Here is a 57,671-nt window from a genome sequence, read left to right on the forward strand (position 1 = left end):
CTTGAGCGGCGCCCCCGACCGAGGGTGCCGCCGGGCAAGGAGGGCCGCATGACCGTACGGCGAGTAATGGGCATCGAGACGGAGTACGGGATCTCCGTCCCCGGCCACCCCAACGCCAATGCCATGCTCACCTCGTCCCAGATCGTCAACGCCTACGCGGCGGCGATGCACCGGGCCCGGCGGGCCCGCTGGGACTTCGAGGAGGAGAACCCGCTGCGGGACGCGCGAGGCTTCGACCTCGCCCGGGAGACCGCCGACTCCAGCCAGCTCACCGACGAGGACATCGGCCTCGCCAATGTCATCCTCACCAACGGCGCACGGCTCTACGTCGACCACGCACACCCGGAGTACAGCTCCCCCGAAGTCACCAACCCCATGGACGCCGTCCTGTGGGACAAGGCCGGCGAGCGCATCATGGCGGAGGCCGCCGAGCGCGCGGCCCAACTCCCGGGCGCGCAGCCGATCCACCTCTACAAGAACAACACCGACAACAAGGGCGCCTCCTACGGCACGCACGAGAACTACCTGATGAAGCGGGAGACCCCCTTCTCGGACATCGTGCGCCACCTGACACCCTTCTTCGTCTCGCGCCAGGTCGTCACCGGAGCGGGCCGCGTCGGCATCGGCCAGGACGGGCACGAGCACGGCTTCCAGCTCAGCCAGCGCGCCGACTACTTCGAGGTCGAGGTCGGCCTGGAGACCACGCTCAAGCGCCCGATCATCAACACCCGCGACGAACCGCACGCGGACGCCGAGAAGTACCGCCGGCTGCACGTGATCATCGGCGACGCGAACCTCTCCGAGATCTCGACCTACCTCAAACTGGGCACGACGGCGCTGGTCCTCTCCATGATCGAGGACGGCTTCATCGCCGTCGACCTGGCCGTGGACCAGCCGGTCCGCACCCTCCACCAGGTCTCCCACGACCCCACCCTCAAGCGCCTGGTCACCCTCCGCAGCGGCCGGACCCTCACCGCGGTCCAGCTCCAGATGGAGTACTTCGAGCTCTCCCGCAAGTACGTCGAGGAGCGCTACGGCTCCGACGCGGACGACCAGACCAAGGACGTGCTGGCCCGCTGGGAGGACACGCTCAACCGGCTGGAGAACGACCCGATGAGCCTGGCCGGCGAACTGGACTGGGTCGCCAAGCGCGAGCTCATGGAGGGCTACCGGCGCCGTGACGGCCTCGACTGGGACGCGGCCCGGCTGCAGTTGGTCGACCTCCAGTACGCGGACGTACGGGCCGAGAAGGGCCTCTACAACCGGCTGGTGGCCCGCGGCCGCATCAAGCGGCTGCTGGACGAGGACACGGTCGAGCGGGCGCGTACGACGCCTCCGGAGGACACGCGCGCGTACTTCCGCGGACGCTGCCTGGAGCAGTACGCCGACGATGTCGCGGCGGCTTCCTGGGACTCCGTGATCTTCGATCTCCCGGGCCGGGACTCGCTCCAGCGCGTCCCAACCCTGGAACCGCTTCGCGGAACGCGTAATCACGTCAAGGAGCTTCTTGACCGCTGTCGCACGGCGGAAGACCTGGTCAGGGTCCTGTCGGGCGGCTGAGGGGCCCCTCGGATCCCCGGTGCCGGACAGGGTGGAATGTCCGGTGGCCGGGAATCATCGAGGTGGCCGCCGTACGTTGTAGGAACTGCGGGGCCGATGTCAGTCCCTGCAAGTAGGGTCTGATCAAGAACGTCGAACCGAGCGGGGTGAGGGTTATGGCGACCAAGGACACCGGCGGCGGACAGCAGAAGGCGACGCGCTCCACGGAGGAGGTCGAAGAGCAGGCGGAGGAAGCGCAGGCGACCGACGACCTCAAGGAGCGCCACGAGAAGCTGAGCGACGATGTCGACTCGGTTCTGGACGAGATCGACGACGTACTCGAAGAGAACGCAGAGGACTTCGTTCGAAGTTTCGTTCAAAAGGGTGGCGAGTAGCCTTCGAATCGAAGGTAGCCGGGGGCTTCGGGTTGGCAAACGAAGAAGGCGTGAAGTGCTGCTCGCGGTGCGGGGAATCCAAGCCGCGAGCGGCCTTCGCGGGCAACAAGTCGATTCCTGACGGGCTGCAGGCGTATTGCAGGGAATGCTCTGCGGAGTACTACCGACAGCGCCGGGAGGCCAAGGGGCGGACAGCGCGCGAGAAGGTGCCCGTTCCGCCGGGTCACAAGCACTGCCGAGGCTGCAAAGAGGTGAGGCCTCACAGTGCCTGGCACCGCAAAACCAGCGCGCCGGACGGCTTGGCCAGCCGTTGTGAGGCTTGCAAGGCGACCGCCGGTCCCGCTGGACACCTTCGTAGGAAGTACGGCATCACCGAAGCCGAGCGTGACGCGATGGGCGCCTCTCGAATGGGGCTCTGCGTGATCTGTTTGAAAGCTCCTGCGGTTCATGTGGATCACTGCCACCAGACGGGTAGGGTCCGAGGCGTACTGTGCTTCAACTGCAATTCCGGCATCGGCCTGTTGAGGGATGACCCCGCAGCTGCGTACCGAGCTGCCGACTACCTGGAAGGAAACGCGTGGAAGCCAACACTCGTAGCACCGGGCGTCTACCGGCTGCCTTCCTGACGCCTGGGTCGTCGTCCTTCATGGACTTCCTCTCCGACCACCAGCCGGAGATCCTCCCGGGCAACCGGCAACTGCCGCCCACCCAGGGCGTCATCGAGGCTCCGCACGGCACGACGATCGTCGCTGTCACGTTCCCCGGCGGCGTGGTGCTCGCCGGTGACCGGCGAGCCACCATGGGCAATGTCATCGCACAGCGGGACATCGAGAAGGTGTTCCCCGCGGACGAGTACTCGGCCGTCGGTATCGCCGGCACCGCCGGTCTGGCCGTCGAGATGGTCAAGCTCTTCCAGCTGGAGCTGGAGCACTTCGAGAAGGTCGAAGGCGCCCAACTCTCCCTGGAGGGCAAGGCGAACCGACTGTCCACCATGATCCGTTCCAACCTCGGCATGGCCATGCAGGGCCTCGCCGTGGTCCCGCTCTTCGCCGGCTTCGACGTGGACCGCGGCAAGGGCCGCATCTTCTCCTACGACGTGACGGGCGGCCGCTCCCAGGAGCTCGGCTACGCGGCCACCGGCTCCGGTTCGGTGTTCGCGCGGGGTGCCATGAAGAAGCTCTTCCACGACCAGCTGACCGAGAGCGAGGCCACGACCCTCGTGGTCCAGGCCCTCTACGACGCGGCCGACGACGACTCGGCGACCGGCGGTCCCGATGTCGCCCGCCGGATCTACCCGATCGTCACCGTGATCACCGAGGACGGTTTCCGCCGGCTCACCGACGACGAGTCCTCCGAGATCGCCCGCGCGATCCTGGAGCGGCGACTGCAGCAGCCCGACGGTCCGCGCGCCGCGCTGCTCTGACCCGGGCCCGTTCTCAGCAAGGTGATCCAGTGACTTCGACGGAACTTTAAAGAGAGGAACGGATACCGGTGTCGACGCCGTTCTATGTCTCACCCCAGCAGGCCATGGCCGACCGGGCGGAGTACGCCCGCAAGGGCATCGCCCGTGGCCGCAGCCTGGTCGTGCTGCAGTTCGCCGACGGCATCGTCTTCGTCGGCGAGAACCCGTCCCGCGCGCTGCACAAGTTCAGCGAGATCTACGACCGGATCGGGTTCGCGGCCGCCGGAAAGTACAACGAGTACGAGAACCTGCGGATCGGCGGCGTGCGCTACGCCGACCTCCGCGGTTACACCTACGACCGTGAAGACGTGACCGCCCGCGGTCTCGCCAACGTCTACGCCCAGACACTCGGCACGATCTTCTCCAGTGCGGCCGAGAAGCCGTACGAGGTGGAGCTGGTCGTCGCGGAGGTCGGGGACACGCCGGACGGGGACCAGATCTACCGGCTGCCGCACGACGGTTCGATCGTGGACGAGCACGGCTCGGTCGCGGTCGGTGGCAACGCCGAGACGATCAGCACCTATCTGGACCAGCGCCACCGCGACGGCATGACGCTCGCCGAGGCACTCAAGCTGGCCGTGCAGTCCCTGTCCCGCGACACGAACGGCAGCGAGCGGGAGATCCCCGCCGAGCGCCTGGAGGTCGCGGTCCTGGACCGTACGCGTCCGCAGGCCCGCAAGTTCCGGCGCATCGTCGGCCCTCAGCTGTCCCGTCTGCTGGAGGGTGGGACCGCGGACGCCTCGTCGGAGGAGTCCGACGCCGACGACGAGGAGTGAGTCGACCTCACCCAGCCTCTCGCGCGCCCCGGCCGGTCATCGGCCGGGGCGCGCGGCGTCACGGGGACCACAGGGGCGTCAGGCGGTGCCTGGTGGCGCCGTGGAGCCTCGGACGACCAGTTCCACCGGGATGTCCCCCTCCTCCGGTACGCGGCCGTCCAGGACGGCCAGGAGGGCGCGCATGCCGTGTTCGCCGAAGAGCTCGGCGTCCAGGCGGACGGTGGTGAGTTCCGGGTCGATGGCGGTGGCCAGGGCGAGGTCGTCGAGGCCGGTGATCGAGAGGTCGTCCGGGATGCGCAGGCCCAGGCGGCGGGCCGCTTTGTAGGCGCCGGCGGCGAGCTTGTCGTCGTCGCAGACCAGGGCGGTCACCCGCGAGCCCGGGGCCGAGAGCGCGGCCTCGGCGGCGGCCAGGGCGCCCTCGATCGAGATGGGGGCGCGGGTCGTCCGTACCGAGGTGCCCGGCACGGAGCCCACCCGGGCGGCGAGTTCACGCGCGCGTACCTCGAAGGTCCAGGACGGGACGGCGGCGGCCAGGTGCAGGAAGTGGCGGTGGCCCAGGGTCAGCAGGTGGTCGGCGACCTGGCGGATGCCGTCGGCGATGTCCAGGTTGACGGTGGCCGCGCCGAGGCTGCCCTTGGGGTCGCTGTCGAGCATGACCAGGGGGAGCTGGTCGCCGCGGATCGCGGTGAGGGCGTCGGCGGCCATGGAGGAGGCGATCACGCCGTCCAGGGCGGCCTGGGCGGAGGCGAAGGGGTCGCGGGCGGGGCCGATGCCCTCGGGGGAGGGGTAGAGGACCACGCCGAAGCCGTGCTCGGCGGCGACCCGGGCGGCGCCCGTGTAGACGCCGGCGAAGAACTCCGTCGTCAGCACCGGGACGACGAGCAGGACGGTGCGGGTGCGGCCGAGGCGGAGGTTGCGGGCGGCGAGGTTGGGGCGGTAGCCCAGGTCGCGGGCGGCCTCGCGGACGCGTTCGGCGGTCGTGGCCGAGACCCGGCCGCGCCACTTGTCGCCGAGCACCAGGGAGACCGCGGCCTGGGAGACGCCGGCGGCCTGCGCGACGTCGCGGCTCGTGGGGCGGGTGCTGGCTGGTGCCACGGTCGGCCTGCTCCTTGGTGAGGACTCCGTAGGGACTCCGTATGGACTCGCGAACAGCGCACATGGTACGTATGACAGAAGACGTTATACGTAAAACCTCATGCGCGACGGTGAGGGGGAGGGCGGGGAGACGGCCGTGGGATATCTGGAGATCCTCAGGGCGAGGCACGCCACCCGCCTGCTGGTGGGCACCCTGGTGGGACGGCTGCCGAACGCCACCGCCGCCATCGCGATCGTGCTGTTCATCCGCGCCGAGGGCGGCACCTACAGCCTCGCGGGGGCGCTGGCGGCCGTCTACGGCATCGCCAACGCGGTCGGACAGCCCCTCCTGGGACGCCTGGTGGACGTCCACGGGCAGCCGCGTGTGCAGCTGCCCGCCGCGGTCCTGTCGGCGCTCGCGATGGCCGTCTTCGCCTTCTGGGGCACCGATCCACTGCCGCTCGCCTACGCCGCCGTCGCGGCCGCCGGTCTCTTCGCGCCGCCCCTGGAGGGCGGTCTGCGGGCGCTGTGGCCGGCCGTGCTGCGCCGCGAGGAGCAGGTGCACACGGCGTACGCGATGGACGCGGTCGCCCAGGAAGTCATGTTCACCGTGGGGCCGTTGCTCGTGACGGTGTTCGTGTCGCTGTGGTCCGCCCCCGTGGCGCTGCTCGTGCTGAACGTCATCGGGGTGCTGGGCGCCCTCTCCGTAGTCGTGTCGCCGCCCTCGCGCGCGTGGCGTTCGGCGCCGCGCGAGGCGCACTGGCTGGGCGCCCTGCGCTCGCCGGGGCTGCTGGCGCTGCTCGGCGCGTTCCTGTTCGTCGGGATGGCGCTCGGGTCGATCACGGTCGCGTCCGTGCCGTATGCAGACGGGCACGGCGGTGATGTGGTCTACGGCTGGCTGATGGCGGCGATCGGGCTGGGCGCGCTGCTGGGCGGCACCGTCTACGGGGCGCGGCAGTGGAGCGGGGTGCCGGAGCGCCGACTGCGGGTCCTGGTCGGGCTGCTGGCGGTGTGTTACCTGCCGTTGATGCTCATGCCGGGCGCGGTCGGCATGGTGCTGCTGACCGTGCTCGCCGGGGTGTTCCTCGCGCCCGCCCTCGCCTGCGCCTTCATCATCGTCGACCGGCACGCCCCGAAGGGCACGGTCACCGAGGCTTTCTCGTGGCTTGTGACGACGTTCACCGTGGGGGCGTCGGTCGGAACTGGCGTCGCGGGGCCGGTCGTACAGGCCGGTGGGGCCCTGTGGGGGTTCGCCGTGCCCGGGGCCGCGGGGGCGGTGTCGTCGCTGGTCCTGCTGGCCACCGGACGGGTCCTCGCAGCTCCCGGCGGGGGAGCCGTGGTTGCGGCTTCATCGGAAAATGATCCAAACCGAGCCGTCGAACCCCGTTTCAGCACAGGGGATCGGGCGTAATGTTCAGTCATGGACCGCCGCATTTTCGGGCTGGAGAACGAGTACGGCGTCACGTGTACGTTCAGGGGACAGCGGCGTCTGTCTCCCGACGAAGTGGCTCGGTACCTCTTCCGCCGTGTCGTGTCATGGGGCCGCAGCAGCAATGTCTTTCTGCGAAACGGCGCCCGGCTCTATCTCGACGTGGGCTCACATCCGGAATACGCGACCCCCGAATGTGACAACGTGACCGAACTGGTCACCCACGACAAAGCCGGCGAGCGCATTCTCGAAGGACTCCTGGTGGACGCCGAACGACGCCTGCACGAGGAGGGAATCGCGGGCGACGTCTACCTCTTCAAGAACAACACCGACTCGGCGGGCAACTCGTACGGCTGCCACGAGAACTACCTGGTGGCACGGCACGGCGAGTTCTCCCGGCTCGCGGACATCCTCATCCCGTTCCTGGTCACGCGTCAGCTTCTGTGCGGCGCGGGCAAGGTGCTGCAGACTCCGCGCGGCGCCGTGTACTGCGTCAGCCAGCGCGCCGAACACATCTGGGAGGGCGTCTCCTCGGCGACGACGCGTTCCCGGCCCATCATCAACACCCGGGACGAACCGCACGCGGACGCCGAGCGCTACCGCCGTCTCCACGTCATCGTGGGCGACTCGAACATGTCCGAGACGACCATGCTGCTCAAGGTCGGCGCCACCGACCTGGTGCTGCGCATGATCGAGGCGGGCACGGTGATGCGCGACCTGACCCTGGAGAACCCGATCCGGGCGATCCGCGAGGTCAGCCACGACCTCACGGGCCGGCGCAAGGTGCGTCTGGCCAGCGGACGCGAGGCCTCCGCGATCGAGGTGCAGCGCGAGTACTACGAGAAGGCCGTGGACTTCGTCGACCGCCGCGGCATCCGTACCGGCACCGTCGCGCAGGTCCTCGAACTGTGGGGCCGGGTGCTGGACTCGATCGAGGCCGAGGACCTCGACCGGATCGGCACCGAGATCGACTGGGTCATGAAGTACCAGCTCATCGAGCGGTACCGGGCGAAGCACAACATGACCATGTCCCACCCGCGGGTGGCGCAGATCGACCTCGCCTACCACGACATCCACCGTCGCCGAGGGCTCTACTACCTCCTGGAGAGGAAGGGCCAAGCCGCCCGGATCTGCAACGACTTGAAGATCTTCGAGGGCAAGTCCGTTCCGCCGCAGACCACTCGGGCCAGGCTGCGCGGCGACTTCATCCGCAGGGCTCAGGAACAGCGGCGGGACTTCACCGTCGACTGGGTCCATCTCAAGCTCAACGACCAGGCCCAGCGCACGGTGTTGTGCAAGGACCCGTTCCGTTCCGTGGACGACAGGGTGGAGAAACTGATCGCCGGAATGTAGGCGAACGTATCCGGATATCGACGTCCGGATGCATATTCGGTACGCCACACGGGCCCCGCACGTTTCACGTGCGGGGCCCGTGTCGCACCGTAGAGTTGCGCGCACGCCATCAACAAGATCGACCGATTACGAGGCCTTCACCGTGCGCCGACGCTCCGTTCTTATCGCTGTTCCCGCAGGACTTGTGACGTTCGCGGGGTGCGGTGACAGCGATTCCTCCTCCAGCAAGGCCAGCGCGTCGCCGTCGCCCTCGCCGTCCTCCTCGGCCTCGACCGTGCCGCCGCCGAAGCTCGTCGACGGTCCGGTGCCGGCGATCACCGCGGGCACCAAGTTCGACGAGAAGCCGACCGTCGCCAAGGGCACCGGCACTCCGTCGAAGAACCTCGCGGTGAAGACGGTGATCGCGGGCGGCGGCAAGGCCGTGGCGGAGGGCGACTTCGTCAAGGTGAACTACCTGGGCCAGATCTGGTCGACGGCCAAGGTCTTCGACAACTCCTACGACCGCAAGACCTCGTTGGTCATCCAGCTCGCCCAGGGCGGCATCATCGACGGCTGGCGCTACGGCCTGGCGGGCAGGAAGGTCGGCAGCCGCGTCGAGATGGCCATCCCGCCGACCTGGGGATACGGCACGGCGGGCAGCCCTCAGGCGGGCATCAAGGGCACCGACACGCTGGTCTTCGTGATCGACATCCAGGACTCCTTCAACGCCAAGAGCTCCGCCAAGGGTTCGACCGTCGCGCAGTCCGGCGCCGATCTGCCCAAGGTCGGCACGAACACCGACGGCAAGGCCCCCTCGGTCACCATCCCGAAGGCGGATCCGCCGAAGAAGCTGGTGTCGAACTACGTCCTGGAGAGCGACGGAGCCGTCGTCAAGGAGGCACAGTCGATCCTCTGCCAGTTCAAGGGCGTCGTCTGGTCCACCGGCAAGGAGTTCGAATCGACGTACACCCAGGGGCGGTTGAGCCAGTTCGCGATCAAGGACATGGAGTCGGTCGTCAAGGGCCTGGCCCAGGGCATCACGGGCAAGAAGGTCGGCAGCCGCATCATGATCGTCGCGCCCGCGGACCTGGCCTACGGGGACACCCCGCCGAGCGGCGGTGCCATCAAGAAGGGCGACACCCTGGTGTTCTCCGTGGACATCCTGGCGGCCATGTGACCCCTGTCGGGGTCGCCCTGGCCGGAGCGTGACACCGGCGGGGATGCGAGACTGTCCGAGTTGTCTTGTCGTACACAAGCAGGAGCCAGAGACGTGAGCATCGAGAAGCCCGAGATCGACTTCCCGGAGGGCGAAGCCCCGGCCGACCTGGAGATCAAGGATCTTTGGGAGGGTGACGGCGAGATCGCGGTGGCGGGTCAGAACGTCACCGTCCACTACGTGGGCGTCGCCTTCAGCACCGGCGAGGAGTTCGACGCCAGCTGGAACCGCGGCACCCCCTTCAAGTTCCCGCTCGGTGGCGGCCGGGTCATCAAGGGCTGGGACAAGGGCGTGCAGGGCATGAAGGTCGGCGGCCGTCGCCGGCTGACCATCCCGGCGCACCTCGCCTACGGCAACCAGAGCCCGACCCCGGCGATCAAGCCGGGCGAGACCCTGATTTTCGTGGTCGACCTCATCGCCGTCTGATCACCGGTTCCGACCGGACCCGATCACCTGGGGCCCATGCCTGTGAGGGCATGGGCCCTCGGCTTTTGCCAGGCCTCCGCGGAGCGGTACGGTCATCGTTCGTAAGCACATACAGGGAGGCGAAGGGCGTCGATGGCCATTGCCAAGGCCGAGCGGCTGATGAACCTCGCGCTGTGTCTGCTCGGGACGCGGCGGCCGCTCAGCAAGCGTGAGCTGCGCGAATCCATCGAGGCCTATCTCGAAGCGGGCAGCGACGACTCCTTCAACCGGATGTTCGAGCGCGACAAGGACGATCTGCGCGAACTCGGCCTCGTCATCGAGACGGTGGAGAACCTGGACGGCGAGGTCGGTTATCTCGCCCGCCGTGACAGCAACCGCCTCCCGCCCATCACCCTCGACGCCGAGGAGGCCGCCGCGCTCGGTCTCGCCGCCAAGGTGTGGCAGCAGGCCCGGCTCGCCGGTGCCGCGAGCGGCGCCCTGCAGAAGCTGCGCGCGGCCGGCATGCCCGAGGACCTCGACCCGTACGAGCCGCACGGCGCCCTGGAACCGCGCATCCCGGTGCACGAGGCGTCGTTCGAGCCGCTGATGCTGGCCTGCCGCGACCGCCGTCCCGTCGTCTTCGACTACCGCAAGGCCACCGCCGCCCGCCCCGAACCCCGCAACGTCGAGCCGTGGGCGCTGGAGTGCTGGCGCGGCCACTGGTACCTCGCCGGCTGGGACCGGGACCGGGGCGCCGAGCGCGTGTTCCGGCTGTCCCGGATCACGGGCAAGGTGCGCTCCCGCAACGGGCGGTTCACCGCGGACATCCCCGACGTCGTCACCGTGCGCGAGACCGTCGCGAGCTGGGCGGGGGAGACCGCCGACCGCTCCGCGCTGATCCGGCTGCGCACGGGCTCCGGATACCCCTTGCGGGCGAAAGCCGCGGCGGTTCGGGAACTCGGGGACGGCTGGGACGAGTTGGAGATTCCGTACGGCCACGGGCTGGACGCCTGGCTGGTGGAGTTCGGGCCCGACGTGGTCGTCCTGGAGCCCGCCGAGCTGCGGGCCGACGTGGTGGACCGGCTGCGTGCCGTGGCCAAGGGCTGAGGGGGAGCGGAAGAGAACTGTGGCAGGCAAACCGGTCAGGCCCGTCAACGCCATCGACCAGACCCGGCGGATGCTCTCCCTGGTGACCTATCTGAAGGAGCGCCCCGGAGCACGCGTCGAGGACGTCGCGCGCGCCTTCGGGATCACCGAGGACGAGCTGGTCTCCGACCTCGACGTGCTGCCCATGTGCGGGACCAGCTTCCGGGGCGGTGACCTGCTCGACATCGACACCGACGGCGACCGCATCTGGTGGCACAACCCGGACGACGTCGCCGAACCGCTCCGGCTCGCCGCCGACGAGGCGACCGCGCTCCTGGTGGCCGCCCGTGCCGTATCGACCCTGCCGGGCCTGCGCGAGAGCGACCGGCAGGCGCTGCTGCGGGCCAACGCCAAGGTGGAGGCGGCGGCCGGTGAGGCGGCCGGGGCCAGCGCACGCCTCTCGGTGACCTTCGAGTCCGAGGGCGGGGTCTTCGCGGACGTCGACCGGGCGATCTCGGAGCGGCGGCGCCTGTGGATCCGCTACTACTCGCCCGCCCGCGACGAGTTGAGCGAGCGTGAGATCGACCCCATCCGGCTCGTCAGCGTCGGGCACACGTACGTGGAGGCCTGGTGCCGGCGCTCCGAGGCGCGCCGCACCTTCCGGCTCGACCGGGTCGCCGAGATCAAGATCCTCGACGAGCCGTCCGCTCCGCCCGAGATCGAACTGCGGGACCTGTCGGAGGCGCTGGTCCAGCCCGCCGCCGAGGACCCCGAGGTCGTCGTCGAGGTCGGCCCGGGCGGGCGCTGGGTCGCCGAGTACTACCCGCACGACAGTGCCGATGAGCTTCCCGACGGCGGGCTGCGTATTACCTTGCGCACCCCCGACCCGACGTCCCTGAGACGCCTGGCCCTGCGCCTCGGGCGCGACGGCCGGATCGTCTCCCCGAGCGACCTCGCCGACAGCGCCCGCCGGGCCGCCCGCGAGGCGTTGGCGGCGTACGACGGCCCGCAGGGTGTTGTTGACGCGGTGCACGGTGTTGACGAGAGGCAGTAGCGAGCCGTAACGGCTGAAAGCGCCCCGGAGGCGAACGACCAAGGAAAGAGGGAGCAGGGGCTGTGAGCGAGTCGACGATGACGGGTGTCCCGGGCGTCTCTGGTGCCCAGGGTGTCTCGGGTGGTCCGGAGATGATGACGGTGGCCGCCGCGTTCGCCGGGATGAAGAGTGTGGTCCCCGTGATGTTCAGAGCGGGCTGCCCGGACTGCCGGGGCAACTTCGAACTGGCGGCGAGCGCGCTGCGCCTCGCCATCGGCGCCACCAGCCGCACCACCTTCTACTCGTTCACCTGCCCCGACTGCGGCGCGGCCGTACGCAAGCCCGCGGGCGAGCGGATCGTCGAACTGCTCACCGGCGGCGGGGTCCGGACCCTGCGGCTGACCTCCGTCGGGTAGCAGGGTCTAGGCTCGCCCCATGTTCTGGGCGATGGTCGCGGTAGCTGTGGGTTTTGTGGGTCTCGCCGTGCTCGGCGTGCTCTCCGTCCGGGTCTTCCTGGAGGCGCGGCGGCTCGGACTCCAGGTCACGGACGCCGCGCACCGCATCAACCGGGCGGCCGAGGACCTGGAGCGCGCGGCGGCGTCCACGGCGCGTTCCGTGGACGCACTGTGAGTCACATATGGGCGGGGTGTGAGTTGCGCGCCTCATGCGCTTCGCGTCACTTTGCCCTGTCACGTTGTCGGTGGAGGCGGGTACGCTGCTGATCGCGGTCCGGATAACGAGGCCCGGAGCGCGGACCGGGAGTACGCACGGGGATTGCCTCACGTTTACCCCTGAGCGTTACGATCGCTGGCAGCACGAAGGTCGGACAGATGTCCGATCGATCGGACAGCACCCCACCCCAGCCGCCTCGGTGAGAAGGTAAAGACTTATGTTCGGAAGGCTCGGAGCACCCGAGATCATTCTCATCCTCGTCGTCATCGTGCTCCTGTTCGGCGCGAAGAAGCTTCCGGACATGGCCCGCTCGCTCGGCAAGTCCGCCCGCATCCTCAAGAGCGAAGCCAAGGCGATGAAGGAAGAGGGCAACACCACGCCCACCACCGCCGGCCCGCCGAACACCGACGAGTCCGTGCAGCGCACCATCCAGGCGGCCCCCGGCGACGTGACCAGTGCGCGTCCCGTTTCCGAGCCGTCGGACACGACCAAGCGCTGACGCAGGGCCGGGACCCCCTCGGCCTGCCGCACGAGATGAGGACGTGGGTTGCCTAAGTCTGCCCGCACGAAGGAGAAGGACCCCGAGGGGCGGATGCCCCTCGCGGACCATCTGCGCGAGCTGCGCAACCGGCTCGCGAAGGCGATGCTCGCCATCATCGTGGTGACCTGCGTGGCCGCCTTCTTCTACAACGACATCGTCAACATCATCACCAAGCCGGTGTTGCACTCGGTCGGCTGCTCCCAGAACTTCGAGGAGTTGTCGAGGGCGTCCAAAACGTCCCAGCCGTGCGCGCAGATCACGATCAACGGTCTGCTGACGCCGTTCACACTGGCGTTGAAGGTGTCCCTGATGGCCGGTGTCGTACTGGCCTCCCCGGTCTGGCTGTACCAGCTGTGGGGCTTCGTCGCCCCCGGCCTGCACAAGAACGAGAAGAAGTACGCGCTCTCCTTCGTGGGCACCGGCGTCCCGCTGTTCCTCGGCGGCGCCTACTTCGCCTACAGGGTGCTGCCCACCACGGCGCAGGTCCTGATCGGCTTCACGCCCAAGGACGTCAACAACCTGCTGCCGCTCGACGACCTGCTCGACCTGGTCACGCGCATGGTGCTGGTCTTCGGCCTCTCCTTCGAGCTGCCGCTGCTGCTGATCATGCTCAACCTCACGGGCGCGCTGACGGGCACGCGGATGCTCGGCTGGTGGCGCGGCATGATCCTCGGCATCACGGTCTTCGCGGCCGTGGCCACCCCCAGCACCGACCCGCTGACCATGCTGGCGCTGGCCGGGCCGATCTGGGTGCTGTACTTCGCCGCTGTCGTCTTCTCCCTGCTCAACGACCGGCGCAAGCGCCGCCGCGACGCGGAGGGACCGGACGACGACGAGGCCTCGGACCTGGACCTCACCCCCGAGGACATCGGCGAGATCGAGACCGTCTCGGCCGGCCGGGCAGCCCTGCCCGAGCAGGCGAGCGGGACCGGTTCCGACCGGGTCAACGGCTATGACGACGTGACCTGATCACCTTTCCGACTCCGCCGAGACCGGCCGTTCCCGCAGCGCGGGCGGCCGGTCTCCGTGTGTGGAGGACTCGTGGGAACGGATAATGATCGTCCTGTTGTCAGTGGCGCCCGGTACGCTCGAAAGCACGATGACAGAGGACCTCTCCCCGGCCGAGCGGTACGCGGCAGCCCGCCTGCGGGCAGCCGAGCAGGCCACCGCGCTCGCGGACTTCCGCGAGATGTACGACTTCGGTCTCGACCCCTTCCAGATCGAGGCCTGCCAGGCGCTCGAAGCGGGGAAGGGCGTGCTGGTCGCGGCGCCCACCGGCTCCGGCAAGACGATCGTCGGCGAGTTCGCCGTCCACCTCGCCCTCCAGCAGGGCAAGAAGTGCTTCTACACGACCCCCATCAAGGCACTGTCGAACCAGAAGTACGCCGACCTCTGCCGCCGCTACGGCGCGGACAAGGTCGGCCTGCTCACCGGCGACAACAGCGTCAACTCCGAAGCCCCGGTGGTCGTGATGACCACCGAGGTGCTGCGCAACATGCTGTACGCGGGTTCGCAGACCCTCCTCGGCCTCGGCTACGTGGTCATGGACGAGGTGCACTACCTCTCCGACCGCTTCCGCGGCGCCGTATGGGAAGAGGTGATCATCCACCTCCCCGAGTCGGTGACCCTGGTCTCCCTGTCGGCGACCGTGTCGAACGCCGAGGAGTTCGGCGACTGGCTCGACACCGTCCGCGGCGACACCGAGGTGATCGTCTCCGAGCACCGACCCGTGCCACTGTTCCAGCACGTGCTCGCCGGGCGGCGGATGTACGACCTCTTCGAGGAGGGCGAGGGCAACAAGAAGGCCGTCAACCCCGACCTCACCCGCCTGGCCCGCATGGAGGCCCAGCGCCCCTCGTACCAGGACCGCAAGCGCGGCCGTGCCATGCGCGAGGCCGACCGGGAGCGGGAGCGCAGATCGCGTTCACGGGTGTGGACACCGGGCCGCCCCGAGGTCATCGAGCGGCTGGACAACGAGGACCTGCTGCCCGCCATCACGTTCATCTTCAGCCGCGCCGCCTGCGAGGCCGCCGTACAACAGTGTCTGTACGCCGGGCTGCGGCTCAACGACGACGAGGCGCGGGAGAGGGTGCGTGCGCTCGTCGAGGAGCGCACGGCGTCCATTCCCGACGAGGACCTGCACGTCCTCGGGTACTACGAGTGGCTGGAAGGCCTGGAGCGCGGCATCGCGGCCCACCACGCGGGCATGCTGCCGACGTTCAAGGAGGTCGTGGAGGAGCTGTTCCTGCGCGGGCTCGTGAAGGCCGTGTTCGCCACGGAGACCCTCGCGCTCGGCATCAACATGCCCGCGCGCTCGGTGGTGCTGGAGAAGCTCGTCAAGTGGAACGGCGAGCAGCACGCCGACATCACCCCCGGCGAGTACACCCAGTTGACCGGACGGGCCGGCCGCCGCGGCATCGATGTCGAGGGTCACGCCGTCGTCCTGTGGCAGCGCGGGATCAGCCCCGAGCACCTCGCGGGACTGGCCGGCACGCGCACGTACCCGCTGCGTTCCAGTTTCAAGCCGTCGTACAACATGGCGGTCAACCTCGTCGAGCAGTTCGGGCGGCACCGGTCGCGGGAGCTGCTGGAGACGTCCTTCGCGCAGTTCCAGGCGGACAGGTCGGTCGTCGGGATCTCGCGGCAGGTGCAGCGCAACGAGGAGGGCCTGGAGGGCTACAAGGACTCCATGACCTGCCACCTGGGCGACTTCGACGACTACATGCGGCTGCGCCGCGAGCTCAAGGACCGCGAGACCGAGCTGGCCCGGCAGGGCGTGGCGCTACGGCGCGCCGAGGCCGCCGTGGCGCTGGAGAAGCTCAAGCCGGGAGATGTCATCCACGTCCCGACCGGCAAGTACGCGGGTCTGGCGCTCGTGTTGGACCCGGGACTGCCCGCAGGCCGGTCCAACGGCCATCGCGGCTTCGAGCAGCACGACGGGCCGCGTCCGCTGGTCCTGACCGTCGAGCGGCAGGTCAAGCGGCTCGCGTCGATGGACTTCCCCGTCCCCGTCGAGGCGTTGGACCGGATGCGCATCCCGAAGTCCTTCAACGCCCGTTCCCCGCAGTCCCGTCGGGACCTCGCCTCCGCGCTGCGCACCAAGGCCGGGCACATTCCGCCGGAGCGGGCCCGCAAGCAGCGCTCGCAGGCCGCGGACGACCGGGAGATCGCGCAGTTGCGCACGGCGATCCGGGCGCATCCGTGTCATGGGTGCAGCGACCGTGAGGATCACGCGCGTTGGGCCGAGCGGTATCACCGGCTGCAGCGGGACACCACGCAGTTGGAGCGGCGGATCGAGGGGCGGACCAACACGATCGCCCGCACCTTCGACCGGATCGTCGCGCTGCTGACCGACCTGGACTACCTGCGGGGCAACGAGGTCACCGAGCACGGGAAGCGGTTGGCCCGGCTGTACGGCGAGCTGGATCTGCTCGCCAGCGAGTGTCTGCGGGAGGGGGTTTGGGAGGGGCTTGCTCCTGCTGAACTCGCCGCGTGTGTCTCGGCGTTGGTGTTCGAGGCGCGGGTCAGTGACGACGCGACTGTTCCCAAGGTGCCGTCGGGTGCGGCCAAGGCCGCGCTCGGGGAGATGGTGCGGATCTGGGGGCGGCTTGACGCCCTTGAGGAGGACTTCCGGATCACTCAGACCGAGGGGGTCGGGCAGCGGGAGCCTGATCTTGGGTTTGCCTGGGCCGCGTATATGTGGGCCAGTGGGAAGGGGTTGGACGAGGTGCTTCGGGAGGTTGAGATGCCTGCCGGGGACTTTGTTCGGTGGTGTAAGCAGGTGATCGATGTTCTGGGGCAGATTTCTGCTGCGGCGCCGGTTACTGGGGGCGAGGCGACTTCTACCGTGGCGAAGAATGCGCGTAAGGCTGTGGAGTTGTTGCTGCGGGGGGTTGTGGCGTACTCGTCTGTGGGGTGACGGTTCGGTTGGCGGGTGCGGGTTGACTGTGGCTGGTCGCGCAGTTCCCCGCCCCCCTGAAAGCTACCGGTCCAGGTAAGTTCGCCAGCTGCCGTATTTGGTGATGTCCTCTGCGTCGGACAGCGCACCGGGCTCGCACAGGAAGCCCGGGACCCTTGTGCCGTCTGCCAGTTCCACGCTTCCCAGTGTCATCGGGCGGGGCAGGGTCGCCAGCAGGCGGCCCAGGCCCGCTGCCGGTAGGCGCCATACCTCTGTCTCTATCGCCGCTCCGCCCTCGCCGACGTGAACCAAGCCCGGCTTGGGCGGAGTTGTTGTCAGGGCGTGCAGGCGGTAAACCGGGGCCGTTGTGGTCGTGCGGTCCAAGGTGGCGCCCAGGGACAGGAGTTGGGGGTTCAGGGGCTGGCCCGTCAAATGGGCTCCTACGACCGCCAGTTGGACCGTTGGGTTCAGGTCGCGGGCGATCTGGGCCAGGCGGTCGTCCGTGAACGTCGGGCCGATCAGCATCACGCCGAAGGGGAGGCCGTTCACCTCGCTCGACGGGATGGCCACCGCCGCCAGGTCGAAGAGGTTGGTGGAGTTGGTGAAGCGGCCCAGGCGGGCGTTCGCGCCCAAGGGGTTGGCCGCTACCTCGGTCAGGGTCGGGTGGCCCGGAGCCGTCGGGAGCAACAGGGCGTCCGCGTCGGCCAGTTCGGAGAGGGCTCGGGCGCGGAGGGCGGCCAGGCGTTCCCCGTCCGCGTACAGCTGGTGGGCCGGGATGTCCCGGGCTCGGGTGATGATGCCGGTGACCGTGGGGTCCAGGCCCTCGGCGCCGGACGCGATCGCCTTGTCGACAAATGCCCCTACGGCTGTGTAGCGCTCCGCCACGAACGCGCCCTCGTAGAGCATCGCCGCCGCTTCCGTGAACGGGGTGAGGTCCAGGGTGCGGATCTCGGCGCCCGCGTCGGACAGGCGGGTGACCGCCTCCTCGTAGGCCTCCGCCCAGCCCTCGTCCAGTTCGCCCAGCTGGTCTCGTGGGGGGACCGCTACGCGCCAGGGGCCCGGCGCTCGTTGGGGGAGGGGCGGGAGGGCGCGGGCAGGTGGGGAGGTCATGAAGGACAGGGCCTGTTCGGCCTCGGGGAGGGTCCGGGCGAAGACCGTCACGCAGTCGATGGAGGCGCAGGCCGGGACCACGCCCGTCGTCGGGACCAGGCCCCGGGTGGGCTTCAGGCCGACGATGCCGTTGAACGCGGCGGGGACCCGGCCCGAGCCCGCCGTGTCGGTGCCGAGGGCGAAGTCGACGAGGCCCAGGGCCACGGCGACCGCCGAACCGGCACTGGAGCCGCCGCTGATCCGCTCCGGGTCGTGGGCGTTGCGGACCGCGCCGTACGGGGAGCGGGTGCCGACCAGGCCCGTGGCGAACTGGTCGAGGTTCGTGGTGCCGAGCACGATCGCGCCTGCCGCGCGGAGGCGGGCCACCACCGGGGCGTCGGCCTCGGGAGTGTAGGCGTATGCCGGGCAGCCTGCCGTGGTGGGGAGGCCATGGACGTCTATGTTGCCTTTGGCCGCGAGCAGGCGGCCTGCGAGCGGGAGTTGCTCGCCTGCCGATACGCGCTCGTCGATTGCCCTCGCCTCGGACTCGACGTCCGGCTGCGGGCGTAGGTCGATCCAGATCTCCGGGCGGTCCACCGCCTCGATGCGGGCGTAGGCGGCGCGGACTCGGGACACGGTGGTCGACATCGCTCTTGTGCTCCTTGCGGTTCGGCTTGAGGTTCAGCTTGCGGGGGCCAGGACCAGCAACGCCGTGCCCGCCTCGACCTGGTCGCCGGGCCTGGCCAGGATCTCGGTCACCACGCCGGCCATGGGCGCGTGGACCCTGGACTCCATCTTCATCGCCTCCAGGGCCAGGAGAGGTTGGCCCGCCGTCACTTCGTCGCCGGGCTTCACGTTCAACTGCCATACGGAAGCGGCGAATTCGGCCTCCACCAGGCGTCCCCCGGCCGGGACCGTCACCTCGGCCTGCGGTGGGGCCGGGGCGGCTGCCGCCTGTGCCCGGGTGAACTCGCCCGCCGCCTCCCAGGCATCGCGTTCCGTGCCGAACGCGGTCTGCTGGCGGGACCTGAACTCCCCGATGGACTCGGCGTTCTCGGCGAGGAACGCCTCGTACTCGGCGAGTGAGAACGTGCCCTCCTCGATGCGTGGGACGAAGCGGCCGGAGGTGATGTCGGCCCGGAGTTCGAGGAGTTCGTCCGGCTCCACCGGGTACCACTTGATGCGGTCGAAGAAGCGGAGGAGCCAGGGGGAGCCCTGCTCGAACGCGCCGCGCTGTTGCCAGCCCGACCACACCTGGGTCGTACGGCCCACGAACTGGTAGCCGCCGGGGCCCTCCATCCCGTAGACGCAGAGATACGCCCCGCCGATGCCGACCGAGTTCTCGGCCGTCCAGGTGCGGGCCGGGTTGTATTTCGTCGTCACCAGGCGGTGGCGGGGGTCCAGGGGGGTGGCCACGGGTGCTCCCAAGTAGACGTCTCCCAGGCCCAGTACGAGGTATTCCGCGTCGAAGACCGTGCTGTAGACGTCCTCGACCGAGTCCAGGCCGTTCACGCGACGGATGAACTCGATGTTCCAGGGGCACCAAGGGGCGTCGTCGCGGACGCCGGCCATGTAGCGGGCGATCGCCTCGCGCGTTGCCGGGTCGTCCCAGGAGAGGGGGAGGTGGACCGTGCGGGAGGGGACGATCAGTTGGTCGGTGGGTGGGAGTGCCGCCGCGATCTTCCTTACGGATGTGAGGAGTTCGGACTGGGGGAGACGGCTCGGGTCCGTTTGGATCTGGAGGGAGCGGATGCCTGGGGTGAGGTCCGTGACGCCCTCGAAGTCGGCCGCCGTCACCGCCTCCATCAGGGCGTGGACCCGCATGCGTTGCGCCAAGTCCAGTTGCATGGGGCCGAATTCGACGAGGAGGTTGTCGTCGCCGCTGCGGCGGAAGGTGACGTCTCCGTCCCTGGCCAGGATTCCGCCGTCCACGATGTCGGGGCGGAGCGAGCCGTCGACGTTCACCGGGGCGAAGCGGACCGTGTCGCCGGGCCTGAACTGGCCCAGTTTCCAGCGCTCTTGGCTGATGACCGTCGCCGGGCAGACGAAGCCGCCGAGGGACGGGCCGTCGGGGCCCAGGAGGACCGGCATGTCGCCCGTGTAGTCGACGGCGCCGACCGAGTACGGGGTGTCGTGGATGTTGGACGGGTGCAGGCCCGCCTCGCCGCCGTCGGTGCGGGCCCAGCGGGGCTTCGGGCCGACCAGGCGGACGCCCGTGCGGGCCGAGTTGAAGTGGACCTTCCAGTCGGCCGCGTAGAAGTCGCGGATGTCGTCCTCGGTGAAGAACTCCGGTGCGGCGTGCGGGCCTTCGACCGCTGCCACGTCCCAGACGGCGCCGAAGGCGGGGCGGTCGGCGGTGGCCACGGGTGTGCCCTCGGTGATCGTGCCGCCGTGCAGGACGTCGCCGGTGCGCAGGGCCCGGCCGCCGTGGCCGCCGAAGCGGCCCAGGGTGAAGGTGCTCGCGCTGCCGAGAAAGGAGGGGACGTCCAGGCCGCCCGCGAACAACACGTAGGTGCGCAGGCCGTGTTCGGCCGGGGCGCCGATCTCCAGGGACGCGCCCGCGGGTACCGTCACCGGCTCCCACTGCGGGACCGGCGTTCCGTCGATCGTCACCGGTGCCGGGGCGCCCGTCACACACAGCGTGGTGGCGTGGGTGAACCTCAACGTCGGCCCCTGGAGGGTGCATTCGAGACCGGGGGTGCCTTCCTCGTTGCCGAGCGCGCGGTTGCCGAGGCGGAAGGAGAGGTCGTCCATCGGGCCGCACGGGGGCACGCCGACCTGCCAGTAGCCGGTGCGGCCGGGCCAGTCCTGGACCGTGGTGAGGGTGCCGCCGGAGACGATCTCGATGCGGGGGGTCGGGTCGGTGACGGTGGCGAGGGTCGCCGTGGAGTGGGTGGCCGCTCCGAAGTCCGGTTCGGCCAGCGCCGCTTGGACCAGTCCGAGGTTCGTCTCGATACCGTCGACGCGGGTGCGGGCCAGTGCCTCGTCGAGGCGTTGGAGCGCGTGGGCGCGGTCGGGGCCGTAGGCGATGACCTTCGCGAGCATCGGGTCGTACGACGTGGTCACCTCGGTGCCGGTCTCCACCCAGCCGTCGACGCGTACGCCGTCCGGGAACTCGACCCGGGTCAACAGGCCCGCGCTGGGCCGGTGTTCGCGGGACGGGTCCTCGGCGTAGACGCGGGCCTCGACGGCGTGGCCGCGCGGGGTGCCGGGGTCGCGGACGACGCCGGACTCGCCCTGGGCCAGCCGTAGCATCCAGGCGACCAGGTCGACGCCGTAGATCTCCTCGGTGACCGGATGTTCCACCTGGAGACGGGTGTTGACCTCCAGGAAGTAGGCCTCCTCGCGGGTCGCGTCGTAGACGAACTCGACGGTGCCGGCGGAGCGGTAGCCGACCGAGGCGCACAAGTCGCGAGCGGAGGCGGCCAGTCGGGTGCGGATGTGGTCGGGGAGGCCCGGTGCGGGGGCCTCCTCCACCACCTTCTGGTTGCGGCGTTGGAGAGAGCAGTCGCGGTCGCCGAAGGTGACGACCTTGCCCTCCCCGTCGCCGAAGACCTGTACCTCGACATGGCGGGCGTGCTCGACGAGGCGTTCCAGGAAGACGCCGGCGGAGGAGAAGGAGGCGGCGGCGACGCGTTGCACGCGCTCCCAGGACTCGGTGAGTTCGGCGGGGGAGTGGCAGGCCGACATGCCGATGCCGCCGCCTCCGCCGGTCGCCTTGAGCATGACGGGGTAGTCGATCAGGGCGGCTTGGGTGAGCGCTTCGTCGAGGTCCGCCAACAGGCCTGTGCCCGGTGCCAGTTGGACGCCCGCCGCCTCGGCCGCTGTTCGTGCTGTGTGTTTGGCGCCGAACAGGTCCAGTTGTGCGGGTGTCGGTCCGACGAACACGATGCCGGCGTCCTCGCAGCGGCGCGCGAAGGCCGCGTCCTCGGAGAGGAAACCGTAGCCGGGGTGGATCGCGCCCGCGCCCGTGTCCTTGGCCGCCTTGAGGACCAAGTCGGCGTCCAGGTACGACTCTTTGGCGGGGGCCGGGCCGAGTCGTACCGCCTCGTCGGCGAGCCGGACGTGGGGTGCCGAGCGGTCGGCGTCGGAGTACACCGCGACCGTGCGCAGGCCGAGTTCGCGGGCCGTGCGGATGACGCGGACGGCGATCTCGCCCCGGTTGGCGATCAGCAGCGTGTCGAAGGTCATTCCGGGACCCCGATGGTCATCTCGACGGCCGTCGGTTCGAAGCCGTTGCAAGGGTTGTTGATCTGGGGGCAGTTGGAGACCAGGACCAGGACGTCGCGTTCGGCGCGCAGGGCCAGTTTGAGGCCCGGCGCGGAGAGGCCGTCGACGATGCCCAGGGTGCCGTCCTTCTCGACCGGCACGTTCATGTACCAGTTGATGTTGGAGACCAGGTCGCGCTTGCCGAGGCCGTAACGGGCGCCCTCCGCGAGGAAGTTGTCCACGCACGCGTGCTGCGACCAGGTGTGGTGGCCGTAGCGCAGGGCGTTGGACTCCTTGGAGCAGGCGCCGCCGACCGTGTCGTGGCGGCCGACCTCGTCGTCCGTGACGGTCATCAGCGGGGTGTGTTCGTTGGACATCAGCACGCTGCCGGTGGTGAGGAAGAGGCTGCCCTGGGCGTGGATGGTGTCGGGGGCGCTGTAGCGGACGGACGTGTCGTGGGCGTCGTAGACGAGGAAGTCGACGGCCTGGTTGCCGTGCAGGTCGGTGATGGTGAGGGTCTCGCCCGTGCGGATGACGGCGGACCACGCGGCGCGGGCGGGAACGACGGTCGTGCTCATGCGAGCCCCCTTGCGACAAGGAATTCCGTGGTGTTGAGGAACGCGCGACGGCCCTCGGGCGTGGCCTCCCACAGCGGGTCGCCCGGCTTGGTGGCCTCGGCGCGCCAAGCGAGCACCTCCAGCGGGGAGTTGACGTAGTCGTCGCGCGGGTCGGCCGGATGCGGCACGTTCGCGATCAGTACCGTCACGTCCTGCTCGGCGCGCAGGGTCACGCTGCCGCCGGGGCCGGTCGAGCCGGTGAAGTCGAGGGAGCCGTCGTCGCGGATCTCGACGCCCTGGAAGAAGGAGAGCGAGGGCGGCAAGTCGCGTGGTTCCAGGCCGTTCTTGGCGGCGGCGAGCTTGAACAGCTCGCGTCCTGCGGGGGAGTCGGACTGCGGGGTGCCGTCGCCGTAGCGCTCGGTGTTGCGGACCAGGGTGGAGGTGCCGCAGAGCGCGTCGTGGCGGCCGGAGGTGTCGGCGACGAGGGAGGCGAGGACGCGGCCCTGGTCGGAGAGGAGGAGCCGGCCCTCGCCGAGGTAGGCGTTCCACTGGACCTTGACCGTGTCGGCGACGTTCAGACGCTCCCAGGGGCGGTCGGCCGCGTACAGGAGCAGGTGGGCGCAGGCGTCGCCGCGCAGGTCGGTCAGGCGGAGTTCGGTGCCGCGGGCCAGGACGCGGTGGGTGTAGTTGCCGCCCGCGACGGTCTCGGCCCACACCAGGTGGCCCGCCTCGCAGGGCGGGGCCGGCCAGTCGCCGGCCGGGACGACGGGCATCGCCTCGGCCCGCCCGCCCTCCTGGGCGCGGGCGTGGTCGCGGGCTCCGTAAGTGGTCGCTGTCGCCATCGCGGGGGACCTCCGGCTGCGGGGACGTCGTGGGCGTGCGGCATTTCTGTCGCTCGACAGAAATTAGGAGGCGGGCGGGTCGCCGGGGTTGCCCGGGTGTTGCCGCTCGGTTACCGAGCCCTCACGAAGATCGCCGGGCATCCGTGGTCCGGGGCCGTGTGCGAGGATCGAACGCATGGGGACAACGGGTGCGCAGGGGGGCCGTCGGGTCGGCAGGCCGCGGGCCGATCAGCGGCCGGACAGCGGACTCGAACCGCGTGCCGAACTCCTCTCCGCCGCCGCCGAGCTGTTCACCACCCGGGGCTACGCGGCCACCACCACCCGGGCCGTCGCCGAGCGCGCGGGCATGCGGCAGGCGTCGATGTACCACTACGTCTCCGGCAAGGAGGAACTGCTCGCGGACCTTCTGGAGTCCACGGTCACGCCCTCGCTGACGTGCGCCCGGGAGCTCCTGGCGGACGACGCGACCCCGGCCGAGGGCCGGCTGTGGGAGCTGTGCCGTACCGACGTCGAGCTGTTGTGCGGCGGTTCGCACAACCTCGGCGGGCTGTATCTGCTGCCCGAAGTGCGCGCCGAGCGTTTCGCCGGATTTCATGCCGTACGTGCCGAACTCAAGGACGCCTACCGGCAGTTGCTCGCCGCGACCGCCGCCGGTGGCGCGCTCGCGAAGAGCGAGTTGGAACTGCGGACGGATCTGGTGTTCGGGCTGATCGAGGGCGTCATCCTCGTGCACCGCTCCGACCCCGAGCGGCCGGTGTCCGCCTTCGCGGAGGCGACGGCCGACGCCGCGCTGCGCATCGCCGGAAGTTGATCCGGAACGGATGCTTCACTCGTTACGGTGAGTGATATTCGTATGTCCATGCGTCGTGACTCACTGTGTGCGAATGAAGCCTCAGCGTGTAAATGGGCTGAGAGTACTCCTCTTCCGTGTCCCTTTTCAGGGGCTTGCTGAATATGACACAGCGGTGATCCGGTCGGACTAAGCTCGCCCGCAGCGCACCGAGTTGGGCTGTATTCGTGCGCTTGTTCCCAAACATGCAAAAGATACAGAAGCTCCCTCGGAGTCTCCCCCCAGAGTCTCCCGATCCCCCCAGCCGACCTGTCTTTAGAGGGCATACATGGTGAGTGTTCAATCGCCCCCCGGTGGCCGTGAACTTCCCTACGCGCGCGTGCTGTTGCCGCCTGCCATAGTGATGGCCGCGGCGACCGGGGCCGCCGTCGCCCTGGTGGCGGGGCCTGCCCGGATCGCCGTCGGCTGGTGCGGAGCCGTCGCCACCCTTCTGGTGATCGTGACGGCGGCCGAAGCCGTCCGCCGCGGACGCAACCTGCGGAACCTGCGCGTCGAGCACGACCGTCACACCGCGTATCTGGAACGGCGGCTCGCCGACCAGAGCCTGGAGATGGTCCGCCTCGGCCAGGAGATCCTGCCCGCCACGCTGTACCGGCTCAGCAGTGGAGAATCCCCCGGAGAGGTGATTCGCCAAGTCGTCGACGCGGATCCCGACTGGCGGCAACTTCCCAAGCCGCAGCGCGACTTGCTGAGGACCGTGCTCAACATCGTGCAGCGCGAGGAGAACATGCGTGACTCCGCGCAGCGCTCCTTCGTCAGCATCGCCCGCCGTGTGCAGGCCATCGTCCACCAACAGGCCAAGGAACTCCGGGAGATGGAGGAGGACCACGGCCGTAACCCCGAGGTCTTCGACGACCTCCTGCGCATCGACCACGGCACCGCGCTGATCGGCCGTCTCGCCGACTCCATCTCGGTGCTCGGCGGTGGCCGCCCCGGCCGCCAGTGGCCCGAACCGGTGCCGCTGTACAGCGTGTTGCGCGGCGCCATGTCCCGCATCCTGGAGTACCGCCGCATCGAGCTGCACTCCATCGCCAAGGTCAACATCCGCGGCATCTCCGTCGAGCCGGTCATCCACGCGGCGGCCGAACTCCTCGACAACGCCACCCGTTACTCGCCTCCGCAGACCAAGGTGCACGTCACCGCCGTAGAGGTGCAGACCGGTGTCGCCATCGAGATCGAGGACGGCGGCGTCAGCCTCAGCGAGGAGTCGCGGGCCCGCGCCGAGGGCATGCTGGAGCGCGCCAAGGCCGGTACCGACCTCCAGGACCTCGGTGAGAGTCCGCGCCTGGGCCTCCAGGTCGTCGGCCGGCTCTGCGCGACGTACAACATGCAGATCTCGCTGCGCGCCTCGGCCTACGGCGGCGTCCGCGCCGTCCTCATCGTGCCCAGCGAGATGCTCACCCCCGGCACCGCGCCCGGACTCGCCCACGGCATCGGCGCCACCGCCATGCCCAAGGCCGAACTCGGCGCGGTCGACGGCCCCAAGCGCACGATCAAGCGGCGCCGCCCCACGAGCCCGCGCATCCCGGCCTCGGTGAGCATGGAGGACGAGGTTCCCGAGGTCACCGAGTGGACGGCGGGCGGTCTGCCGCAGCGCCGCAGCCGGGTCAAGGTGCCGCTCGCCCAGCGGTACGCCGAACAGGCCGCCGCCGAGCGCGCCGAGGCCGCCGCACAAGAGGCCCGCTCCGCCTGGGGCACGCCCGAGCCCGAGCCGGAGAAGAAGGACGAACCCGAACCGGGCCTGTGGGTCGAGGCGTTCATGGAAGGCCTCAAGGGTGACCCCGACCCGACCGCTTTCACCCAGAAGACCGAGCCGGCCCGAGTCGAGGCCGACGACGAGGGGGACCTCAAGTGATCCAGCAGCGAGCCAACTTCGACTGGATGCTCAAGGATCTCGCCGACGGCGTGCCCGGCATCCAGCAGATCGTCGTGCTCTCCGCCGACGGACTCCGCATCGCCCGCTACGGCGGCGACCCCGACGCGGCCGACCGCGTGGCCGCGGCCTGTGCCGGACTGCAGAGCCTGGCGGGTGCCGTGGCCTCCGAGATCCCGGGCAGCGACGGCCGGATGAAGATGGTCATCATCGAGATCAACGGCGGCTACTTCTATCTGATGGCCGCGGGCGCCAACGCCTACCTGGCGGTACTCTCCGACGTCGTCGCCGAACCCGGCCTGATGAGCAACCGCATGCGTGACCTCGTCGTCAGAATCGGCGCCCACCTCACCAGCCCGCCGAGGCGCAACGGGCAGACCGTATGACTCCTCCGCAACGCCAGCGGCGACATCCGAAGGATGGACCGCCGCCCGAGCCCGCCAAGAAGCAGGGCGAAGGAAGGATCCCGGAGCGGCTGTACGTGCTCACCGGCGCGACCGAGGACGGTGACCGGGCCGAACTCGACCTGGTCACGCTGATCGTGGCGCGTTCCGACGCGCCGCAGTCGGCCACTCCGGAGCAGGCGGCCCTGCTCGGGCTCTGCATCGCCCCGCTGTCCGTGGCCGAGCTGTCGGCCTACCTCAACCTGCCGTACAGCGTGGTGACCGTCCTGCTCACCGAGCTGCTGACGGCCGAACTGGTGCAGGCGCGCGCCCCGATCGTCCGCCAGGCGCTCCCCGACCGTTCCCTCCTCGAAGCGGTGATGCATGGACTTCAAAAGCTCTGACACCGTCACGGGCCCTCGGACCGAGGACCATCTCCCGCACACGGCCCAGGCCGCGGTGAAGATCGTGATCGTCGGCGGCTTCGGGGTCGGCAAGACGACCATGGTCGGGTCGGTCAGTGAGATCAGGCCGCTGACCACCGAGGAGACCATGACGCAGGCCGGCGTCGGCGTCGACGACAACTACGGCTCCGAGAGCAAGACGGCCACCACCGTCGCGATGGACTTCGGCCGTATCAGCATCACCGACCAACTGGTGCTGTACCTGTTCGGCACCCCCGGCCAGGAACGCTTCTGGTTCCTGTGGAACGGGCTGTTCGAGGGCGCGCTCGGCGCGGTGGTGCTCATCGACACGCGGCGCCTCGAAGTCAGCTTCGACGTCATAGGACGGCTGGAGGAGCGCGGGGTGCCGTTCGTGATCGCGGTCAACTCCTTCCCGGACGGCCCGCATTACCCCATCGAGGACCTGCGTACGGCGCTCGACCTGTCGCCGGACATCCCCATCATCGAGTGCGACGCGCGCCGCCGTGCCTCCAGCCGGGACGTCCTGATGACCCTGATGCGCTTCCTGCACTCCCTGGCGATGACGGGCTCACTGACCTGACCCGCCCAACTCCCCCGACACCGGATCCACTTCAGTTTTCGGAGCGATCACCGTGACGCCTGAACACCACTCCCCGACCGATACGGACGACACCGGGCTCGGCCCGCCCCCCGGCTGCCCCGCGCACGGCCAGGGGCCCGGGGGACTGCACCGGCTGTACGGCCCCGAAGCGGCGGACCTGGGCGCCCTCTACGAGAAGCTCCGCGCCGAACACGGCCCCGTGGCACCGGTGTTGCTCCACGACGACGTGCCGATCTGGGTCGTCCTCGGCCACACCGAGAACCTCCACATGGTGCGTACGCCCTCGCAGTTCAGCCGGGACAGCCGGGTCTGGACGCCGCTGCGCGAGGGCATGGTCAAGCCCGACCACCCGCTGATGCCGCACATCGCCTGGCAGCCCATCGCCTCGCACGCCGAGGGCGACGAGCACCTGCGGCTGCGCGGCGCGGTCACCGGCGCCATGTCGACCATCGACCCGCGCGGCATCCGCCGGCACATCAACCGCTACACCCAGATCCTCGCCAACACCTTCTGCGAGCAGGGCCACGCCGAACTCGTCGGCCAGTTCTGCGAGCACCTGCCGATGGCCGTGCTGTGCGAGATCCTCGGCATGCCCGACGAGTACAACGAGCAGATGGTGGAGGCGGCCCGCGACGCCCTCAAGGGCTCCGCGACCGCGATCGCCAGCCACCAGTACGTCATGGACGCGCTCAGCCGGCTCACCGCGCTGCGCCGGGCCGAGCCCGCCGACGACTTCACCAGCCACCTCGTCATGCACCCGGCGGGGCTCAGCGACGACGAGGTCAGGGAGCACCTGCGGCTCGTCCTCTTCGCCGCCTACGAGGCCACCACCAACCTCCTCGCCAACGCGCTGCGCATGGTCATCACCGACCCGCGCTTCCGCGCCCAGCTCAACGGCGGGCAGATGACGGTGCCGGAGGCGGTCGAGCAGTCCCTGTGGGACGAGCCGCCGTTCAGTACCGTCTTCGCCTACTTCGCCAAGCAGGACACGGAGTTGGGCGGCCAGCGCATCCGCAAGGGCGACGGCCTGCTCTTCGCACCGGCGCCGGGCAACGTGGACCCCCGGGTACGTCCCGACCTCAAGGCCAACATGATGGGCAACCGCTCCCACCTGGCCTTCGGCGGCGGCCCGCACGAGTGTCCCGGCCAGGACATCGGCCGCGCCATCGCCGACACCGGGGTGGACGCGCTGCTGATGCGGCTGCCGGACATCGAACTCGACTGCGACGAGGACGAGTTGAGCTGGACGGCGTCGATCGCCTCCCGTCACCTGGTGGAGCTGCCGGTGCAGTTCGCCCCGAAGCCCCCGCAGGACGTCTCGGAGAAGCCGGGCCACGCGGCGGTTCCGCAACCCCGTCACACCTGGCACGTCGGCATGCTGTCCGACCCGGCGCCGACATCGGCGCCGACGCCCCGGGCCGCCGAGCCGACAGCGCCGCCGGAGCCGGTGGCGACGCCGGAGCCGGTACACCAACTCGGCGCGTGGCAGCGGTTCTTGAGGTGGTGGCGGGGCTACTGACCGGCCCAGTCCTCGTACGAGGCCCAGGCTTCGAGCACCCGCCCGCTACGGAACCGATGCTCGGCCCCCGTGACCGGATCGGTGAACTCCAGCGCCCGCGCCAGCAGTTGGAGCGGCCGCCGGAAATCACCGTCCGGCACGGGGCCGGTCACCACGGGATACAGCGGATCACCGAGGATGGGCACACCCAACGCGCTCATGTGGACCCGCAGTTGATGAGTCTGCCCGGTACCGGGCACGAGCCGGTACCGGGCGAGCCCGTCGCCACGCCGCTCGGCCAACTCGACCCGGCTGACGGCATTGACCTCACCCTCGACCTGCTGGGCGGCCATCACTCCGCGCTCCTTGAGAATCCGGGACCGCACGGTGGTCGGCAGGTCCAGCCCGGAGTCGTACGGCGCGACGGCCTCGTACTCCTTCCGCACCCGCTTCTCCCGGAACAGCGCCTGGTACGCGCTCCGTTCCTCGGGCCGCACCGTGAACAGCACGAGCCCCGCGGTGAGTCGGTCGAGCCGGTGCGCGGCTCCGAGCGCCGGAATCCCCAACTCCCTGCGCAGCCGCGCCAACGCCGACTCGACGACATGACTGCCCCGCGGGGTGGTCGCGAGGAAGTGCGGCTTGTCGGCGACGACGATGTGCTCGTCGCGGTACACGACATCCACGGCGAAAGGCACCGGCACTTCGACGGGCAGCTCCCGGTGGAACCACACGAACATCCCGGCTGCGTACGGCAACCCGGCCACGCTCGCCCCGTCGACCCCGACGAACAGCCCGTCGTCCATCATTCGATCGACGACCCCGTCGCCCGCCCCCGAGAGCCGGTCCACCAGGTACTCGCGCACGGTGGCCCAGGACTCTTCGGGGGGCAGGCGGACCCGCACCGGGTCGACTCCGTCGCGTTGGGGGAGGGGAGAGGGCGGGATACGGCGTTTTCGGGTCATTGCGATCAAGGGTAGGCGGTCGGGCCAGGTCGCCAGGTCATGCGGGGACCGCTTCGGGAACCTCCTCCGCGACCGAACGGGCGCGGTACGCCCGGAACCCGAATCCCGCCCCCACCGTCACGACCAGGAACAACACCGTGAACCACTGGAAGTACCAGTGCCCACCCGCCGGGTCGTACACAGCGGCCCGCGGCCACGCCAGGTTGACCGTCATGACGAGGCCGTAGAGCAGCGCCAGCGCGTTGACCGGTACCCCCCACCGGCCCAGGGAGAAGAGGCGCGCGCCCGTCTCGTCCGTGCCGTCGACCTCGAACTCGCCGCGCACGCGGCGGAGCAGGAGCGGGCCCGTCACCATCGCGTAGGCCAGGTACAGCATCACGATGCAGGTGGTGCCGATGGCGAGGAAGGCGTCCGGGGAGGCGAAGTTGAGGAGGAGCAGGGTGGCCGAGAGGATGCCTACGACGATGGCCGGGGCGCTGGGCATGCCGGTGCGGGGGTTGACCTTGGACAGGCGTGCGGAGAAGGGGAGTTGGCCGTCTCGGGCCATCGAGAAGAGCATGCGGCAGGCCGCCGTCTGGATGGCGAGGGTGGCTACCGCTATCGCCACCACCACGTCCGCCAGCAGGGCCTTGCCGACGCCGTCGCCGAGGCTGCTCGTGAGGACGTAGCTGAGGCCGTCGACGCCGAGGTGGCCGTCGGTCAGGCTGGGGGCGGCGAGCAGGCCGCCGAGGATGATCAGGCCGCCGAGCAGGCCCGCCGCGGTGAGCGCGGTGAGGATCGTGCGGGGCGCGGTGCGGCGCGGGTTGTGGGTCTCCTCGCTCATCTCGCCCGCGCTGTCGAAGCCGATCATCACGTACGCCGCCGTGAACGAGCCGACGAGCAGGGCGCCGAGGAGTCCGCCCTCCAGGCTGCCGGTGGTGTGGAAGGTGATGGTCGGGGTGCGCTTCGAGTGGGTCAGGAGGAGGACGATGATCAGGATCGCGCCGATGATCTCCGCCGTCACGCCGACCCGGTTGATGACCGACATCACGCGGTTGTCGAGGATGTTCACCAGCGTCGTCAGGACCAGCAGGATCACGCCGAGGACCGCCGCGTTGGCCGCGCCGTCGGGGGAAGTGGGGGCAGGGTCCGTGCCCACCAGCTGGAAGCCCGACCAGATCGCCGGCAGCACCATTTGGAGGGCCAGCGCCGCTGCCGCCACCACCACGATCTGGCCGATCACCATGATCCAGCCCGCGAACCAGCCGAAGGTCGCGTTGGAGAGGCGTGACGACCACTGGTAGATCGCGCCCGAGATCGGGTAGCGCGCGGCCAGTTCCGCGAAGCAGGCGGCCACCAGGAGCTGGCCGGCCAGCACGATCGGCCAGGCCCAGAAGAAGACGGGGCCGCCGAACGCGTACCCGAAGGCGAAGTACTGGAAGACGGTCGTCAGTACGGAGATGAAGGAGAAACCGGCCGCGAACGACGCGTACCGGCCGAGGCTGCGGTGCAGCTCCTGGCGGTAGCCGAACTCCGCGAGGGAGCCGTCGTCGGAGGCGGGGGAGGGGGAGTGGGGTGGGTCGGGGCGTATGTCGGAGGGGGCTGTTGTGGTCACGGCGGCACCTGCCTTCGGCGCAGGAGAGCGGAATCCTGACGGCGACAGCTGAATTCCTGTCGGGTGACAGAAATTAGGGAGGGGCTGTTTCGGCCGCGTCACGCCGCCGTGTCCGCGACGGGCCTAAGTCCTCACGCTCTTGCCGTCGAGGCCAATACGCGATACATCGTGTGTATTGACGCTCGCCGCGCACTCGCGATATGTTCGGCCACGGATATTCGGATGCGAGGTATGACCATGCCGCCCAAGCGCCGCAAGCTCGGCAACCCGCTGGCTCTCACCGTGCTGGTCACCCTCTGGCAGGGCCCGATGCATCCGTACGAGATCGCCCGGACCCTGCGCCGCCAGGGCAAGGACAGCACCACGAAGATCAACTACGGCTCGCTCTACACGGTCGTGCAGAACCTGGAGAAACACGGCTTCGTCGAGGTCACCGACGTGGAGCGACAGGGCAACCGCCCCGAGCGCACGGTCTACGGCATCACCGACGCCGGACGCGAGGAAGCCGTCGAGTGGCTCTCCGACCTGCTGGCCGTGCCGGTCAAGGAGTTCCCGATCTTCGAGACCGCGCTCCCGCTCGTCGGGGTCATCCACCCCGACGAGGTGGTACGGCTCCTTGAGGAGCGGGTGCAGAACCTCGATCTCCAGGCGGCGAGCGCGCGCGGTGCGCTGGAGAAGCTGTACGAGACGCTGCCCCGGCTCTTCCTGGTGGAGAGCGAGTACCAGTTGCACATGGTCCAGGCGCAGGCGGAGTGGATCCGGGGTCTCGTCGACGAGATCAAGAAGGGCTCACTGCCCGGCGTCGAGGGCTGGCGCCACTTCCACGAGACGGGGGAACTGCCGACGGAGTTCACCTAGACACGAAGAACCCCGACCGGGCTGTTGGAGCAGCCCCGCCGGGGTCACGAACCCCGAACTGACCCGCCGTGCGGCGAAGCCAGGCGATCGAGGTGCGGCACACCCAGGATAGCCGGGCGCTCTTCACGCGGATCAGTCGTGATCTTTCACATCGCACATCCGCTCGTTCTTTGGAGAGCTGTCATGGGCAGTACCCGTGCGCCCGCGGTCGAGGCGCGTCAACTGATCAAGACCTATTCCGGCGATGTCACCGCCCTCAACGGCATGGACATCACCGTCGAGCCCGGCACCGTCTTCGGCCTCCTCGGGCCGAACGGCGCCGGCAAGTCCACCACCGTCAAGATCCTCACCACCCTCGCCCGGCCCGACTCCGGCACGGCCACCGTCGCCGGCCACGACGTGCTGCGCCACCCCGACCGGGTCCGCCGCGCGATCGGCGTGGTCGCCCAGAACTCCGGCGCCGACCCGACGGCGACCGGCCGCGAGAACCTCCAACTCCAGGGCAGGCTCTACGGATTGAGGGGCAACGCCCTCACGGGGCGGGTGGACGAGCTCCTCGACCGCTTCGCCCTCGCCGACGCCGCGAAGCGTCCGGTGAAGGGCTACTCCGGCGGTATGCGCCGCCGCCTGGACGTGGCGCTCGGCCTGGTGCACCGGCCCGAGGTGCTCTTCCTCGACGAACCCACCACCGGCCTCGACCCGGAGGCCCGCACCGCGATGTGGGACGAGATCGGCCGGCTGGCGGGGGAGGAGGGGCTGACCATCCTGCTCACCACGCACTACCTCGAAGAGGCCGACCGGCTCGCCGAGCGCATCGCGATCGTCGACCGCGGCCGGGTCGTCGTGGAGGGCACCCCCGACTCGCTCAAGGGTGAACTCCGCGGTGACGCGGTCCACTTGGAGCTGCGGGAAGGGGTCGGCGACACCGGTCGTACGCTGCTGCGGGACACCCTCGTCGGACTGCCGGGCGTACGCGAGGTGCTGGTCGACGGGCGCCGGGTCAGTGCCCGCGCCGACGACGGAGCGGCCGCGATGCCCGTCCTGCTGGCGGCGTTCGAGCGGGCCGGCGTCGGGGTCGCCAGCGCGACCGTCGCCCGTCCCTCGCTGGACGACGTCTATCTCCGCTACGCGGGCCGCCGTTACTCGGAGGCCGACGCGAACGGCACCGGGAAGCTCGCGGTCGCCGGAGGTGCGCGATGAGCACCGCCGTCTCGCAGACCTGGTACATGACGCAGCGTCAACTCATGGTGTTCGCACGGCAGCCCGCCTTCGCGATCATCACCCTCATCCAGCCGGTGATCTGGCTGTTCCTGTTCGGCAACCTCTTCAAGAAGGTCGTCGAACTCGGCGGCTTCGGCACCACCTCGTACCTGGACTACCTGGTCCCGGGCGTGGTCGTGATGAGCGCCCTCAGCTCCAACATGTGGGCGGGTATGGGCACGTTGGAGGAGATCCAGCGCGGCACGCTGAACCGCTTCCTGACCACTCCGGTCAGCCGGGCCGCGCTGATGAACGGCAACGTCGTCAACAACGGCCTCGTCACCGCGCTCCAGTCCGCGATCATCGTGCTGCTCGGCCTGCTCGGCGGCGCCGACTACCCGGGCGGCATCGGCGGCATCGCGATCCTGGTGGTGGCCTCCGTGCTCCTGGGGACCATCTTCGGAGCACTGTCCAACGCGCTCGGCATGCTGGTGCAGCAACGGGAGTCGATCATCGGCATCAACACCTTCCTGCTGCTGCCGCTGACGTTCCTGTCCAGCGCCTTCATGGCACCGTCCCAGATGCCCTCGTGGATGCGGCACATCGCCGACTTCAACCCACTCAACTGGGCGATGGTGGCGGGCCGTTCAGCGATGAGCGAGCGCCCCGACTGGGGCGACGTCCTCAGCCGGGGCGGCGCGCTACTGGGCCTCGCGGTGGCAGCGGTATGGCTGTCGATCCGCACATTCAGGTCATACCAACGGTCGGTGTGAGCGCCCCGAAACAAGCGCCCCAAAGGGGCGCGGGGAACTGCGCAACCAGCCACGACGGTGCCGCACACGCCAACGGTCCGTCGTGGCACCCCCATGGGCGCACCTACGCGGCAACGCCTTCCTGCTCCGCCTCGATCTTCGCGTTCCACTCCCGCTTCGACGCCTGCCACCCGTCCTCGTTGTGGCCCAGACGCCAGTACCCGGAGATCGAGAGATCCTCGCGCGGGATTGCCAACTCGACGCGGAGCAGGGCGCGGAGGTCTTTCACGAAGGCCGCCTCGCCGTGTACGAACGCGTGCATCCGGCCCTCCGGGAACTCCAGCGCCCGTACGGCCTCGGCGAGTGCCTCGCCGACGGGGCGGTCGCCGCGGTGCAGCCAGACGACCTCGACGGCGGAGGCGATCTTCTGCTCCTCCTCGGGGCCGGAGATCTCCACGAAGGCGTGCGCCGCGGCGCCCTCGGGCAGCGACTCCAGGGCGCGGGCGATCGCGGGCAACGCGCTCTCGTCCCCGGCGAGCAGATGCCAGTCGGCGTCCGCGGCGGGGGCGTAGGCGCCGCCGGGGCCCATGAAGTGGACGGTCTCGCCCGGCTGGACGCGGGTCGCCCACGGGCCGGCGAGGCCCTCGTCGCCGTGGATCACGAAGTCCAGGGTCATCTCGCGGTGCTCGGGGTCCCAGGCCCGCACGGTGTAGGTGCGGGTCACCGGCCACTGCTCGCGCGGGAACTCGGCGCGGATGCGCTCCACGTCGAAGGGCTCGGGGTAGACCGCGCCCCCGGCCGGGAACAGCAGCTTCACGTAGTGGTCGGTGCAGGTGTCCGCCGAGAACTCGGCCAGACCCTCGCCACCGAGCACCACGCGCTGCATGTGGGGAGTCAGGCGCTCGGTGCGGACGACCTGCGCGGAGTGGGGCTTACGCGGCTTCCGTGCCGGACGTTCTGCCATGACGGCCTCCCAGGTTCCCATTCTTAGGCTTACCTAAGTTAGCACTAGATTCTTCGGTAAAAGCAAGAAAGAGAGGGCAAGAACAATGCTTATGCGTTCAGCGTGGTGAGCAGTCGCTGCAATGATCCGCCCAGCCCCCAGCGCTCCGCCAGCGCGCTCACCAGCTCCGGGTCACGAGGGGCGTGCGGCAGCGCCGTATCGACGTCCGGCAGCGGTACGTCGTCGGCGACCCGGACGACCTTTGGCGCGACCGCGACGTACGGCCGCGACTCGTCGAGGCGCTTGCGCTGCGAGGGGGTCAGCTTGGACTTGGGGTCGTCGATCGCGGCCATGATCCCGGGCACGTCACCGAACTCGGCGAGGAGTTTCGCCGCCGTCTTCTCGCCGATCCCGGGGACGCCCGGCAGACCGTCGCTCGGGTCGCCGCGCAGCAGCGCCAGGTCCACGTAACCGCGGCCGTCGACGCCGTACTTCTCGCGCAGGAACGCCTCGTCGGTGAGCTGGAGCGTGCCGACGCCCTTGATCGGATACAGGACGCGGATACCGCGGGCGTCGTCGACGAGCTGGTACAGGTCGCGGTCGCCGGTGACGATGTCGACCGGGCCCTTGGCGTGCGCCGTGAACGTGCCGATCACGTCGTCGGCCTCGTACGACTCGACGCCCACGCGCGCGATGCCGACGGCGTCGAGGACGGCCTCGATGATCGGCACCTGCGGGGAGAGCGTGTCCGGCACCTCCTCCGCGTCCGGGCCGCTCGCGCGGACCTCGGCGACGCGGTGCGCCTTGTAGGTGGGGATCAGGTCGACCCGCCACTGCGGGCGCCAGTCCGCGTCCATGCACGCGACCAGCTGGTCGGGGCGGTGGTCCTTGACCAGGCGGTCGATGAATTCGAGCAGCCCGCGCACGGCGTTCACCGGCGTCCCGTCCGGCGCCTTCACGGACTCCGGGACGCCGAAGTAGGCGCGGAAGTAGAGCGAGGCGGTGTCGAGGAGCATCAGTCGTCCGGTCACGCCTCGCATCATGCCGCACGACAGGGCCACGATCACCCCTCGCCGTCACCCGGAGGGACCAACACCGCCGGCTCCGGAAGGGCGAACACCCCTGGCTGGTGAGCTGGGCCACTCCTGTGTTTGCGCGCGGGAAGCCTGGGAAGGCGCGGCCTCGGAGCGACGCCGGTTGCACATTCAACCGTCGAGGGGCCTTCGGGTCTCCCGCCGTCGCCTCCCGTCCTGCCCCCGATCGAGAGGTACGCGTGTCAGCCAGGCTAGAAGCCGAGCATCTGTACAAGGTGTTCGGCAGACGACCCGACCAGGCAGTCGAACGGCTCCACGAAGGAGCCGACCGGGAGGAACTGCGCGCCGACGGCACCACCGCCGCCGTCATCGACGCCTCCTTCTCCGTCGCACCGGGCCAGATCTTCGTCGTCATGGGCCTGTCCGGCTCCGGCAAGTCGACCCTCCTGCGGATGCTCAACGGACTCCTGGAGCCGACCGCGGGCCGCGTCCTCTTCGACGGCCAGGACCTGACCGCGCTCGTCGACCGCGAACTCCGCGAGGTCCGCGCCCACAAGATCAGCATGGTCTTCCAGCACTTCGCGCTCTTCCCGCACCGCAGCGTCCGCGAGAACGCCGCCTACGGTCTCGCCGTCCAGGGCGTGCCCCGCGCCGAGCGCGAAGCCCGCGCCGGCGAGGCGCTCGCCCTGTGCGGCCTGGCCGGCTGGGAGGACTCCTGGCCCGACGAGCTGTCCGGCGGCATGCAGCAGCGCGTCGGCCTGGCCCGCGCCCTCGCCACCGACGCCGACCTGCTCCTCATGGACGAGTCGTTCAGCGCCCTCGACCCGCTGATCCGCCGGGACATGCAGGACCAACTCCTGGAACTGCAGAAGTCGTTGAAGAAGACGATCGTCTTCATCACCCACGACCTCAACGAGGCCATGCGCCTGGGCGACCGCATCGCCGTCATGCGCGACGGCCGCATCGTCCAGACCGGCACCGCGGAGGACATCCTCGTCCGCCCCGCCGACGACTACGTCTCCTCCTTCATCCAGGACGTCGACCGCTCCCGGGTCCTCACCGCGAGTTCCGTCATGGACACCGACCTGCGCGGCGACGAGGCCGACTGCGCCTGCGAGACCGCGACGCCGGACACGCCGTTCAACGACCTCTGCGCGATCAGCGCCCGCCTCACGCACGCCGTCGCGGTGCTCGACAAGGACCACGAGCTGGTCGGTGTCGTACCCAGGCGGCGTCTGGTCGCCTTCCTCGGCGACGAGCGGCACGAACCCACCCCCTGTGTCAGTCCGCGCGACGGCGGCGAGAAGGTGACCGCCCATGCCTAGGCTCCCGCTCGGCGACTGGGTCGACTCCGGTGTCGACTGGCTCCTCGCCCACATGTCCTGGCTCTTCGACGCGATCAAGACGGTCGTCGAGGGCATGTACGACGGCATCAACGCGGTCCTCACCGCCCCCGAACCCCTGCTCCTCGCGGGCATCCTCGCCGTGATCGCCTGGTGGCTGCGCGGGCTGGTCGCCGGTGTCCTGGCCTTCGCCGGGTTCCTGCTCATCGACTCGCTCGACCTGTGGGACCGGGCCATGTCGACCCTGGCCCTGGTGCTCGTGGCGACCGTCATCGCCTTGGTGATCTCGATCCCGCTGGGCATCTGGGCGGCCCGCTCCAGGACGGTCAGCGCGGTCGTACGGCCCGCCCTCGACCTGCTCCAGACGATGCCGTCGATGGTGCTGCTGATCCCGGCGATCCTCTTCTTCGGCCTCGGCACGTCCGCCGGCGTGATCGCCACCCTGATCTTCGCGCTCGCCCCCGGCGTCCGCATGACCGAGCTGGGCATCCGTCAGGTCGACGCCGAACTCGTCGAAGCAGCCGAGGCGTTCGGTACCTCACCGCGTGACACCCTGCTGCGCGTCCAGCTGCCGCTCGCGCTCCCGACGATCATGGCGGGCATCAACCAGGTCATCATGCTGGGCCTGTCGATGGTCGTCATCGCCGGCATGGTCGGCACCGGCGGTCTCGGCGGCGCCGTCAACGAGGCCATCGGCCAGCTCGACATCGGCTTCGGTTTCGAGGCGGGCGTCGGCATCGTGGTCCTCGCGATCTACCTCGACCGGATGACCAGCGCGCTCGGCACCCAGATCTCCCCGCTCGGCCGCAGGGCCGCCGCCAAGGCCCGCGTGTCCGACGGCGCCAAGCTGTGGAACTACCGCCCGCGCCCCGCGTTCGCGGTGATCGGCGTGGTCGTCCTCGCCCTGGTGGCGAGCGGCGTCGGCGTCTTCGGCTCCTCCTCCGACTCCACGGCGACCGCCGCCGACGACGTCGGCAAGGGCAAGAACATCACCATCGGCTACATCCCCTGGGACGAGGGCATCGCCTCCACCTTCCTCTGGAAGGAGATCCTGGAGGAGCGCGGCTACAAGGTGACCACCACCCAGTACGCGGCGGGCCCGCTCTACACCGGCCTCTCCACCGGCCAGGTCGACTTCCAGACCGACTCCTGGCTGCCCACCACGCACGCCGAGTACTGGAAGAAGTACGGCAAGCAGCTCGACGACCTCGGCAGCTGGTACGGCTCGACGTCCCTGGAGCTGACCGTCCCGTCGTACGTGAAGGACGTCAACACCCTCGCGGACCTCAAGACCCACGCCTCCGAGTTCGGCGGGAAGGTCACCGGCATCGAACCGAGCGCCGGAATGATGGGCCTCCTGAAGACCAAGGTCCTCAAGGACTACGGCCTCCAGGGCTCCTACGACGTCGTCGACGGCTCCACCCCGGCGATGCTGGCCGAGCTGAAGCGCGCGTACGCCAAGAAGCAGCCGATCGTCGTCACGCTCTGGTCGCCGCACTGGGCGTACAGCGACTACGAGCTGAAGAAGCTCAAGGACCCGAAGGGCGCCTGGGGCAAGGGCGACGGCGTGCACACCGTGGCGCGCAAGGGCTTCGCCGACGACAACCCCGACGTCGGCAGGTGGCTGAAGGACTTCAGGATGACCGAGGCCCAGCTCACCGGTCTGGAGGCGCAGATCCAGAAGTCCGGCAAGGGCGGGGAGCAGGACGCCGTGCGCACCTGGCTGAAGCAACACCCGGGCCTCGTCGACCAGTTGGCCCCGGTCACGAAGAACCGGGCGGCCGGGTGACCTGACAGTCCCGCAGCCGCCACCCCGGAGGTGGGCTCCGCCGCACGTTCCCCCCTTCGTGCGGCGGGGCCCACTTCCTTTTGTGCCCCGATCCGGTACGAAAAGGATCCGGCCAACCACATAGCGCTACGAAACCCCGCAATCGGGCCCGCGGGTGAGCGGGAACACAGGCGACCGCGTACGCATTGAAGAGTAGAGATGGAGTCTCGCGCCGATCGAGGGCCGACGGGCCCGCACGGACTGGCCAGAACCATGACGTCCGATCGCACGCTGTGTGACGTGGATGTGACAGGCGCATGAAACGGTTTGCCGAACATGCGTAGGGTGCAGAGAACTCATCGGAGGCGGCTTCGGAAGCGGCCTCGGAGGCAACCGCGGACCGACGAGCGAAGGAGGGAGCCGGAGCTATGGGCGACCACAAAGAACAGCCCCTTCGGGTGGGCGCGGCCGTACGGCGGCGTCGCCGTGCGCTGTCCCTGACCCTCGCCGTCGTGGCCGAACGCAGCGGCCTGTCGGTGCCCTTCCTGAGCCAGGTCGAGAACGACCGGGCCCGCCCCAGCCGAAGCTCTCTGGAGAAGGTGGCCGACGCCCTGCGCACCACGGCCGTCGAACTCCTCGCCGCCGCCGACCCCGCGTGCAGCGTCGACGTCGTACGCGCGGAGGAGCCCGAGTCGCTCGGCGCACCCCGGATGCGTTCCCTGGTACGGGGCCATCACCAGCTGCACGCCTCGGAGTTCACCGGTGACCATGACGCCGGGCGTGAATTCCAGCACCGCAACGACGAGTTGATGTACGTCGCGGACGGCGCCGTCGAGATCGAGGCGGAGGGGCGTGCGTACCGGCTGGTGCGCGGCGACACGATGTACCTCACCGGCGGTGTCCGTCACCGCTGGCGCGCGACCGTGCCGGACACCCGGGTGGTCGTGGTCGCGGTGGCCGAGCACATCGAGGCGGTCCAGGACCGCCAGCGCTGATGCGCGTCGTCTCCCTCGTGCCGTCGCTCACGGAGGCGATCGCCGTGTCCCTGCCGGGAGTTCTGGTCGGCGCGACGGACTGGTGCAGCCACCCGGCAGACCTCGACGTGACCCGGGTGGGCGGCACCAAGAACCCGAGACTCGACCCGATCCTCGCCCTCGCCCCCGACGTGGTGATCGCCAACGAGGAGGAGAACCGCGAGCCGGACCTGACTGCCTTGCGCGAGGCGGGTGTCGAGGTCCTGGTCACCGAGGTGCGTGACGTCCCGCAAGCCCTCCGCGAACTCGCCCGGGTCCTCGACGCGTGCGGAGCGCCGACCCGCCCGCGCTGGCTGGACGAGGCGGAGCGGGCGTGGTCGGAACTGCCGGAACCGGAGAGCCGTAGGACCGCTGTAGTCCCCATCTGGCGGCGGCCCTGGATGGTGCTGGGCCGGGACACCTTCGCCGGTGACGTGCTGTCCCGGCTGGGAGTCGACCACGTCTACGCGACGCACGCCGAGCGCTACCCGCGTGCCACGGTCGACGAACTACGGTCCGCTGTACCGGAGTTGGTGGTCCTCCCGGACGAGCCCTACCGCTTCACCGCCGACGACGGACCCGAGGCGTTCGCCGGCCTGCCCTGCGCGCTCGTCAGCGGCCGGCACCTCACGTGGTACGGGCCGTCACTGGGCGAAGCGCCACGGGTGCTGGGCGCGGCCCTGCGAGCAGCGCACCGCTGAGCAGGCCGCGGGCCGTGTGCACGGCGGCGGTGGCCCAGGCGGCGACCAGGACGCCGTAGAGGACGATCGCGAGCCCGTCGTAGACGGCGAGGCCGGTGTGGCGGGACAGGGACTCGGCGCCGGTGACGCAGGTGCCGACCGGGAAGGTGAAGGCCCACCAGGTCATCGTGAAGCGCATGCCGTGGCGGCGGGCGCGGACGACGTGCGCGGTGGCGAGGCCGAGCCAGAGGAGGGCGAAGCCCATGACGGGGACGCCGTAGAGGACGGCGAGGAGGCTGAAGCCCTGGGCGGCGGGGGCCGGTACGACGCCTGGGGCGAAGTCCGCGAACTTGCCCACGGCGGTGGTGGATTGGCCCAGCGGGCCCAGGACCAGGAACAGCGTCGGGGTGAGCGCGAGGGGCAGCGGTCCGCCGGTGACGAGCCGGGCGAAGACCAGCGGCAGCATCAACAGCGTTGCCAGCAGGCTCAGTCCGAACATCGCGAAGCACGTGAGGAGGAGCGTCTCCCGGGGCTGTCCGGGCGGCAGATGGGGCACGAGCAGGGGGCCGAGCGCGGCGGACACCATGGGCGCGACGACGGGCAGCAGCCACACGGGCGTCGCCTGGGAAGGGTGCACCTTGTGCCGTGCGGCCATCAGGTACGGGACGGCGACGGCCGCCGTGAGTCCGATGAGCGTCCCGGCGCCGAACAGCACGGCGTCGAGCACGACCGCCGCCCGGAGCCCGATCCAGTCCTGGCCGACGACCATGGTGCCGCCGCCCACCGCCAGCAGCGCCATCGCGAGGCAGCCGTAGAAGGGGGCCACCGCCGGGTCGAGGAGATGGGCGCGGGCCTGGTCGCGGTGGTGGGTCCAGTGCAGGGTGCGGGCGGCGAGCAGGGTCAGGAGCATCGCGAGGGAGAGGGCCCAGACGGCGGCGCAGGCCGTGCGCAGTCCCGGGAGGTGGAGCGGGAGCCCGGCACCGGCCGTGGCGACGACGGCGGTGCCCATGACGGAGGCGTACCAGTTGGGTCCGAGATGACGAACGGCGGTGACCATGCCTCCACCGTCTCGCCGACTGAGACGCGCGACCAGGGAGTATGTGTCTATGGGGACATAAACTGGATTTATGAGCGGGAGTGAGACGGAAGATCAGCGGGGCGGGTCGATCGCGCACCGGGTGCCGGACCTGGGTGCGCTGGAACTGTTGCTGGCGGTGGCCCGGCTGGGGAGTCTCGGTGCGGCGGCCCGCGAGCTGGGCATCACGCAGCCGGCGGCCAGCAGTCGCATCCGCTCCATGGAACGGCAGCTCGGCGTCGCCCTGGTCGACCGTTCACCGCGCGGATCGACCCTGACCGACGCCGGTGCCCTGGTCACGGACTGGGCCCGCCGGGTCGTCGAGGCGGCGGCGGCCTTCGACGCGGGCGCCCAGGCCCTACGGCACCGCCGCGACTCCCGGCTCCGCGTCGCCGCCAGCATGACCATCGCCGAGTACCTGCTCCCCGGCTGGCTCCTCGCCCTCCGCTCCCAACGCCCGGACACCGCCGTCTCGTTGCTGGCCGGCAACTCGACCACGGTCGCCGAACGGCTCCTCGCCGACGAGGCCGACCTCGGTTTCGTGGAGGGCCTGTCCGTGCCCGCCGGACTGGATTCCACGGTGATCGCCCATGACCACCTGATCGTCGTGACCGCCCCGACCCACCCGTGGGCCCGCCGTCAACGCCCGGTCCCGGCAGCGGAGTTGGCGTCGACACCCCTGATCCTGCGGGAGGAGGGCTCGGGCACGCGGCAGGTACTGGACGCGGCGCTGGGTGGCCTGGCCCGCCCTCTCATCGAGTTGTCGTCCACCACGGCGGTCAAGGCGTCGGCGGTGAGCGGGGCGGGGCCCGCGGTGTTGAGTGAACTCGCCGTGGGGGAGGAGCTGTCGATGCGGAGGCTGGTGCGGATCCCGGTCGAAGGGATCACTCTCGCCCGGGACTTGCGAGCGGTGTGGCCCACGGGCCACCGGCCGACGGGACCGGCGCGGGAGCTGCTCTCGCTGACGCGGGGCTAGCGAGCCTTCGCCGCCGCTTCCACCAACGCCCGCATCACCCGCAGGTCCGCACCCATCTCGGGGTGCCACTGCACCCCCAACACCCAGTCGGCGGAGGGGAGTTCGACGGCCTCCGGGGTGCCGTCCTCGGCCCAGGCCGACACCGTCAGGCCCGCGCCCAGGCGGTCCACGGACTGGTGGTGGAAGGTGGGGACCGAGGTCTCCTCCGGCACCGCCGAGGCGTACAGGGTTCCCGGTACCGGCTTGACCGGGTGGTGGCCGAAGACACCCGGTGTCTCCGCGTGGCCGTCGATGTGCTGGACGAGGGTGCCGCCGACGGCGACGTTCAGGAGCTGCATGCCCCGGCAGATGCCCAGCAGGGGGACGCCCGCGGTCAACGCGGCCTCGATCAGGGCGAGTTCCCAGGCGTCGCGGGCGGGGGCCGGTGGGCCGGTGCGGGGGTCGCGGTCGGCGCCGTAGCGGACCGGTTCCACGTCGGGGCCGCCCGCGATCACCAGGGCGTCGAGGCGGGCGACCGTCGCCGGGGCGTGTTCGGGAGCGTCGGGGGGCAGCATCGCGGCGAGGCCGCCCGCGCGCTGGACGAGGCGGGGGTAGCCGGCGGGCAGCAGGGCCGCCTCCAGCTCCCAGGTGCCCCACCGTGCCCCGGGCTCCAGATACGTACTGACACCGATCAGCGGCCTGCCCGCCATGCACCCCTCCGACGTGAAGCGAATTGAATGGACTCCGTGCGAACCATTGAACTACCCCGCTGGTCAGGCGGTCATGCCAGGAACCCGCGCAGCAGCGCCGCCGTCCCCGCGCAGTGCTCCCGCATCATCTCCCGCGCCCCGTCCGCGTCCCCGTCGAGGACCGCCTCGACCAGCGCGATGTGCTGGCGCTGCGAGTGCTCCAGGTTGCGGACCAGGAGGGGGATGCAGTCGAGGAGGTCGTTCACCGTGGCCCGTACCGCCGCGTACTGCGCGGTCAGGGTCGGTGAACCGCACAGCTCGGCCAGGGTCAGGTGCAGCAGGGTGTCCAGGCGGCGGTAGTCGGCGAGCGGGGCGTCGTGCGTGCGGGCCAGGGCGTCGCGCAGGCGGCCCGCCTGTTCGGCGCTCAGGCCGTGGGTCGCGCACAGGCCCGTCGAACCGACCTCCAGCACCTCCCGGAACCGCAGCACGTCCTCGATGTCGACCGCGCTGATCCGCCGCCGCAGCTCGTCCTCGCCGCCCGCGTCCGACTTCGGCAGCACGAACGTCCCGCCGTAGCGTCCGCGCCGCGACTCCACGAGGCCCTGGTCCTGCAGTACCTTCAGAACCTCGCGCAGCGTCACCCGACTGATCCCGAGCCGCTCGGCCAGTTCCCGCTCGGCCGGCAACCGTTCGCCCCCCGGCACCAGACCCAGCCGTACGACCTGCAGTATCTGTTCCAGTGCCTCTTCGAACCCGTTGCCCGCCCGCACCGGCCGCAGTACCGGGGTCAACCGGTCCTCAAGCCCGTTCTCCGCATCCAGCGACATATGGCGGCACCCCCTTCCCAAGCAATGGTTCTCCGCAATACCTTATGGCTTCCGGCTGACCGTAGAAGCCGAAGGAGGCTTTCCCGTGGCAGACCGCACACCCCCACTGGGCGTCGAGGAACTTCAACGCCTCGTCGCCAGTGGTGAGATCGACACTGTTGTCCTGGCCTTCCCCGACATGCAAGGGCGGCTGCAGGGCAAGCGGTTCGCCGCCCAGTTCTTCCTGGACGACGTGCTCCGGCACGGCACCGAGGGCTGCAACTACCTCCTCGCCGTCGACACCGAGATGAACACGGTCGACGGCTACGCCATGTCCTCGTGGGAGCGCGGTTACGGCGACTTCGCCATGCACCCGGACCTGACCACCCTCCGTCGTGTGCCCTGGAACGCCGGCACGGCCCTGCTGATCGCCGACCTCGCCTGGAACGACGGATCGCCGGTGGTCGCCGCACCCCGCCAGATCCTGCGCCGCCAGCTGGAGCGCCTCGCCGAGCACGGTTTCACCGCGCAGGTCGGTACGGAGCTGGAGTTCATCGTGTTCAAGGACACGTACGAACAGGCCTGGGACGCGGACTACAAGGGACTCACACCGGCCAACCAGTACAACATCGACTATTCGGTGCTGGGGACCGGACGTATCGAGCCGTTGCTGCGCCGTATCCGCAACGAGATGACCGTCGCCGGCCTGACCGTCGAGTCCGCCAAGGGCGAGTGCAATCCGGGGCAGCACGAGATCGTCTTCCGCTACGACGACGCCCTCGTCACCTGCGACCAGCACGCCGTCTACAAGACCGGCGCCAAGGAGATCGCCTCCCAGGAGGGCGTCTCGCTGACCTTCATGGCGAAGTACAACGAGCGCGAGGGCAACTCCTGCCACATCCACCTCTCGCTCGCCGACGCCGACGGCGGCAACGCCATGGCGGGGTCTACGGACGACCCCGGTGGCATGTCGGAGGTCATGCGCCACTTCCTCGCCGGGCAACTCGCCGCGCTCCGCGACTTCTCACTGCTCTACGCCCCGAACATCAACTCGTACAAGCGCTTCCAGCCGGGCTCCTTCGCGCCCACCGCCGTCGCCTGGGGGTACGACAACCGCACCTGCGCCCTCCGGGTCGTCGGCCACGGCCGCTCGATGCGCTTCGAGAACCGGCTGCCCGGCGGGGACGTCAACCCCCACCTGGCGGTGGCGGGGCTCGTCGCGGCCGGGCTCCACGGCATCGAGCACAAACTGGAACTGCCGGAGGCCTGTACGGGCAACGCCTACAGCGGCGACTACGCGCACGTCCCCACCAATCTGCGCGAGGCCGCCGAGCTGTGGGAGAACAGCCCGATCGCCCGGGCCGCCTTCGGCGACGAGGTCGTCGCGCACTACCGCAACATGGCACGCGTCGAACTGGACGCCTTCGACGCCGCCGTCACCGACTGGGAGCTGCGTCGCTCCTTCGAACGTCTGTGAGAGGTCCTTCGTTGTCCTACGAGCTTGAACTCCAGGTGCTCAACCCGGCCACCGAGGAGGTCGTCGCCACCGTCCCGGCCGCCACCGCGGCCGACGTGGACGCCGCCGTCGTACGCGCCACGCGGGCCCAGGCGAAGTGGGCCGCGCTCCCGCCCGCCGACCGGGCCCGGCTGTTGCGCCGCTTCGCGGTCGCCGTCGACGAACACCTCGAAGAACTGGCCCGGTTGGAGGTGCGAGAGGCCGGGCACACGGTCGGCAACGCCCGCTGGGAGGCCGGCAACGTCCGTGATCTGCTCGACTACGCGGCCGGGGGAGTGGAGCGGCTGACCGGCCGGCAGATCCCGGTCGCGGGCGGCCTCGACATCACGATCCTCGAACCGCTGGGCGTGGTGGGCGTGATCGCGCCCTGGAACTTCCCCATGCCGATCGCCGCCTGGGGCACCGCACCGGCGCTCGCGGCCGGCAACGCGGTCATCCTCAAGCCGGCCGAGACCACCCCGCTCACCGCGCTCCGGCTGGCCGAACTCGCCCTGGACGCAGGCCTTCCCGAGGGTCTCTTCCAGGTGCTGCCCGGCCACGGCCCGGTCGCGGGCACCGCGCTCGTCGAGCACCCGGGCGTCGCGAAGATCGTGTTCACGGGGTCGACGGCCGTGGGCAAACAGGTGTTGGCGAAGGGCTCGGAGCTCCTCAAGCGCGTCACCCTCGAACTCGGCGGCAAGAGCCCCAACATCGTCTTCGCCGACGCGGACATCGAGGCCGCCGCAGCCGCCACCCCCATGTCCTTCCTCGACAACTCCGGCCAGGACTGCTGCGCCCGCACCCGCATCCTCGTCCAACGCGGCGTCTACGACCGCTTCTTGGAGCTCCTGACCCCCGCGATCGAGGGGGTGACGGTCGGCGACCCGGCCGACGAGACGACGGACATGGGCCCGCTGATCTCCAAGGTCCAGCTGGAGCGCGTCCGTTCGTACGTCACCGACGACCTGGCCGGCATCCGGGGCAAGGCGCCCGAGGGCCCCGGCTTCTGGTTCCCGCCCACGGTGGTGACCGGCGTCGACCCGCACGCGCGCGTGGCCGTCGAGGAGGTCTTCGGCCCCGTCGCCGTGGTGCTGCCCTTCGAGGACGAGGCGGAGGCGATCGCCCTGGCCAACGCCACCGACTACGGCCTCTCCGGCTCCATCTGGACCAGGGACGTGGGCCGCGCGCTGCGCGTCTCGCAGGCCGTCCGGGCCGGCAACCTGTCCGTCAACTCCCATTCCAGCGTCCGCTATTGGACCCCCTTCGGCGGTTTCAAGCAGTCGGGGATCGGCCGCGAACTGGGCCCGGACGCGCTCACCGCCTTCACCGAAACCAAGAACGTCTTCATCAGCAACGTCTCCACCAGCAGCGTCTCGACCAGCACGGAGGGCCCCGCACAGTGACCTCAGAGATTGTTTGCCGGCGTCTCGTCGGCCGTACCGCCGTCATCACCGGAGCCGGCAGCGGCATCGGCCTCGCCACCGCGCGCCGACTCGCCTCCGAGGGCGCCAACGTCGTCTGCGGCGACATCGACGAGACCCATGGCAAGGCGGCGGCCGACGAGGTCGGCGGGCTGTTCGTGAAGGTCGACGTCACCGACCCCGATCAGGTCGAGGCGCTCTTCAGGACGGCCTTCGACACCTACGGCAGCGTCGACATCGCCTTCAACAACGCGGGCATCTCGCCCCCCGACGACGACTCCATCCTCGACACCGGCCTTGAGGCGTGGAAGCGCGTCCAGGACGTCAACCTCACGTCCGTGTACCTGTGTTGCAAGGCCGCGATCCCGTACATGCGCCGCCAGGGCAAGGGCTCCATCATCAACACGGCGTCGTTCGTGGCGAGGATGGGCGCGGCCACGTCGCAGATCTCGTACACCGCGTCCAAGGGCGGTGTCCTCGCCATGTCCCGTGAACTGGGAGTGCAGTTCGCCCGCGAGGGCATCCGCGTCAACGCGCTGTGCCCGGGACCGGTCAACACCCCACTCCTGCAAGAGTTGTTCGCCAAGGACCCCGAGCGCGCCGCGCGCCGCCTGGTGCACATCCCGGTCGGCCGTTTCGCGGAGGCGACCGAGATCGCCGCGGCCGTGGCGTTCCTGGCGAGTGACGACTCGTCGTTCGTGAATGCCGCCGACTTCCTTGTGGACGGCGGGATTTCGGGGGCGTACGTCACGCCGATGTAAGAGACGTGAGAGCGCTCAGCCGGTCAGCACACAGCGACGGCCCGGAACCACTTCCGGGCCGTCGCGCGTTTCCGGTCATCCGTCAGAGGAACGTCATGCCCTCACCGCGATACGTCGGCACGGTCGCCGTCACCGCGTCGCCCTCGATCAGGTGCAACGCGTCGAAGCGCTCGCACAGTTCACCGGCCTTGGCGTGGCGGAACCACACCTTGTCGCCGATGAGGAGATCGTCGGCGGGGGAGCCGAGCAGCGGCGTCTGCACCTCGCCCGGCCCTTCCTGGGGGTCGTAGCGCAGGCCCTCCGGGAGGTACGGCACCGGGAGCCGGTCGGGGCCGGCGGCGCCGGAGGCGGGGTAGCCGCCGCCGAGGACGGTGACGACGCCGACGCCCGGGCGCCGTACGACGGGCATGGCGAAGAGCGCGGACGGACGGCCGGTGAACGACGTGTAGTTGTCGAAGAGGCGCGGCACGTACAGCCCGGAACCGGCCGCGATCTCGGTCACCGCGTCCTCGGCGGCGGTGTGCTGCACACTGCCGGTGCCGCCGCCGTTGACGAACTCCAGGTCGGGCACAACCGCCCTTACCGCACGCACCACTTCGGCACGCCGCTCGACGAGTTCGCGTTTGGCGGTGGCTTGCATCAGCCGGATCGCGCGCGAGCGGAAGGGCCGTCCCGCGACGGAGTCGCCGACGCCGGCTATGTGCCCCTCGTAGGCCATGATCCCGACGACCTTGAAGCCCGGGCGGCGGGACACCGTTCGTGCGATGTCGGCGAGTTGGGCGGGGGTGCGCAGCGGTGAGCGGAGCGCGCCGACGCGGATACGGCCGCCGAGCATCTGCAGGGAGGTGTCCAACTCCAGGCAGACACGGATGACTTCGGTGCCGCCGTCGCGTGAGTCGTCGATGAGTTTGAGCTGGGCGGGGTCGTCGATCATCACGGTGACGGCGGCGGCGAGCTTGGGGTCGTTGGCCAGTTCGCCGAAAGCGGCGTGGTCCGCGGAGGGGTAGGCGAGGAGGACGTCCTCGAACCCGGAACGGGCGAGCCACAGCGACTCGGCGAGGGTGAAGGACATCAGGCCCGCGAAGCCGTCCCTGGCCAGGACGCGTTCGAGGAGGGTTCGGCAGCGGACGGACTTGCTGGCGACGCGGACCGGCTTGCCGCCGGCCCGGCGGACGAGATCGTCCGCATTGGCATCGAAGGCGTCCAGGTCGACGATCGCGAGTGGGGCGTCGAGGTGGGCGGTGGCCCGGTCGTAACGGGTCCGGTCGGCGGCGCGCGCAGTCATGAACGCAGCCTGCCAGACAGGATTACCGCAGGGTAGGGGGACGTTCCGGGCAGATGCCTCGGGGGCGTGGACTGGTTCCCGTCCGAGCGGGGTCAACCCGTAGAGTGACGCGCACGCACGGAGGAGACGCCGCCGGTCGTTCGACCGCGCCCGGGATGGCGGTCCGCCGCCGCGGGTATGCGTGCTCGGGACGACTTTGTTCGTGTGTCTTTGGATTTTGTGTCGTGCCGAGTGAGAGCGGGGTGGACGCCGGTCCGTATACGAGCACGGCAGGAGTACACCGGCCCGCGTACGGACAACGGGCAGGCGTACGTCGGCCCGCAGGCGAGCAGACGGTGGCCCGGGTACGAGGAAACGGGGGGTGCATGAGCACGGAAGCGCGACGCGCCCCCGGACCGGCGGGTTCGACGCCGCCGCACCGGCCGCCGGGAGCGCCGGGCTCTACGGGATCGATGGGTTCGAGGGGTTCGGTTGATCCTGTGAACCCGGCGAACGGGACGAATTCGGGGAACGTGACGGACTCGGCGGGGCGGCCGACGGCCGACGAGGCAACGGGCGAGGACTTGGACCGACCGCATTCTGGTTCTGTCGGGGATTCGGGGCCGAGGGGGACTTCGGGGGCATCCGGAATGGCGGGGGCCGCGGGGGCGGCTGCGTCAGGGACCACTCCGGGTTCTGCCTCGGGGCCGGGTTCAGGTTCCGCCGCGGTTCCGGGCCCGGGGTCTGTTTCTGCTCCGGTCTCGGGGTTCGCTTGGGGGCCGGGTTCCGGTTCAGGTCCGGCTTCGGGGGTGGCTCAGGGTTCCGCTCCGGGTTCCGCTTCGAGGGGTGGGCAGGGGGCGCCCGGTGCGCCGAACAGGCCTGGTGCGTCCAGTACTTCGAGTGCGTGGGACGCGTGGAGTGCGCCGGGGATGCCGGGTGCGTCGGCGAACGGCGGGGCGTCGGATCGGCGGCCTGCTTCGGGTGCCCATGCGCGCGGGCGACGGGCGGCGGGGGATGTGCCGCGACCGGGTGACGGCACCGGTACGGGTACGGGTGTCTCGGGGTCGGGTAACTCGGGGGCTGTGGGGGCTTCGCGGACTGGGCGGGAGCCGTTCGCGCCGGGTTCCGGTGCGGGTTCGACGGGGAGCGGGAACGCGAGCGACGGGTCCAGTACGGGGTGGTGGGACCGCGGTAACGGTAGGCGTACGGCACCGGAGAGTGGTGGGGCCGATGCCGGCGCGGTGTTCCGGGGGAACGGTCCCGATGCGCGAACTGGGGCTCCGGGCAACGGGTTTGATGCCGGCGCGGGGTCTCCGGGTAGCGGTTCTGCTGTACGTAACGGGTCTTCGGGTGACGGTTTTGATGCCCGTACGGTGTCTTCGAGTACCGGTCCGGATGCTCGCGCGGACATTCCGAGCAACGGCCCTGATCCTCGTACCGCGTCTCGGAGCAACGGCTCCGACGGTCGTGACGGGTCCGGTTCGGCACCGGTCTCCGCTGACGGCCGGCCGCGTTTTCCCGGCCTTCGGCCTTTCTCACCCCGTCCCATGGACCCCGTGAGCCCACCCCCTCCTCCAGCCTCGGCACGCTTCCCGGACACCCCGCCCCCGCCCGGCGGCGAGACGCTCCGCGCGAACGCCGATGAAGCCACGCGGGGGTCTGTCCCACCCCGGCCGCCACACCGCCCCACGGCGGCGACAGGTAGTAACGAGGCGCTGTGGGAACCCAGTTCGGATTCGACCAACCCTTTCCGCCCGACCACAGCGGCCGGCTCGGGCAACCCGACGCGCTCTGCGGGTGGGGTTCCGGGTGAGGCGTTCGACTGGTCGCGCCAGGATTCGGCTGGTTCGGGGGTGCCTTCCGCGCCGGGGGTTCCGCCGCGTGCTGTTGGTGAGGCCTCTGGTGGGTCGTCTGATCGGCTTGGCCATGCTCCGAGCCGTCCGGTAGCGCCTTCCAGCCCCGCCGCTCCGACGCGTCCTGCCGGTGAGGATCTGGGTGAGGCGTTCGACTGGCTGCACGAGGATTCGGTTCGTTCGGCGACGGCTTCCGCTCCGGGTGCCCCGTCGCGTGCCGCAGGCGAGGCTTCTGGTGGGTCGTCAGATCCGCTTGGCCATGTCCCGGGGCGTCCGGTAGCGCCTCCCGGTTCTGTTGCTCCGCCGCGCTCTGCGGGTGCGGTTCCGGGTGAGGCGTTCGACTGGGCGCGTCAGGATCCGGCCGGTTCGGGGATGCCTCCTGCCCCAGGTGTCCCGCCGCGCGCTGCGAGTGAGGGCCCTGGTCAGTCGCCCGACCGGCTTCGCCATGCCCCCGGGTACCCGGCAACGCCCCCCGGCTCCGCAACTCCGCCCGGCCCGGCGGGCGAGGCGCCGCCTCAAGCGTCCGATCGGCGCGTCCAGGACTCTGCTCGCCAGGCGGCTTCTCCCGGCCCGGCGACTCCGCCGCGCCCCGAGGACGAGGCGCCACGTCAGTCGTCCGACCCGCAGGGCTATGTCCCCACACGGCCGGGAATGTCCGCCGGCCCTGCTGCCTCGTCCGGTTCGGGGGCCGAGGCGCCGCGTGAGTCGTCCGACTCGCAGCGGTACATCCCGACCCGTCCGGGGACTTCCGCCGACTCGGGCACCCCGCCGCGCCCTGCGAACGAGGCCCCACATCCGTCCTCCGACCGGCAGCGTCAGGATCCGGCCCGCGCGGCTACGCCTCCTGGCCGGGCCACTCCGCCGCGTCCTGAGGATGACGCCTCGCGTCAGTCGTCCGAACGGCAGCGTTATGTCCCCACGCGTCCGGGAACATCTGCCGGCTCCACTACCCCGCCCGGTTCGACGGCCGAGGTTCCGCCCCAGCCGTCCGACCGCCCGGGCCAGGACTCGAACCGCCAGGCAACGCCTTCCGGTTCGGCGACTGCGCAGCGCCCCGGGGCCGAGCCTCCGCGTCAGCCGTCTGACCGGTTGGGCCGGGACTCGAACAGTCAGGCAACGTCTTCCGGCTCGGCGACTGCGCAGCGCCCCGGGGCCGAGCCTCCGCGCCAGTCGTCTGACCGGTTGGGCCGGGACTCGAACAGTCAGGCAACGTCTTCCGGCTCGGCGACTGCGCAGCGCCCCGGGGCCGAGCCTCCGCGCCAGTCGTCTGACCGGTTGGGCCGGGATTCCGCTCGCTCGGCCACGCCTACCGCGCCGCCGCGTCCCGAAGGCGACGCTCAGCGTCAGCCGTCCGACCAGTTGGGCCAGGACCCGAACCGCTCGGCAACGCCTCCCGCCCCGGCCGCTCCGCCGCGTCCCGAGGCCGAGCTTCCGCGCCCGTCGTCCGACCAGTTGGGCCAGGACCTGAACCGCTCGGCAACGCCTCCCGCGCCGGCCGCTCCGCCGCGTCCTGAGGCCGAGCTTCCGCGCCCGTCGTCCGACCAGTTGGGCCAGGACCTGAACCGCTCGGCAACGCCTCCCGCGCCGGCCGCTCCGCCGCGTCCTGAGGCCGAGCTTCCGCGCCCGTCGTCCGACTGGATGGGCCGGGATTCCGTTCGCTCGGCAATGCCTCCCGCGCCGGTCGCTCCGCCGCGTCCCGAGGCCGAGCTTCCGCGCCACCGGTCCGACCAGTTGGGCCAGAACCTGAACCGCTCGGCAACGCCTCCCACCCCGGCCGCTCCACCGCGCCCCGAGGCCGAGCTTCCGCGCCCGTCGTCCGACTGGATGGGCCAGGATTCTGCTCGCTCGGCAACGCCCTCCGCCCCGGCCGCTCCACCGCGTCCCGACGCCCAGCCTCCGCGCCCGTCGTCCGACCGTCAGCGCTATGTCCCCACGCGCCCCGGAACATCCGCCGGTTCCACCGCCCCGCTCCGCCCCGCAGCAGAGCCCTCGCCCCAGCCGTCCGACCGGCTTCGCCAGGACTCTTCTCGCCCGGCAACACCTCCCGGCCCCGCGACCACCCCGCCCCGCCCGACAACCGAGCCCCCCCACCAGGCACCCGGCCGGCAGAGCCCCACCCCCACGCGCCCTCCAGCTCCCCCTTCCAACCCCGCCCCCGAGCCCTCCTCGGAGTCCACCGATCGGCTGCGGCCGGAAACCCCTTGGCGGGGCGAGTCGTTCACGGATCCCACCGGCGGCGCGCCCAGCCGTGGTGCGTGGTCGCCCTCCGGCGGCAACGCGCCCTACCCCTCCGACACTCGGCCGGCTGACACCTACCCCACGGCAGCCGGTACCGGCTCCTCCGCGCCCGCCGCACCGCGCTCCACCGTTGACGACACCGCCACTTGGTCACCGAGCGCTCCCCGTAACCCAGTTGGGCCCGCCGCCGACAGCACCGACACCCGTGCCTGGTCAGCAACCGTCCCCAGCGCGCCAGTTGGACCCGTAGTCGAGGACGTCACCGCCTGGTCGCCGGCCGCCCCCAGGAGCGCAGCCCCAGCCGACCCCGCCGCCGACGACACCCGCGCCTGGTCAACGGATGCGCCCAGCAAGCCAGTTGGGCCCGCCGCCGACAGCACCGACACCGGAGCCTGGCCAACCACCACCCCCCACACCCCCGCCTGGACCCCCTCAACCCCCGGCACCGCCAACCCCACCCCCGATCCCGCCTTCGCCTGGACCGAGACCGTGAACCCCGGCGAGGGACGCCCGATCGTGTCGTTCGGGGAACCCGAGGGGTACGACGAGCGGGTGCGGCCGCGGCCGTTGGGGGCGCGGATACGGTCCCGGACTGTCGCTGTCGGCGTGTGTGTCGTGCTCGGTCTCGGGCTCATCGGCGGTGCGGTGACCGGGAGTTGGCTGACCGGAGACGACGCGGTGGACAGTGGCGCGACGTCCTTCGCCGCCGCGGGGCAGCTGTGGCACAGCGTGCCTGTCGATCAGCTGTTTCCGCCCACTGTGGAAGGGCAGGGGGCCGGGCCCGGCGGCGCCGACCGTACCTGGACGCGGATCGCCGTCGCCCCGGACACCGGTTGTGCGAACGCCTTTGATCCGCTGCTGCGTGACGTCCTCGCCCCGGTCGGCTGCCAGCGGCTGCTGCGGGCCACCTACACCGACGCCACCCAGAGCTACGTCACCACCGTCGGCATCCTCTTCGCCAAGGGTGACCTCGCCGCGATGACCGCCCTCTCCACCCGGTTCAAGAACGAGAACCTCGGCAACCGGACCGACCTCATGCCCCGCCCGTACGCAGCCAAGGGCACCCTCGCCGCCGCCTTCGGCGACAAGCAGCGGGCCTCCTGGACCGTGTCCGTCCTCACCGACGCCCCCGTCGTCGTCTACGCCGTCTCCGGCTGGGCGGACGGCCGTACGGTCGACGCACCCGAACCCGCCGACAAGGCCGTCACGTCCGGCAGCACCGACGCCCCCGCCCAGGCCGGTCTCGGCAACGAGGCGCAGGGGCTCGCCGACCGCGTGGAGCGGAGCCTGCGCAAGACCGTCGACTCGCCCTCGGGGGCCTCAACGAGCTCGGAGAAGAAGACCTCATGAGCGTCACCGTCCGCCGGGCCGGTCTGCTGAGCGCCCTCCTGGCAGCCTCCCTCGCCCTGGTCCCGTCCACCGTCGCGCACGCCGACGGCATACGCGCCCAGGAATGGGCCCTGGACGCCATGCACACCCAGGAGGCCTGGCAGACCACCAAGGGCAAGGGCATCACCGTCGCCGTCCTGGACACCGGCGTCGAGGCCGACCACCCCGACCTCACCGGCAACGTCCTCGCCGGCAAGGACATGGTCGGCTTCGGGGCCAAGCCGGGCGACCGCGCCTGGGCCCGGCACGGCACCGCCATGGCCGGCATCATCGCCGGCCACGGACACGGCCCCGGCGACACCGACGGCGTCATCGGCATCGCTCCCGAGGCCAAGATCCTCCCCGTCCGCGTGATCCTCGAAGACGGCGACTCCGCCCGCGGCAAGGCCCGCACCACCCGGGGCAACGCCCTTGCGGACGGCATCCGTTGGGCCGCCGACCACGGCGCCGACGTCATCAACCTCTCCCTCGGCGACGACTCCGCCTCCGCACACCCCGAGCCCGCCGAGGACGAGGCCGTGCAGTACGCCCTGAAGAAGGGCGTCGCCGTCGTCGCCTCGGCCGGCAACGGCGGCGAGAAGGGCGACCACGTCTCCTACCCGGCCGCCTACCCGGGCGTGATCGCCGCGACCGCCGTGGACCGCTTCGGCACCCGCGCCTCCTTCTCCACCCGCCGCTGGTACGCCACGGTCAGCGCCCCCGGCGTCAACGTCGTCATCGCCGACCCCGACCACAAGTACTACGAGGGGTGGGGGACCAGCGCCGCGTCCGCCTTCGTGTCAGGGGCCGTCGCGCTCATCAAGGCCGCCCACCCGGGGCTGACCCCGGCCCAGATCAAGAAGCTCCTCGAAGACACCGCCCGCAACCCCCCGGCCGGCGGCCGTGACGACTCCCGCGGCTACGGCTTCATCGACCCCGCCGCCGCCATCAAGGCCGCCGCCGCCCTCAAGCCCACGGGCCTGCGCTCCGCCGCCTACGGCAAGAAGTACTTCGGTTCGGGACCGGACGCCGCCAAGTCCGACAGCGGCACGTCCGACTGGGCGGGCCCCCTCGCGGGCAGCGTCGGCGGAGTCCTCCTCGTCGCGGCGGTCGTCCTGTGGCGCGGCCGGCGCCGCCGCCCCCACGAGGGTTTCTGAACGCGCAAGCGAGCAGGGTCAGTTGGTCGCGGACGCCGAAGCCGCCGTAGACGAATCGCTGTTCCGACCGAATGCCGCGACCCCCGCCTTCGCCGCCGCCTCGATCAGGGAGATGCCCTTGGTCTGGGTCGTGCTGCCCTTCGACAGGACGGCCACCAGGTACGCGTCGCCGTCCTCGCCGGTCACCCGGCCGATGCTGTTGACGTCCCACAGACCGGTCGTGCTGCGCGCCAACCAGCCGTTCTTCAGCGCCCACTTGGAGCCGTCGGCCGCGGCCGACACCCCCCACTGCTGGTCGGCCTCTATCTCCGTCATCAGCCCCTGGACGTACGACCGCGACGCCGAGCTCAGCTTCGAGTCGTCCCCGAACACCTGCTGGAGCAGGGTGAGTTGATCGGCGGCCGTCGTCTGGGTCAGGCCCCACAGCGCACCGTCGCCACCCGTGGTGCCGGTCAGCCCGAACGTCTTGTTCGCCGTGTCGAGCCCGCCCGCCTTGCCGATGAGGTCCCACAGGGTCGTCGCGGAGTCGTTGTCGCTGTTCTGGATCATCGTGGTGGCGTACGACTTCTCGGCCGCCGTCAGCTGCCGGCCCGCGTCCTGCGCCTGGAGCAGCAACGTCGCCAGGATGTCGACCTTGACGATGCTCGCCGTGTCGAAGGCGGCGCTGCCGTACGTCGCGCTCTCGCCGGAGGTCAGGTCGAGCACCGCCACCGACACCTTCTGGTCGCCGGCCGGAGTCACCGCCGTCATCGCCTTGGCCAGCAGCGCGTCGTAGTCGACCGTCGGCCGCGTCACAGGTTCCACCGTCGCCTCCCGGCTGCCCGACGCCGAGGCGGACGGCGCCGCCGACGACGATACGACGGCGGAGTGCGCGTGTGCCTTCACGTACACGGTTCCCCCCGCCGTAGCGCCCACGACGGCCACGGCGGCGAGGGCGATGTAGGGGAGCGGACGGCGCCGGGAGGAACGCGCGCGGTGGTTTCGGCGGGCGGCTCTGGAAGACTCCATGCCCGCGATGCTGCTGGCGGCGGCTGTGCGACACGTGAGTTGAAAGTTAGATGTCTGTCAACTGCGGCTGAGAAACGTGTGAAAGCTGTGTCCTCCGCATTTCAGGACCCGCACAAGCCCTGCAGCATCCCCCCGATAGGGTCGGTCACCGTGGTGAACAAGAACATTCCCGACTCCGGCTACTCCGACGACGACGGCACGGCCGACCCCGCACTGAGCGCGGCCCTCGCCGCCTGGGCCGAGGACCGC

General features: G+C 70.4%; 50 protein-coding genes (1 of these 50 running past the window's edge). 36 read left to right on the forward strand and 14 right to left on the reverse strand.

Translation table 11 applies throughout. The features are described from left to right. Positions 1 to 48 precede the first annotated feature (48 nt). The 5 genes from dop to prcA all read left to right on the forward strand — a co-directional run bounded on the left by dop (position 49) and on the right by prcA (position 4,172). Positions 49 to 1,560 carry a depupylase/deamidase Dop gene (gene dop / locus OG226_RS38440; protein WP_329351469.1) on the forward strand — a complete coding sequence of 504 codons (1,512 nt, stop codon included), beginning with the start codon at positions 49 to 51 and terminating at the stop codon, positions 1,558 to 1,560. 155 nt (positions 1,561 to 1,715) lie between these two features. Then, entirely contained in the window at positions 1,716 to 1,934 is a 219-nt protein-coding gene (locus tag OG226_RS38445; RefSeq protein ID WP_328684373.1) for a ubiquitin-like protein Pup, read from the forward strand. A 251-nt stretch (positions 1,935 to 2,185) separates the two neighbouring features. Further along, the gene (locus OG226_RS38450) at positions 2,186 to 2,560 is read left to right on the forward strand and encodes an endonuclease VII domain-containing protein (RefSeq protein ID WP_329353642.1); all 375 of its coding nucleotides are present in this window, start codon (positions 2,186 to 2,188) and stop codon (positions 2,558 to 2,560) included. Next, a complete protein-coding gene (prcB, locus tag OG226_RS38455) occupies positions 2,512 to 3,357 on the forward strand; it encodes a proteasome subunit beta (protein ID WP_328684374.1) in 846 nt (281 codons plus the stop codon). Before OG226_RS38450 ends, prcB begins: the two co-directional genes overlap by 49 nt. Before the next feature lie 68 nt (positions 3,358 to 3,425). Continuing rightward, a complete protein-coding gene (gene prcA, locus OG226_RS38460; protein ID WP_328684375.1) occupies positions 3,426 to 4,172 on the forward strand; it encodes a proteasome subunit alpha in 747 nt (248 codons plus the stop codon). Positions 4,173 to 4,250: 78 nt separating this feature from the next. Here prcA and OG226_RS38465 read toward each other — a convergent pair whose 3' ends face one another. Next, on the reverse strand, positions 4,251 to 5,267 hold the full coding sequence (locus tag OG226_RS38465) for a LacI family DNA-binding transcriptional regulator (RefSeq protein ID WP_328684376.1): 1,017 nt from the start codon (positions 5,265 to 5,267) through the stop codon (positions 4,251 to 4,253). 100 nt (positions 5,268 to 5,367) lie between these two features. Here OG226_RS38465 and OG226_RS38470 point away from each other — a divergent pair, with 100 nt between their 5' ends. The 11 genes from OG226_RS38470 (at position 5,368) to OG226_RS38520 (ending at position 16,879) form a co-directional block, all read left to right on the forward strand. Continuing rightward, positions 5,368 to 6,657 (forward strand): MFS transporter, encoded by a 1,290-nt coding sequence (locus OG226_RS38470; RefSeq protein ID WP_328684377.1) that lies wholly within the window; start codon positions 5,368 to 5,370, stop codon positions 6,655 to 6,657. A 9-nt stretch (positions 6,658 to 6,666) separates the two neighbouring features. Beyond that, positions 6,667 to 8,028: a Pup--protein ligase gene (gene pafA / locus OG226_RS38475; protein WP_328684378.1), complete on the forward strand. Its 1,362-nt coding sequence runs from the start codon at positions 6,667 to 6,669 to the stop codon at positions 8,026 to 8,028. A gap of 142 nt (positions 8,029 to 8,170) precedes the next feature. Beyond that, the gene (locus tag OG226_RS38480; RefSeq protein ID WP_329351471.1) at positions 8,171 to 9,184 is read left to right on the forward strand and encodes an FKBP-type peptidyl-prolyl cis-trans isomerase; all 1,014 of its coding nucleotides are present in this window, start codon (positions 8,171 to 8,173) and stop codon (positions 9,182 to 9,184) included. A 93-nt stretch (positions 9,185 to 9,277) separates the two neighbouring features. Further along, positions 9,278 to 9,649: an FKBP-type peptidyl-prolyl cis-trans isomerase gene (locus OG226_RS38485; RefSeq protein ID WP_328684380.1), complete on the forward strand. Its 372-nt coding sequence runs from the start codon at positions 9,278 to 9,280 to the stop codon at positions 9,647 to 9,649. A gap of 132 nt (positions 9,650 to 9,781) precedes the next feature. Continuing rightward, positions 9,782 to 10,735 carry a helix-turn-helix transcriptional regulator gene (locus tag OG226_RS38490; protein ID WP_328684381.1) on the forward strand — a complete coding sequence of 318 codons (954 nt, stop codon included), beginning with the start codon at positions 9,782 to 9,784 and terminating at the stop codon, positions 10,733 to 10,735. Positions 10,736 to 10,754: 19 nt separating this feature from the next. Continuing rightward, entirely contained in the window at positions 10,755 to 11,768 is a 1,014-nt protein-coding gene (locus tag OG226_RS38495) for a helix-turn-helix transcriptional regulator (RefSeq protein ID WP_328684382.1), read from the forward strand. A 62-nt stretch (positions 11,769 to 11,830) separates the two neighbouring features. Next, positions 11,831 to 12,163: a hypothetical protein gene (locus tag OG226_RS38500; protein ID WP_403590108.1), complete on the forward strand. Its 333-nt coding sequence runs from the start codon at positions 11,831 to 11,833 to the stop codon at positions 12,161 to 12,163. A gap of 19 nt (positions 12,164 to 12,182) precedes the next feature. Next, complete coding sequence (locus tag OG226_RS38505; RefSeq protein ID WP_328684383.1) at positions 12,183 to 12,377, forward strand: hypothetical protein; 195 nt, start codon at positions 12,183 to 12,185, stop codon at positions 12,375 to 12,377. Between the two features lie 259 nt (positions 12,378 to 12,636). After that, positions 12,637 to 12,918 (forward strand): Sec-independent protein translocase subunit TatA, encoded by a 282-nt coding sequence (tatA, locus tag OG226_RS38510; protein WP_328684384.1) that lies wholly within the window; start codon positions 12,637 to 12,639, stop codon positions 12,916 to 12,918. A 48-nt stretch (positions 12,919 to 12,966) separates the two neighbouring features. Beyond that, the gene (gene tatC / locus OG226_RS38515) at positions 12,967 to 13,929 is read left to right on the forward strand and encodes a twin-arginine translocase subunit TatC (RefSeq protein WP_328684385.1); all 963 of its coding nucleotides are present in this window, start codon (positions 12,967 to 12,969) and stop codon (positions 13,927 to 13,929) included. Positions 13,930 to 14,014: 85 nt separating this feature from the next. Further along, a complete protein-coding gene (locus OG226_RS38520; protein WP_328684386.1) occupies positions 14,015 to 16,879 on the forward strand; it encodes a DEAD/DEAH box helicase in 2,865 nt (954 codons plus the stop codon). A 63-nt stretch (positions 16,880 to 16,942) separates the two neighbouring features. Here the strand turns inward: OG226_RS38520 and atzF are convergent, their stop codons facing one another. The 4 genes from atzF to OG226_RS38540 are packed head-to-tail and all read right to left on the reverse strand — an operon-like array spanning position 16,943 to position 23,555. Beyond that, positions 16,943 to 18,595 (reverse strand): allophanate hydrolase, encoded by a 1,653-nt coding sequence (gene atzF, locus OG226_RS38525; RefSeq protein ID WP_328684387.1) that lies wholly within the window; start codon positions 18,593 to 18,595, stop codon positions 16,943 to 16,945. A 33-nt stretch (positions 18,596 to 18,628) separates the two neighbouring features. Then, the gene (locus OG226_RS38530) at positions 18,629 to 22,138 is read right to left on the reverse strand and encodes a 5-oxoprolinase/urea amidolyase family protein (RefSeq protein WP_329351474.1); all 3,510 of its coding nucleotides are present in this window, start codon (positions 22,136 to 22,138) and stop codon (positions 18,629 to 18,631) included. Beyond that, entirely contained in the window at positions 22,135 to 22,734 is a 600-nt protein-coding gene (locus OG226_RS38535; protein ID WP_329351476.1) for an urea amidolyase associated protein UAAP2, read from the reverse strand. The genes OG226_RS38530 and OG226_RS38535 overlap by 4 nt, the downstream gene beginning before the upstream one ends. Next, the gene (locus tag OG226_RS38540; RefSeq protein ID WP_329351478.1) at positions 22,731 to 23,555 is read right to left on the reverse strand and encodes an urea amidolyase associated protein UAAP1; all 825 of its coding nucleotides are present in this window, start codon (positions 23,553 to 23,555) and stop codon (positions 22,731 to 22,733) included. The genes OG226_RS38535 and OG226_RS38540 overlap by 4 nt, the downstream gene beginning before the upstream one ends. Positions 23,556 to 23,730: 175 nt before the next feature. Between OG226_RS38540 and OG226_RS38545 the strand changes: the two genes are divergently transcribed. The 6 genes from OG226_RS38545 (at position 23,731) to OG226_RS38570 (ending at position 29,206) form a co-directional block, all read left to right on the forward strand. Further along, positions 23,731 to 24,366 carry a TetR/AcrR family transcriptional regulator gene (locus tag OG226_RS38545; protein ID WP_328684391.1) on the forward strand — a complete coding sequence of 212 codons (636 nt, stop codon included), beginning with the start codon at positions 23,731 to 23,733 and terminating at the stop codon, positions 24,364 to 24,366. 307 nt (positions 24,367 to 24,673) lie between these two features. After that, a complete protein-coding gene (locus OG226_RS38550; RefSeq protein ID WP_329351480.1) occupies positions 24,674 to 26,260 on the forward strand; it encodes a sensor histidine kinase in 1,587 nt (528 codons plus the stop codon). Further along, positions 26,257 to 26,664 (forward strand): roadblock/LC7 domain-containing protein, encoded by a 408-nt coding sequence (locus OG226_RS38555; RefSeq protein WP_019066134.1) that lies wholly within the window; start codon positions 26,257 to 26,259, stop codon positions 26,662 to 26,664. Before OG226_RS38550 ends, OG226_RS38555 begins: the two co-directional genes overlap by 4 nt. Next, entirely contained in the window at positions 26,661 to 27,065 is a 405-nt protein-coding gene (locus OG226_RS38560; RefSeq protein WP_328684393.1) for a DUF742 domain-containing protein, read from the forward strand. The genes OG226_RS38555 and OG226_RS38560 overlap by 4 nt, the downstream gene beginning before the upstream one ends. Next, positions 27,046 to 27,666, forward strand: coding sequence for a GTP-binding protein (locus OG226_RS38565; protein ID WP_327405299.1), 621 nt, complete (start codon positions 27,046 to 27,048; stop codon positions 27,664 to 27,666). Before OG226_RS38560 ends, OG226_RS38565 begins: the two co-directional genes overlap by 20 nt. A gap of 52 nt (positions 27,667 to 27,718) precedes the next feature. Further along, on the forward strand, positions 27,719 to 29,206 hold the full coding sequence (locus OG226_RS38570) for a cytochrome P450 (protein ID WP_328684394.1): 1,488 nt from the start codon (positions 27,719 to 27,721) through the stop codon (positions 29,204 to 29,206). On the opposite strand, the gene OG226_RS38575 is transcribed toward OG226_RS38570, so the two are convergent. After that, on the reverse strand, positions 29,200 to 30,147 hold the full coding sequence (locus OG226_RS38575) for a pseudouridine synthase (RefSeq protein ID WP_329351481.1): 948 nt from the start codon (positions 30,145 to 30,147) through the stop codon (positions 29,200 to 29,202). The genes OG226_RS38570 and OG226_RS38575 overlap by 7 nt on opposite strands. Positions 30,148 to 30,184: 37 nt before the next feature. Beyond that, the gene (locus OG226_RS38580; RefSeq protein WP_329351482.1) at positions 30,185 to 31,741 is read right to left on the reverse strand and encodes an amino acid permease; all 1,557 of its coding nucleotides are present in this window, start codon (positions 31,739 to 31,741) and stop codon (positions 30,185 to 30,187) included. Between the two features lie 237 nt (positions 31,742 to 31,978). Between OG226_RS38580 and OG226_RS38585 the strand changes: the two genes are divergently transcribed. The 3 genes from OG226_RS38585 to OG226_RS38595 all read left to right on the forward strand — a co-directional run bounded on the left by OG226_RS38585 (position 31,979) and on the right by OG226_RS38595 (position 34,572). Further along, positions 31,979 to 32,599, forward strand: coding sequence for a PadR family transcriptional regulator (locus tag OG226_RS38585; RefSeq protein WP_328686562.1), 621 nt, complete (start codon positions 31,979 to 31,981; stop codon positions 32,597 to 32,599). 183 nt (positions 32,600 to 32,782) lie between these two features. Continuing rightward, positions 32,783 to 33,799, forward strand: coding sequence for an ATP-binding cassette domain-containing protein (locus OG226_RS38590; RefSeq protein WP_328684397.1), 1,017 nt, complete (start codon positions 32,783 to 32,785; stop codon positions 33,797 to 33,799). After that, positions 33,796 to 34,572, forward strand: coding sequence for an ABC transporter permease (locus OG226_RS38595; protein WP_328684398.1), 777 nt, complete (start codon positions 33,796 to 33,798; stop codon positions 34,570 to 34,572). Before OG226_RS38590 ends, OG226_RS38595 begins: the two co-directional genes overlap by 4 nt. Before the next feature lie 103 nt (positions 34,573 to 34,675). On the opposite strand, the gene OG226_RS38600 is transcribed toward OG226_RS38595, so the two are convergent. Next, positions 34,676 to 35,515: a siderophore-interacting protein gene (locus OG226_RS38600; RefSeq protein WP_328684399.1), complete on the reverse strand. Its 840-nt coding sequence runs from the start codon at positions 35,513 to 35,515 to the stop codon at positions 34,676 to 34,678. Positions 35,516 to 35,604: 89 nt separating this feature from the next. Beyond that, entirely contained in the window at positions 35,605 to 36,534 is a 930-nt protein-coding gene (locus OG226_RS38605) for a 5'-3' exonuclease (protein WP_329353643.1), read from the reverse strand. A gap of 233 nt (positions 36,535 to 36,767) precedes the next feature. Here OG226_RS38605 and OG226_RS38610 point away from each other — a divergent pair, with 233 nt between their 5' ends. From OG226_RS38610 to OG226_RS38625, 4 genes are all read left to right on the forward strand, one after another. Further along, the gene (locus OG226_RS38610) at positions 36,768 to 37,853 is read left to right on the forward strand and encodes a quaternary amine ABC transporter ATP-binding protein (RefSeq protein WP_329351484.1); all 1,086 of its coding nucleotides are present in this window, start codon (positions 36,768 to 36,770) and stop codon (positions 37,851 to 37,853) included. Then, positions 37,846 to 39,660 carry an ABC transporter permease/substrate binding protein gene (locus OG226_RS38615; RefSeq protein ID WP_329351485.1) on the forward strand — a complete coding sequence of 605 codons (1,815 nt, stop codon included), beginning with the start codon at positions 37,846 to 37,848 and terminating at the stop codon, positions 39,658 to 39,660. Before OG226_RS38610 ends, OG226_RS38615 begins: the two co-directional genes overlap by 8 nt. Before the next feature lie 407 nt (positions 39,661 to 40,067). Next, positions 40,068 to 40,634 carry a helix-turn-helix domain-containing protein gene (locus tag OG226_RS38620; protein ID WP_328684402.1) on the forward strand — a complete coding sequence of 189 codons (567 nt, stop codon included), beginning with the start codon at positions 40,068 to 40,070 and terminating at the stop codon, positions 40,632 to 40,634. After that, positions 40,634 to 41,353, forward strand: a complete 720-nt coding sequence (locus OG226_RS38625; protein WP_329351487.1) for a helical backbone metal receptor — start codon at positions 40,634 to 40,636, stop codon at positions 41,351 to 41,353. The genes OG226_RS38620 and OG226_RS38625 overlap by 1 nt, the downstream gene beginning before the upstream one ends. Here the strand turns inward: OG226_RS38625 and OG226_RS38630 are convergent. After that, positions 41,280 to 42,389: a TDT family transporter gene (locus OG226_RS38630; protein WP_329351488.1), complete on the reverse strand. Its 1,110-nt coding sequence runs from the start codon at positions 42,387 to 42,389 to the stop codon at positions 41,280 to 41,282. The two genes, OG226_RS38625 and OG226_RS38630, sit on opposite strands and share 74 nt — an antisense overlap. A gap of 70 nt (positions 42,390 to 42,459) precedes the next feature. On the opposite strand from OG226_RS38630, the gene OG226_RS38635 reads away from it, so the two are divergent. Beyond that, on the forward strand, positions 42,460 to 43,383 hold the full coding sequence (locus tag OG226_RS38635) for a LysR family transcriptional regulator (RefSeq protein WP_329351490.1): 924 nt from the start codon (positions 42,460 to 42,462) through the stop codon (positions 43,381 to 43,383). Here the strand turns inward: OG226_RS38635 and OG226_RS38640 are convergent. Both OG226_RS38640 and OG226_RS38645 read right to left on the reverse strand, forming a co-directional pair. After that, positions 43,380 to 44,072, reverse strand: a complete 693-nt coding sequence (locus tag OG226_RS38640; RefSeq protein WP_328684406.1) for a gamma-glutamyl-gamma-aminobutyrate hydrolase family protein — start codon at positions 44,070 to 44,072, stop codon at positions 43,380 to 43,382. The genes OG226_RS38635 and OG226_RS38640 overlap by 4 nt on opposite strands. A gap of 71 nt (positions 44,073 to 44,143) precedes the next feature. After that, entirely contained in the window at positions 44,144 to 44,878 is a 735-nt protein-coding gene (locus OG226_RS38645) for a FadR/GntR family transcriptional regulator (RefSeq protein WP_328684407.1), read from the reverse strand. Between the two features lie 85 nt (positions 44,879 to 44,963). On the opposite strand from OG226_RS38645, the gene OG226_RS38650 reads away from it, so the two are divergent. The 3 genes from OG226_RS38650 to OG226_RS38660 are packed head-to-tail and all read left to right on the forward strand — an operon-like array spanning position 44,964 to position 48,534. Then, the gene (locus OG226_RS38650) at positions 44,964 to 46,334 is read left to right on the forward strand and encodes a glutamine synthetase family protein (RefSeq protein ID WP_329351493.1); all 1,371 of its coding nucleotides are present in this window, start codon (positions 44,964 to 44,966) and stop codon (positions 46,332 to 46,334) included. Positions 46,335 to 46,345: 11 nt separating this feature from the next. Then, positions 46,346 to 47,755 carry an aldehyde dehydrogenase family protein gene (locus tag OG226_RS38655; RefSeq protein WP_328684409.1) on the forward strand — a complete coding sequence of 470 codons (1,410 nt, stop codon included), beginning with the start codon at positions 46,346 to 46,348 and terminating at the stop codon, positions 47,753 to 47,755. After that, a complete protein-coding gene (locus OG226_RS38660) occupies positions 47,752 to 48,534 on the forward strand; it encodes a 3-oxoacyl-ACP reductase (RefSeq protein WP_328684410.1) in 783 nt (260 codons plus the stop codon). The genes OG226_RS38655 and OG226_RS38660 overlap by 4 nt, the downstream gene beginning before the upstream one ends. 82 nt (positions 48,535 to 48,616) lie before the next feature. Here OG226_RS38660 and OG226_RS38665 read toward each other — a convergent pair whose 3' ends face one another. Further along, positions 48,617 to 49,819: an amino acid deaminase/aldolase gene (locus OG226_RS38665; RefSeq protein ID WP_329351494.1), complete on the reverse strand. Its 1,203-nt coding sequence runs from the start codon at positions 49,817 to 49,819 to the stop codon at positions 48,617 to 48,619. 4,586 nt (positions 49,820 to 54,405) lie between these two features. Here OG226_RS38665 and OG226_RS38670 point away from each other — a divergent pair. Continuing rightward, on the forward strand, positions 54,406 to 55,239 hold the full coding sequence (locus tag OG226_RS38670) for a hypothetical protein (RefSeq protein WP_329351495.1): 834 nt from the start codon (positions 54,406 to 54,408) through the stop codon (positions 55,237 to 55,239). After that, on the forward strand, positions 55,236 to 56,414 hold the full coding sequence (mycP, locus tag OG226_RS38675; RefSeq protein ID WP_328684413.1) for a type VII secretion-associated serine protease mycosin: 1,179 nt from the start codon (positions 55,236 to 55,238) through the stop codon (positions 56,412 to 56,414). Before OG226_RS38670 ends, mycP begins: the two co-directional genes overlap by 4 nt. 18 nt (positions 56,415 to 56,432) lie before the next feature. On the opposite strand, the gene OG226_RS38680 is transcribed toward mycP, so the two are convergent. Next, entirely contained in the window at positions 56,433 to 57,422 is a 990-nt protein-coding gene (locus tag OG226_RS38680; RefSeq protein ID WP_329351497.1) for a serine hydrolase, read from the reverse strand. Between the two features lie 150 nt (positions 57,423 to 57,572). On the opposite strand from OG226_RS38680, the gene OG226_RS38685 reads away from it, so the two are divergent. After that, positions 57,573 to 57,671, forward strand: partial view of an SseB family protein gene (locus OG226_RS38685; protein ID WP_328684415.1) — the 5' portion only. 636 nt of this gene lie beyond the right edge of the window; the window shows 99 of its 735 coding nt (coding positions 1-99); the start codon lies at positions 57,573 to 57,575; its stop codon lies off the right edge, out of view.

The organism is Streptomyces sp. NBC_01261 (assembly GCF_036226385.1).
In the GTDB taxonomy this organism is placed as follows: Bacteria; Actinomycetota; Actinomycetes; order Streptomycetales; family Streptomycetaceae; genus Streptomyces.

Coding starts and splice junctions, on each gene's coding strand:
- dop (WP_329351469.1), top strand. CDS start 49: ATGACCGTACGGCGAGTAATGGGCATCGAGACGGAGTACGGGATCTCC.
- OG226_RS38445 (WP_328684373.1), top strand. CDS start 1,716: ATGGCGACCAAGGACACCGGCGGCGGACAGCAGAAGGCGACGCGCTCC.
- OG226_RS38470 (WP_328684377.1), top strand. CDS start 5,368: ATGCGCGACGGTGAGGGGGAGGGCGGGGAGACGGCCGTGGGATATCTG.
- pafA (WP_328684378.1), top strand. CDS start 6,667: ATGGACCGCCGCATTTTCGGGCTGGAGAACGAGTACGGCGTCACGTGT.
- OG226_RS38490 (WP_328684381.1), top strand. CDS start 9,782: ATGGCCATTGCCAAGGCCGAGCGGCTGATGAACCTCGCGCTGTGTCTG.
- OG226_RS38505 (WP_328684383.1), top strand. CDS start 12,183: ATGTTCTGGGCGATGGTCGCGGTAGCTGTGGGTTTTGTGGGTCTCGCC.
- tatA (WP_328684384.1), top strand. CDS start 12,637: ATGTTCGGAAGGCTCGGAGCACCCGAGATCATTCTCATCCTCGTCGTC.
- OG226_RS38520 (WP_328684386.1), top strand. CDS start 14,015: ATGATCGTCCTGTTGTCAGTGGCGCCCGGTACGCTCGAAAGCACGATG.
- atzF (WP_328684387.1), bottom strand. CDS start 18,595: ATGTCGACCACCGTGTCCCGAGTCCGCGCCGCCTACGCCCGCATCGAG.
- OG226_RS38530 (WP_329351474.1), bottom strand. CDS start 22,138: ATGACCTTCGACACGCTGCTGATCGCCAACCGGGGCGAGATCGCCGTC.
- OG226_RS38535 (WP_329351476.1), bottom strand. CDS start 22,734: ATGAGCACGACCGTCGTTCCCGCCCGCGCCGCGTGGTCCGCCGTCATC.
- OG226_RS38540 (WP_329351478.1), bottom strand. CDS start 23,555: ATGGCGACAGCGACCACTTACGGAGCCCGCGACCACGCCCGCGCCCAG.
- OG226_RS38545 (WP_328684391.1), top strand. CDS start 23,731: ATGGGGACAACGGGTGCGCAGGGGGGCCGTCGGGTCGGCAGGCCGCGG.
- OG226_RS38550 (WP_329351480.1), top strand. CDS start 24,674: ATGGTGAGTGTTCAATCGCCCCCCGGTGGCCGTGAACTTCCCTACGCG.
- OG226_RS38560 (WP_328684393.1), top strand. CDS start 26,661: ATGACTCCTCCGCAACGCCAGCGGCGACATCCGAAGGATGGACCGCCG.
- OG226_RS38565 (WP_327405299.1), top strand. CDS start 27,046: ATGGACTTCAAAAGCTCTGACACCGTCACGGGCCCTCGGACCGAGGAC.
- OG226_RS38575 (WP_329351481.1), bottom strand. CDS start 30,147: ATGACCCGAAAACGCCGTATCCCGCCCTCTCCCCTCCCCCAACGCGAC.
- OG226_RS38585 (WP_328686562.1), top strand. CDS start 31,979: ATGCCGCCCAAGCGCCGCAAGCTCGGCAACCCGCTGGCTCTCACCGTG.
- OG226_RS38590 (WP_328684397.1), top strand. CDS start 32,783: ATGGGCAGTACCCGTGCGCCCGCGGTCGAGGCGCGTCAACTGATCAAG.
- OG226_RS38595 (WP_328684398.1), top strand. CDS start 33,796: ATGAGCACCGCCGTCTCGCAGACCTGGTACATGACGCAGCGTCAACTC.
- OG226_RS38600 (WP_328684399.1), bottom strand. CDS start 35,515: ATGGCAGAACGTCCGGCACGGAAGCCGCGTAAGCCCCACTCCGCGCAG.
- OG226_RS38605 (WP_329353643.1), bottom strand. CDS start 36,534: ATGCGAGGCGTGACCGGACGACTGATGCTCCTCGACACCGCCTCGCTC.
- OG226_RS38615 (WP_329351485.1), top strand. CDS start 37,846: ATGCCTAGGCTCCCGCTCGGCGACTGGGTCGACTCCGGTGTCGACTGG.
- OG226_RS38620 (WP_328684402.1), top strand. CDS start 40,068: ATGGGCGACCACAAAGAACAGCCCCTTCGGGTGGGCGCGGCCGTACGG.
- OG226_RS38625 (WP_329351487.1), top strand. CDS start 40,634: ATGCGCGTCGTCTCCCTCGTGCCGTCGCTCACGGAGGCGATCGCCGTG.
- OG226_RS38630 (WP_329351488.1), bottom strand. CDS start 42,389: ATGGTCACCGCCGTTCGTCATCTCGGACCCAACTGGTACGCCTCCGTC.
- OG226_RS38635 (WP_329351490.1), top strand. CDS start 42,460: ATGAGCGGGAGTGAGACGGAAGATCAGCGGGGCGGGTCGATCGCGCAC.
- OG226_RS38640 (WP_328684406.1), bottom strand. CDS start 44,072: ATGGCGGGCAGGCCGCTGATCGGTGTCAGTACGTATCTGGAGCCCGGG.
- OG226_RS38645 (WP_328684407.1), bottom strand. CDS start 44,878: ATGTCGCTGGATGCGGAGAACGGGCTTGAGGACCGGTTGACCCCGGTA.
- OG226_RS38665 (WP_329351494.1), bottom strand. CDS start 49,819: ATGACTGCGCGCGCCGCCGACCGGACCCGTTACGACCGGGCCACCGCC.
- mycP (WP_328684413.1), top strand. CDS start 55,236: ATGAGCGTCACCGTCCGCCGGGCCGGTCTGCTGAGCGCCCTCCTGGCA.
- OG226_RS38680 (WP_329351497.1), bottom strand. CDS start 57,422: ATGGAGTCTTCCAGAGCCGCCCGCCGAAACCACCGCGCGCGTTCCTCC.